General features: G+C 54.5%; 41 protein-coding genes (1 of these 41 only partly in view). 23 read left to right on the forward strand and 18 right to left on the reverse strand.

Annotated features, from left to right (window positions below; all coding sequences use genetic code 11):
• The coding region (locus SACSAC_RS12710; RefSeq protein ID WP_037286913.1) for an S-layer homology domain-containing protein at positions 1–2420 on the forward strand (2420 nt) is incomplete at its 5' end.
• Positions 2421–2523: 103 nt separating this feature from the next.
• Here SACSAC_RS12710 and SACSAC_RS12715 read toward each other — a convergent pair.
• Both SACSAC_RS12715 and SACSAC_RS12720 read right to left on the reverse strand, forming a co-directional pair.
• Positions 2524–3207, reverse strand: a complete 684-nt coding sequence (locus SACSAC_RS12715; RefSeq protein WP_037286916.1) for a CidB/LrgB family autolysis modulator — start codon at positions 3205–3207, stop codon at positions 2524–2526.
• Positions 3204–3575: a CidA/LrgA family protein gene (locus SACSAC_RS12720; protein ID WP_037286918.1), complete on the reverse strand. Its 372-nt coding sequence runs from the start codon at positions 3573–3575 to the stop codon at positions 3204–3206. The genes SACSAC_RS12715 and SACSAC_RS12720 overlap by 4 nt, the downstream gene beginning before the upstream one ends.
• A gap of 167 nt (positions 3576–3742) precedes the next feature.
• Here SACSAC_RS12720 and cidR point away from each other — a divergent pair, with 167 nt between their 5' ends.
• Positions 3743–4636, forward strand: a complete 894-nt coding sequence (gene cidR / locus SACSAC_RS12725) for a cidABC operon transcriptional activator CidR (RefSeq protein ID WP_037286921.1) — start codon at positions 3743–3745, stop codon at positions 4634–4636.
• 70 nt (positions 4637–4706) lie between these two features.
• Here the strand turns inward: cidR and SACSAC_RS12730 are convergent, their stop codons facing one another.
• Together SACSAC_RS12730 and SACSAC_RS28240 are read right to left on the reverse strand one after the other, a co-directional pair.
• Positions 4707–6587, reverse strand: coding sequence for an LTA synthase family protein (locus SACSAC_RS12730; RefSeq protein ID WP_037286924.1), 1881 nt, complete (start codon positions 6585–6587; stop codon positions 4707–4709).
• A complete protein-coding gene (locus SACSAC_RS28240; protein ID WP_169833772.1) occupies positions 6514–6861 on the reverse strand; it encodes a hypothetical protein in 348 nt (115 codons plus the stop codon). The genes SACSAC_RS12730 and SACSAC_RS28240 overlap by 74 nt, the downstream gene beginning before the upstream one ends.
• 92 nt (positions 6862–6953) lie before the next feature.
• On the opposite strand from SACSAC_RS28240, the gene SACSAC_RS27095 reads away from it, so the two are divergent.
• The 11 genes from SACSAC_RS27095 to SACSAC_RS12785 all read left to right on the forward strand — a co-directional run bounded on the left by SACSAC_RS27095 (position 6954) and on the right by SACSAC_RS12785 (position 25217).
• A complete protein-coding gene (locus tag SACSAC_RS27095) occupies positions 6954–8087 on the forward strand; it encodes a C40 family peptidase (protein WP_051507083.1) in 1134 nt (377 codons plus the stop codon).
• Positions 8088–8332: 245 nt separating this feature from the next.
• Entirely contained in the window at positions 8333–10624 is a 2292-nt protein-coding gene (locus tag SACSAC_RS12740; protein WP_037286927.1) for a helicase C-terminal domain-containing protein, read from the forward strand.
• 659 nt (positions 10625–11283) lie between these two features.
• Entirely contained in the window at positions 11284–11820 is a 537-nt protein-coding gene (locus tag SACSAC_RS12745) for a MarR family winged helix-turn-helix transcriptional regulator (protein WP_084778041.1), read from the forward strand.
• The gene (locus SACSAC_RS12750; protein WP_037286930.1) at positions 11817–13568 is read left to right on the forward strand and encodes an ABC transporter ATP-binding protein; all 1752 of its coding nucleotides are present in this window, start codon (positions 11817–11819) and stop codon (positions 13566–13568) included. The genes SACSAC_RS12745 and SACSAC_RS12750 overlap by 4 nt, the downstream gene beginning before the upstream one ends.
• A complete protein-coding gene (locus SACSAC_RS12755; protein WP_037286933.1) occupies positions 13561–15432 on the forward strand; it encodes an ABC transporter ATP-binding protein in 1872 nt (623 codons plus the stop codon). Before SACSAC_RS12750 ends, SACSAC_RS12755 begins: the two co-directional genes overlap by 8 nt.
• Before the next feature lie 545 nt (positions 15433–15977).
• Positions 15978–17981 (forward strand): putative bifunctional diguanylate cyclase/phosphodiesterase, encoded by a 2004-nt coding sequence (locus SACSAC_RS12760; RefSeq protein ID WP_037286936.1) that lies wholly within the window; start codon positions 15978–15980, stop codon positions 17979–17981.
• 155 nt (positions 17982–18136) lie between these two features.
• Positions 18137–19087, forward strand: a complete 951-nt coding sequence (locus SACSAC_RS12765; protein ID WP_051507085.1) for a diacylglycerol/lipid kinase family protein — start codon at positions 18137–18139, stop codon at positions 19085–19087.
• Between the two features lie 217 nt (positions 19088–19304).
• A complete protein-coding gene (locus SACSAC_RS12770) occupies positions 19305–21554 on the forward strand; it encodes an MMPL family transporter (protein ID WP_051507086.1) in 2250 nt (749 codons plus the stop codon).
• A 234-nt stretch (positions 21555–21788) separates the two neighbouring features.
• Complete coding sequence (locus tag SACSAC_RS12775; protein WP_037286939.1) at positions 21789–22739, forward strand: nucleoside hydrolase; 951 nt, start codon at positions 21789–21791, stop codon at positions 22737–22739.
• 618 nt (positions 22740–23357) lie between these two features.
• On the forward strand, positions 23358–23831 hold the full coding sequence (locus SACSAC_RS12780; protein ID WP_051507087.1) for a Dps family protein: 474 nt from the start codon (positions 23358–23360) through the stop codon (positions 23829–23831).
• A 186-nt stretch (positions 23832–24017) separates the two neighbouring features.
• Positions 24018–25217 (forward strand): nitric oxide synthase oxygenase, encoded by a 1200-nt coding sequence (locus SACSAC_RS12785; protein ID WP_084778043.1) that lies wholly within the window; start codon positions 24018–24020, stop codon positions 25215–25217.
• Between the two features lie 110 nt (positions 25218–25327).
• On the opposite strand, the gene SACSAC_RS12790 is transcribed toward SACSAC_RS12785, so the two are convergent.
• The 4 genes from SACSAC_RS12790 to SACSAC_RS12800 form a co-directional block, all read right to left on the reverse strand.
• The gene (locus SACSAC_RS12790) at positions 25328–27034 is read right to left on the reverse strand and encodes a methyl-accepting chemotaxis protein (RefSeq protein ID WP_037286941.1); all 1707 of its coding nucleotides are present in this window, start codon (positions 27032–27034) and stop codon (positions 25328–25330) included.
• Entirely contained in the window at positions 27031–27408 is a 378-nt protein-coding gene (locus tag SACSAC_RS27100) for a type 2 periplasmic-binding domain-containing protein (RefSeq protein ID WP_051507088.1), read from the reverse strand. The genes SACSAC_RS12790 and SACSAC_RS27100 overlap by 4 nt, the downstream gene beginning before the upstream one ends.
• Before the next feature lie 66 nt (positions 27409–27474).
• Complete coding sequence (locus SACSAC_RS27105; protein WP_084778044.1) at positions 27475–28341, reverse strand: ABC transporter substrate-binding protein; 867 nt, start codon at positions 28339–28341, stop codon at positions 27475–27477.
• Between the two features lie 169 nt (positions 28342–28510).
• Positions 28511–29233, reverse strand: a complete 723-nt coding sequence (locus SACSAC_RS12800) for a 3-ketoacyl-ACP reductase (protein ID WP_037286943.1) — start codon at positions 29231–29233, stop codon at positions 28511–28513.
• Positions 29234–29507: 274 nt separating this feature from the next.
• Between SACSAC_RS12800 and SACSAC_RS12805 the strand changes: the two genes are divergently transcribed.
• Positions 29508–29978 carry a hypothetical protein gene (locus SACSAC_RS12805; protein ID WP_037286944.1) on the forward strand — a complete coding sequence of 157 codons (471 nt, stop codon included), beginning with the start codon at positions 29508–29510 and terminating at the stop codon, positions 29976–29978.
• A gap of 89 nt (positions 29979–30067) precedes the next feature.
• Here SACSAC_RS12805 and SACSAC_RS12810 read toward each other — a convergent pair whose 3' ends face one another.
• From SACSAC_RS12810 to uxuA, 5 genes are all read right to left on the reverse strand, one after another.
• On the reverse strand, positions 30068–33652 hold the full coding sequence (locus SACSAC_RS12810) for a glycoside hydrolase family 2 TIM barrel-domain containing protein (RefSeq protein ID WP_037286946.1): 3585 nt from the start codon (positions 33650–33652) through the stop codon (positions 30068–30070).
• A gap of 68 nt (positions 33653–33720) precedes the next feature.
• Positions 33721–34527, reverse strand: coding sequence for a Nif3-like dinuclear metal center hexameric protein (locus SACSAC_RS12815; protein ID WP_037286948.1), 807 nt, complete (start codon positions 34525–34527; stop codon positions 33721–33723).
• A gap of 156 nt (positions 34528–34683) precedes the next feature.
• Positions 34684–36771, reverse strand: coding sequence for an alpha-glucuronidase family glycosyl hydrolase (locus SACSAC_RS12820; RefSeq protein WP_037286950.1), 2088 nt, complete (start codon positions 36769–36771; stop codon positions 34684–34686).
• Complete coding sequence (locus tag SACSAC_RS12825) at positions 36768–38618, reverse strand: mannitol dehydrogenase family protein (RefSeq protein ID WP_245608634.1); 1851 nt, start codon at positions 38616–38618, stop codon at positions 36768–36770. The genes SACSAC_RS12820 and SACSAC_RS12825 overlap by 4 nt, the downstream gene beginning before the upstream one ends.
• Entirely contained in the window at positions 38602–39717 is a 1116-nt protein-coding gene (gene uxuA / locus SACSAC_RS12830; protein WP_051507090.1) for a mannonate dehydratase, read from the reverse strand. The genes SACSAC_RS12825 and uxuA overlap by 17 nt, the downstream gene beginning before the upstream one ends.
• Positions 39718–39908: 191 nt before the next feature.
• Between uxuA and SACSAC_RS12835 the strand changes: the two genes are divergently transcribed.
• Positions 39909–40607 (forward strand): GntR family transcriptional regulator, encoded by a 699-nt coding sequence (locus tag SACSAC_RS12835; protein ID WP_051507091.1) that lies wholly within the window; start codon positions 39909–39911, stop codon positions 40605–40607.
• Positions 40608–40699: 92 nt separating this feature from the next.
• On the opposite strand, the gene SACSAC_RS12840 is transcribed toward SACSAC_RS12835, so the two are convergent.
• Together SACSAC_RS12840 and SACSAC_RS12845 are read right to left on the reverse strand one after the other, a co-directional pair.
• The gene (locus SACSAC_RS12840) at positions 40700–43003 is read right to left on the reverse strand and encodes a hypothetical protein (protein WP_037286952.1); all 2304 of its coding nucleotides are present in this window, start codon (positions 43001–43003) and stop codon (positions 40700–40702) included.
• A gap of 137 nt (positions 43004–43140) precedes the next feature.
• Entirely contained in the window at positions 43141–44679 is a 1539-nt protein-coding gene (locus SACSAC_RS12845) for an FAD-dependent oxidoreductase (RefSeq protein WP_037286954.1), read from the reverse strand.
• Between the two features lie 303 nt (positions 44680–44982).
• Here SACSAC_RS12845 and SACSAC_RS12850 point away from each other — a divergent pair, with 303 nt between their 5' ends.
• From SACSAC_RS12850 to SACSAC_RS12885, 8 genes are all read left to right on the forward strand, one after another.
• Positions 44983–45234, forward strand: a complete 252-nt coding sequence (locus SACSAC_RS12850; RefSeq protein ID WP_037286957.1) for a hypothetical protein — start codon at positions 44983–44985, stop codon at positions 45232–45234.
• Between the two features lie 223 nt (positions 45235–45457).
• The gene (gene abc-f, locus SACSAC_RS12855; protein ID WP_245608635.1) at positions 45458–47389 is read left to right on the forward strand and encodes a ribosomal protection-like ABC-F family protein; all 1932 of its coding nucleotides are present in this window, start codon (positions 45458–45460) and stop codon (positions 47387–47389) included.
• Positions 47383–47577, forward strand: a complete 195-nt coding sequence (locus tag SACSAC_RS12860; RefSeq protein ID WP_245608636.1) for a Txe/YoeB family addiction module toxin — start codon at positions 47383–47385, stop codon at positions 47575–47577. Before abc-f ends, SACSAC_RS12860 begins: the two co-directional genes overlap by 7 nt.
• Before the next feature lie 121 nt (positions 47578–47698).
• Positions 47699–48730, forward strand: coding sequence for a phosphotransferase family protein (locus SACSAC_RS12865; RefSeq protein ID WP_037286959.1), 1032 nt, complete (start codon positions 47699–47701; stop codon positions 48728–48730).
• 78 nt (positions 48731–48808) lie between these two features.
• The gene (locus tag SACSAC_RS12870; protein WP_037286961.1) at positions 48809–49747 is read left to right on the forward strand and encodes an aldo/keto reductase family protein; all 939 of its coding nucleotides are present in this window, start codon (positions 48809–48811) and stop codon (positions 49745–49747) included.
• 268 nt (positions 49748–50015) lie between these two features.
• A complete protein-coding gene (locus tag SACSAC_RS12875) occupies positions 50016–50648 on the forward strand; it encodes a hypothetical protein (protein ID WP_037286963.1) in 633 nt (210 codons plus the stop codon).
• Between the two features lie 311 nt (positions 50649–50959).
• Positions 50960–52354: an MBOAT family O-acyltransferase gene (locus SACSAC_RS12880; protein ID WP_037286966.1), complete on the forward strand. Its 1395-nt coding sequence runs from the start codon at positions 50960–50962 to the stop codon at positions 52352–52354.
• Positions 52355–52386: 32 nt separating this feature from the next.
• The gene (locus tag SACSAC_RS12885) at positions 52387–53838 is read left to right on the forward strand and encodes a stalk domain-containing protein (protein WP_037286969.1); all 1452 of its coding nucleotides are present in this window, start codon (positions 52387–52389) and stop codon (positions 53836–53838) included.
• Between the two features lie 160 nt (positions 53839–53998).
• Here the strand turns inward: SACSAC_RS12885 and SACSAC_RS12895 are convergent, their stop codons facing one another.
• From SACSAC_RS12895 to SACSAC_RS12905, 3 genes are all read right to left on the reverse strand, one after another.
• Positions 53999–55360, reverse strand: a complete 1362-nt coding sequence (locus SACSAC_RS12895) for a helix-turn-helix domain-containing protein (protein ID WP_051507092.1) — start codon at positions 55358–55360, stop codon at positions 53999–54001.
• A gap of 10 nt (positions 55361–55370) precedes the next feature.
• Positions 55371–56558, reverse strand: a complete 1188-nt coding sequence (locus SACSAC_RS12900) for a hypothetical protein (protein WP_156950997.1) — start codon at positions 56556–56558, stop codon at positions 55371–55373.
• A gap of 551 nt (positions 56559–57109) precedes the next feature.
• A protein-coding gene (locus tag SACSAC_RS12905; protein WP_037286978.1) for a helix-turn-helix domain-containing protein crosses the window boundary here: on the reverse strand, positions 57110–57671 show its end. 767 nt of this gene lie beyond the right edge of the window; only the last 562 of its 1329 coding nucleotides appear in the window; its start codon lies off the right edge, out of view; the stop codon is at positions 57110–57112.

The following is a 57671-nucleotide window of genomic DNA, read 5'->3' on the forward strand; positions in this document are numbered from 1 at the left end:
CGGCACCGCCGGCTCCGGCCGCCGGGCAGATTGAAGTAACAAATACGGACACGACGAAAACGGTCACCGTATCCGGTCTGCAAGCTGGAGACGTGGTCAACGTGTACGAAGCCGGCAATCTGACGACGTCGATCGGCACGGGCACCGTAGCTACCGACGGCACGAGTGTCGTGGTGCAGACCGATCTGGATGCCGCAGGCGGAGAAATCGTGGTCATTGTAACGCGAGACGGACAAGCTAGTCTGCCGTCGGAAGCTGTGTCGTACGACGAAGAAGAAACAACGACGGCACCGCCGGCTCCGACGGCCGGGCAAATTGAAGTAACAAATACGGACGCGACGAAAACTGTTACGGTATCCGGTCTGCAAGCTGGAGACGTAGTCAACGTGTACGAAGCCGGCGATTTGACGACGTCGATCGGCACGGGCACGGTGGCTGCTGACGGTACAAGTGTCGTGGTGCAGACCGATCTGGATGTCGCAGGCGGAGAAATCGTGGTCATTGTGACGCGAGACGGGCAAGCTAGTCTGCCGTCGGAAGCTGTGTCGTACGATGAGGAAGAAACGACGACCGTTGCGCCTCCGGCTCCTGAAGATATCATTGTGGAAAACAATGAAGGCACCGATGCGGATACAGTAGTCGTCAATAATGTTCAAGCAGGTGATATCGTTCGTGTTTATGCAGCGGACGGTACAACATTGCTCGCCCAACAGACGGCAACCGGAACAAGCGTCACGATTCCGGTATCCCTGACTCCGGAAACGGGTGGAATTAACGTTACGATCACGCGCGGAGGAGTAGAAAGCGCTCAACAACCGAGTGCTTATGATCCAGAAACGATTACTGCTCCGACTGCGGGAACTCCGACAGTTACTGCGACGGGCGAAGGAGTTGTCGTGGTCAACGGTGTTCGTGCTGGCGATCGGGTCATTTTGAGGAATGGTCAAAATATCGTCGGCGAAGCTGTAGCATCCGCAGACGGAAGTGTCACAATCTTTATCGCAAGCGGAGGACTGGATCCGCAAGGCGGAACGTTGGAAATGGTGCTGCAGCGCGGAACCCTCACGAGCGATCCGATTATTATTGATTATGATGCTGCTCCTGCCGATCCCGTACAACCGCCTACTCAAATCGTGATCAATCGAACAGGGGATACCGGCGGTACTGTAGTCGTCGGAGGACTTCAAGACGGAGATACGATTACGGTGACCGATGCATCCGGTACAACAGTAACTTCGCAACCGGCTGTAAACGGCAGCGCCAGCGTTGACATTTCTGTGGCTCCTGCGGGAGGATCTATACAGGTTGTGGTGAATCGAGACGGCCAAACAAGCAGCGTGCCTACAACCGTCAGTTACGATCCTGCGCCGCCAACCGTACCATCAACAGGAACGGTAAGCATCGTCAATAACGGAGCGACAGGCAGCAGCGTAACGGTAAGCGGATTGCAAGGGGGAGACGTAGTAACCCTTTATGGTCCAAACGGTTCATCCATCATCGGGCGCGCTGTAGTTCCTCAAGGAGCAGACAGCGTTACGATTACTCTTGCTCTCAACGCGGCAGGAGGCAGTATTCAAGTAGGCGTAAATCGCGGAGGAATAGAATCGGCAATCGTACCGATCAGTTATCCGGTCAGCGACGAGGGAACGGGAACGCCGCCGACGCAGCCCGAAACTCCGACAACTCCAGCGGAACCTGGCGTTGTACCTGCCGATCCTGCACCGGGAACTCCAACTCCGGCTCCGAACCCCGTCACCCCGGAAACAAACCCGGTTACGCCGGAAACCGAGGGTGAAGGCGAAGAACTTGACGTACCGGGCCGGATCGTAACCTTGACGATGCGCGAACCGCGCACGTTCAACGATATCTCCGGATACTGGGCGCAAAGCGCGATCGAACGATTGGCCGCGCTCGGCGTTATCGACGGCCTGCCGGACGGCAGCTTCGCACCGCGCGAAACGCTGTCTCGGGCACAGTTTACGAAGATGGTCGCTACCCTGCTGGGCATCAATTCGCAGAATTCGCCGATCTTCTCGGATACGCCGGCCGGCCGTTGGTATACCGCTTCGATCCAAGGGGCTTACGAACAAGGGATCGTGAACGGCTATACCGGAGGCAACTTCGATCCGGACGAACCGGTTACGCGCGAAGAAATGGCGAAAATTTTGACCAATGCCATGCTTTGGCTGAATCCGGACGTATTCCCGAACAGCCCGGATTACGCGGCGGCAGAAGCTTTCCGTGATTACGGCCGCGTCGGCAATTGGGCACAGGAGCCGATCAGCCGGATGCTTGAAGAAGGCATTTTGATCGGCAAAACGAACGGCGTGCTTGATCCGAAGGGCAATGCGACGCGCGCCGAAGCGGCAACCGTCCTGGTTCGACTGATCGAGCGCATGAGCGACAACTTCACGTCGTAAGCGCAATAATCAAAGTAAACGAAATAGTTAAAGACCCCCGTTCTCCTACAAATGTAGGCGGGGGTCTTTTTTTGCATAAATAAAGAGAAAGTTCAAAATAGGTTCAACCCAGCAGCCCGAGCATCACAGGCGCTGCCAACAGCGTGAACAGAGCCGCAAGAATCATCGAAATGCTCGAAATCGTCCCGGTCAGCGGATTCAACTCGAAGGCTTTCGAAGTCCCCGTGCCGTGCGCGCTCGTCCCAAACAGCACGCCGCGAGCAATATCGCCTTCGATGCGCAGCAGCTTAACGACGGAAGGACCCATCATCGCGCCGAGCAAACCGGTCATAATGACGAATACGGCCGTGATGGTGGGAACGCCGCCGATCATTTGCGACACGTTCATCGCAATCGGCGTAGTGACCGAGCGCGGGACAAGGCTGCTGGCGAGTTCGCCGTTAAGGTGCATCATTCGAGCCAGCAGAGCTGAAGACAGCATAGCCATCAGAGAACCGAACAACACGCTTGCGACAATCTCGCCCGCATGTTTTTTAAGCGTCTGGAGATTTTTATACAGCGGCACGGCAAAGGCGACCGTAGCCGGCTGAAGCAGTTTGGAGAGCCAAGCCCCGCCTGCGTTGTAGCTATCGTAGGACGAATGCGTGGCAAGGAGCAGCGCAACCAGAATAATCGGCGTGACAAGCAGGGGCGATAGATAAACGCGCGGATATTTGCGATATACCCACTTGGCGGCATAGTAGATAACGAGCGTGGCGGTCAGGTACGTGACGACTTCGTTAATCATGAGGTTCGACTCTCCTTTCTTTTGGATAAGGCGCCTGCCAGCAAGCCTGAACTGACCATGACGATCAGGGTGCTCAGAATGACGACGGCCAGAATGCGGATTCCGTCTTGTTCAAGCAAGGGAATATAATTCATGACGCCGACGGCGGCGGGGATGAAAAACAAAAGAAGCTCGGCCAGCAACCAGTTAGCTCCTAATTCAATCCATTCCAGCTTCACGAGCCGGAACTGGAGGAGCATGAATAAGACGAATATCCCCAAGATACTGCCGGGAATCGGAATGTGCATCCAGACCGCCAAGCGATTCATGAGCAGGGAGAAACCCATCAGGCCCGCAACCTGAATCACGGCCAGCAGTGTTTTTTTCATACCATGGATGCTCCTTTCCGAGCGATGTGTGAAAAATGGGGTAGAAACGTTCTGCAACTGAATCTCTATATTGAAAATTTTACATCTATTTCTTTCATGAGTAAAATGAATATAAAGAATGAAGATCATTCCTTACAGTTATGTATTTTTGATTATGGAGGCGGTTTATGGATATTCGGCATTTGGCTTATTTTTTGGAAACGGCACGTCTAAAAAGCTTCACTCGCGCGGCGGAATCCCTCTACCTCAGTCAGCCCGCAATCAGCAAAGCGATCCGCCAATTGGAGGAAGAGTTAGGCGCGACGTTATTTGACCGAATCGGCAAACGGATCGAGCTGACGGATGCGGGCCGGGTAGTGATGGAGCAAGCGCAGTCGATCACCCAATCGTTCTCCAGCCTGTCGGCAAAGCTCGGGGATCTGGCAGAGTTGAAAAGCGGACATATTCGTATCGGCCTGCCTCCTATGGTGGGGTCGAGCTTTTTCCCGAAAGTCATCGGAGCGTTCCACAATCGTTACCCCGACGTGACGCTTCAGGTATTCGAGGACGGAGCGAAAAAAATAGAATCTGACGTGGCCGACGGCGAGCTTGATATCGGAGTTGTAGTGCTGCCGTTATCGTTCGACGTCTTCGACTCGTTCCAGTTTGCGGAAGAGCGTCTGAATCTAATCGTCCCGCAATCGCACAGACTGGCGGGCGCAACGAACGCAAGGCTGGAAGAACTGGCGCAGGAGAACTTCGTCTTTTTCCGGGAAGACTTCACGCTGCATGACCGCATTATCAATGAATGCCTGCAAGCCGGCTTCCAGCCGCGAATCGTGTACGAAAGCTCGCAGTGGGATTTGATCAGCGAAATGGTAGCGGCGGGCCTTGGCGTGGCGCTCTTGCCGGAGACGATCTGCCGCCAGGCGTCGGGTAAGGCCGTAAGTATCGTTCCGCTGGAGGAGCCTGCGATCTGGTGGCGGCTCGGCGTCATCTGGCGGAAAGACCGATACCAGTCGTATGCGGCGCGCGAATGGATTTCGTTTACGCGGGAGTGGCTGGGCGGTACGCCGGTTTGAAGTTCTTTTTTTCATGGCAAAAACCGCCGACGGTTCAATCCGTCGGCGGTTTTTTTATGACATGAACTTCTTATTCTTGTTCTTCCTCTTCAATAGGACGATCCGGCATCTGGCGTACATAGCTGCTGGATAGCTCGAACAGGTCAAGCATTCGGTTATACTGCTCTTCGGTTACGCCCGAAGAAGCCGTGCCGCCTTTTTTCAGCGGGTAATACGTGCCGTCCTCGTAGCCTGTGCCGGGGATGAACAGGGTATCGCCTGTAATAAGCGAACCCGATGGCCAGTAATAGCGTTCCGGGATCATATTCTCGCTCTGATTGAGCAGATCTTGACCGAAGTGGATATGATCCTTCAAGGCAACTCCAAGCAGGTTCGCGGCAGTCGGCAAAATATCGACCTGCGTGCCGAGCTGCGTCTGAACGTTCTCTGCATGCACGCCCGATCCGAGAATCATGAACGGGATGTTCGGCATGTCGCTATACGTATAGTCGTGACCGAAGATTTCTTTTGCCAATTCGAGGTCTTGTTCATTCATCGAATGAACAGGCAGACCCAAGTGGTCGCCGTAAAGCATCAGCAGACTGTCTTCCCACAATCCCTTTTCCTTCAATTCGTCAATAAGCAGACCCAGACAGTAATCCGCATAGTTTTGAGCGCGAATGTAATCGCCGACAAGCGTGTCCTCATAACGTTCCGGCAATTTCATCTTGTACTTCTCTTCCGGAATGGTGAACGGATGGTGCGCGCTCATCGAGATGATCTGGGCATAAAAAGGCTGATCCGACTCGTCCATTTTTTGCAGTTCGTCGGTCGTCTTGTCATACAGAATTTCATCGGAAGCGCCGAAAAATAAGGTGTCGTCCGTACCGAAGAACTCTTTATCGTAATACTTGTCAAAGCCAAGCGCCGGATAGAGCTGATTTCGATTCCAGAAGTTGACGTCGTTCGTATGGAAGGTAGCGGTCTGATAGCCTTGTTCCTTCAACAGCTTCGGCAGGCTCGGCAGTTCCTTTTCCCCGTAAGCGATCACGGCAGCCTTGCGCGGCGGGATGTAGAAAGAAGTGTTCACCGTGAACTCGGCGTCCGAAGTGTTTCCTTGTCCCGCGCTCTGGTAGAAGTTCGGGAAATATAGACCTTCTTCGGATAGCTTATTCAAATTCGGCGTGATTTCCTGACCGTCGATCTTGAGACCGACCATAAAATTCTGAAGCGACTCCATTTGCAGGATGATCAGGTTTTTGCCTTGGGCAGCACCATAGTAAGCGGCCTTCTCGCGATGCTGCACGCCTTTGAGAGTATCGATTCGTTCCTGGGAAATCTCGTCGAGCGGAATCGGTTCTTCCTCGCGGTCCGTCAGCAGCGTGTAGGCTTCATAGTTCAAGATGCCCATCTTCTCTGCCTTGACGACCTCGTTCATGCTGGCGCGGTTCGGCCACACGTTCATGGTGCACAGGACTAGCGACACAATCAGCACGCTGCCCAGCGCACGTCGGCTCATCCGATGGTGAACGATGTTTTGTCTCCAGCTGCGCGCTTTTTTGCTCATGAAGAACCAGACGCTGAGCACAATGATGTCGGTGAAGATCAGCAGGTACTGCGGCGACATTAGGGAGAAGACGCTGTCGCTGACTTCGACGGCCTGACGGCCCTGGTCGAGTGCATGGTAGGTCACAAGGTTGCCGTAATATTTGAAATAAATGATGGCAGTAAAAAAGAGTGCGGTAACCAGCAGGTTGGTGACCATATACCATAGCAGTTTACGTTTGGTCGCCAGCCATTCCAGCAGGCAGAAAATGATCCACAGAAACGGAATCTCGGTCAGAAGAGGGCCCCAGAGCGGGGTGTCTTCGAAGATCGGTCCCCAAGCGATATAGCCTTTAACCAGCAGGATCAAGGTGAATAAAACGAAGGGTCGGGTCAATAAAGACCACCAGTTTTTGATCGGCTCCACGTTGCAAAGCTCCTTTTCTATATACTTTCGTTAAGTAAAAAATAAAGGATGCGGCAGGAAAACCCTCGCCAGCAAACCTGTTATATAGGGATAAACCGTTTCGCGTGATTTGTCCCATTTTCTGGCTGATGCGCGATAAATCCTTAGATATTATGCTCCCGGCAACAAAAGATGTCAAAAACGTTTCCGATTCCTTCCGAATTTGCTCAAAAAGCTGGCGATTCCGGCCGATAGAAGTTAAAATATCGTTATAATAGTCATCCGTCTTCGTCAAGCGCTTCCGATCGCACTCATGCGTCGCTTCGTGCCGTTTCGTTTATGAAGATAAGGAATCGGTGCACGGCGCCGTACTTCAAGGAGGGAATCATGAAAAGAACGTTCTTCAGCCTGCTCGCAGCATCGACTTTAGTAATGACCCTGCCCGCCATTGCAGATGCCGCTCCCGGCAAAGTCGACCGCCCCGTCAATCTCAGATCGGCCCCGTCGGCATCCGAGGGCAGCGTGTACCGTACCTTGCAGCCCGGTACCAAGCTCGAAGTATTGGACGGGTCCAATACGTATTGGCTTAAAGTTCAGGTGGCAGGCAAAACCGGCTACGTGTCTTCTTCTTATGTAACGTATACCCAACCATCGGCTGCTGCGCCGAAAGCTGCTGCTTCCGCGACAACGCAATCGGCTTCTTCGAATCAAAAGTCATCTTCCTCCGTGAAGCAGGCATCCGCTCCGGCTGCTCCTTCGAATGTGAAGCCGGCTGTGGAAAAGCCGGTTTCTAGCCCGGCGGTTACGGCAGGCAGCGGCGTAGTCACGAAGAACGTCAATTTCCGCTCCGAACCTGTATCGGGCAGCGACGTGTATCGCGTGTTGTCCGCAGGAGAGAACTTTACGGCAGTCGAACTGACGAACTCGGCTTGGCTCAAAATCACGGACAACAGCGGCGTGACGGGTTACGTCTCGACGGGTTATGTCACGTACACGCTTTCAGGAGTGACGTCGTTCGCGCCGCCTGCGGCAGAGGTGCCCGTCACGACGCCAGCACCTCCCGTCAGCGTTCCTTCGGTGCAGCCGGAGATTTCAACGCCTGCGCCTTCGGATATCCCGACCGGCAACGCGATTACGCCGGATACCGCGGATCGCGTCATCGAGAATGCGCTTGCTCTGCAAGGCATCACGCGCTACGGATTCGGGAAAAGCGAAGCTCCGATTCTGTTCGACTGCTCCTCGTTCACCCGTTATGTATTCGGTCTTGAAGGCGTGAGCTTGCCGTTCGGAACCGCTTATCAGAAAGACATCGGCATCGCGGTCGAAAAGGATCAATGGCAAAAAGGAGACTTGTTGTTCTTCTGGAGCAGCGTGCCGGGACTGATCGGACACGTCGGCATTTATGACGGCAACGGCAATCTGGTACATAACAGTGCCAGCAAGGACGGCGTGGCAATTTCGCCGCTTGACCTCAAATACTGGCAGGATCATTACGTATCGGCAAGACGCGTACTTCAATAATTGCAAATTGTAGTCGACCCAATCAAGTTTGCGCGCTATCACTCTGACGAGATATGGGGTCGCTTCAGGCGGCTTTCGCTTTTGCAGCGAAGGCCGCTTTTTTGCGTGGCCGGATTTCGGAACGTCAGGTATCGTCTATAATAAGATAGACGTGCCAAAATGCTTTTTCGTCTGCACGAAAATAAAAAAAGCGATAAATGTTCAAAAAGAATCAACGATCATCTTCCCGGAAAGGGGGAGTTTGTATGACTTATGCCGTGAAAACCTCCGTTCGTCCGTTGGTGGAATACGTGTTCCGCAGCGGGAGTCTGGAATCGGGGATGCGCTTCGGCAACGCGTTGCAGGAAGGGACGCGCATCCATCGCGAAGTCCAGGAGAAGTATGGAGAAAACGACCGTAAGGAAGTCTTTTTAAAAACGGAATTATCCTGCGCCGCAGGCGAGCTGCTGATTCAGGTGGAAGGGCGTTCCGACGGCGTGCTGCTGGGCGAAGACGGCGGCTATACGATTGACGAGATCAAGTCGACGTCGGAGACTCCCGAGCAGATCGAAGGCGGGCATGACGTGCACTGGGCGCAGGCCAAGTTTTACGCGTATATGCTGGCTTTGGAAACTGGACTTCAAAAAGTCGGCGTGCGGCTGACTTACGTGCACAAGCCCGGCGGCGAACGAAGCGTGCGCGAGACGTCGCAAACGCTGGACGAACTGACCGCCTTCGTACAGGATGTGGCCGAGCGGTACGCGCCGTTCGCGCTGCTGCTCAAAAAGCGCGAGGAGAAACGCAATGCCGCAGCGTCGGCGCTCGGTTTTCCGTTCGGCCATTACCGGGAAGGGCAGCGATTGTTCGCGGGAGCCGTGTTCAAAACGGTCCGCGAAGAAAAAAACTTGCTGGCGCGCGCTCCTACCGGAACGGGCAAAACGATCTCCACCCTTTTCCCGGCCGTTAAAGCGATCGGGGAAGGGTTGATCGGACGGATCTACTACCTGACAGCCAAGACGACCACTCGCGCGGGTGCCGAAGAAGCGCTGAACCTGCTGGAGAAAAACGGCGCTTATTTAAGCTCGGTGACGATCACGGCGAAAGACAAAGTTTGTTTTAAAGAAGAAGAGGATTGCGCGGGCGGGCAGTGCCGCTTCGCGGTCGGCTACTATGACCGGATCAACGACGCGCTGCAAGATTTGTTCGAGCACGAGACCCGCGTCACGCGGGAGGTGCTGGAACACTATGCGCGCAAGCATACCGTCTGCCCGTTCGAATTTTCGCTGGATGCCGCGTATGCGGCGGATGTGGTCGTTTGCGACTACAACTACGTATTCGATCCGCGCATCTCGTTCAAACGCTTGTCGGACGAGCAACGCGGCAAGTCGGCGCTGTTGATCGACGAAGCGCATAACCTGGTCGAGCGCGGACGCGAGATGTTTTCGGCCGAGCTGCTGAAGTCTGCCTTTTTGGAGATCAAGCGCGGGTATAAAGGGATACATGAAGGCGTGCGCGGCGCGGCCGAGCGGGTCAACGCCTATCTGATTCTGCTGCGCAAGCAGGCGGGGGAAGAAGGGCGCTTCGTCGGAAACGAGCCGCCGGAAGTGATGTTCAAGCTGTTGGAGCCGTTCGTGGATCAGGCGGAGCATGCGCTCGTGACGGTGCACGGCAGCGAGTCGGAAGAAGAACTGTTGGAGGCGTATTTCGCTGCGCAGACCTTTCTGCGGATCGGGCGGTTGTACGGGGATCAATACGTGACGTACGTAGAAACGGACGGCAGCGAGGTGAAGATGAAAATGTTCTGCCTCGACCCGTCGGAACTGCTGCTTCAGGCGTCGAAAAACTACCGTTCCGCCGTCTACTTTTCCGCTACGCTGGCTCCGCTCGGTTTTTACCGGGAAATGTTGGGCGCGTCCGAGGAGGATTACACGCTGTCGATCCCGTCGCCGTTCAGCCCGGAGCAGCTCGAGGTGACGGTACTGCCGTATTCGACGCGGTTCCGCGATCGGGAGCGAACAAAGGACTCGCTGGCGGCGGCTTTGGCGGAAACGGTGAACAAGCGCCCGGGCAATTATTTGTTCTTTTTCCCGTCCTATGCGTATTTGCAGGAAATTCGGCAGGCGTTCGAGGCACGGATTGATCGGGAGCAAGTCGAGATCATCGGGCAAGATTCGGGCATGTCGGAAGGGGATCGGACTGGATTTCTGGACGCGTTCTCGGCAGGCCGGGAAAAGACGTTGGTCGGCTTTGCCGTCATGGGAGGCGTATTTTCGGAAGGCATTGATCTGGCGGGCGACCGATTGACGGGAGTGGCGGTTATCGGGGTCGGCCTGCCGCAGATCGGTCTGGAGCGGGACATCATTCGGGATTATTACAATGAACGCGGTCGGAGCGGGTTCAACTATGCCTACGTCTATCCGGGGATGAACAAAGTTCAACAAGCCGGAGGACGGTTGATTCGCACCGAGGAAGACCGCGGCGTGCTGATTCTGGCCGACGACCGCTTCCTCCAAGAACCGTACCGCTCCCTCCTCCCGGACGAATGGGGGACGCGATGACCGTTTTTCTTAGTTAAAAAAGGTCCTATTCGGTGGGGAAGCTGGGGCGCTGCGGGAGAAATTCGTTCAAGATGCTGTCTCGAGCAGAAAGCTTCCAGCTTTCCGCGCTCAAAGGCATCTTTCACTGAATTTCTCCCTCCGCTAGTGCTTCCGGACAGAATGAGACCTTTTTAAAGGCGAAACCCTTCATCGAAAATGATGAAGGGTTTTTCTTGCCTTCTCCCCCAAATTCTAACTTTGACATGTGTGGGAGAAAGAAAACGTAGCTGGAAGCGAGAAGACGGAGAGAGAAATTCAGTGAAATACAGGATTTCGAAGAAAACCTGCGGTAACACCCATCAAGTGTTGGCCTTTGAACTTGGAAAACTTCAACTCAAACTTTCAATCGACTTTTCCAAGTGAGACAGCGTCCTGTGAAGCATTTCGAAGAAATGCACTTCGGAAGCGTATACTGGCAATTTCTCTCGCAGTCTTCTCGCTTCCCCCGCCGAAGAAACTTTTTCCCACACTCCACATGTCAAAGTTGACATTCATCATTCACCGGAATACAATTAGGTAGCTAATAGATTGCATGCCTAATTATTAGTCAACCTAAATATTTACTTTTTCCTTAAAATGGAATATGAAACGTCCGATAACGGAAGAGGGAAGGGAGAAGCATGATGGAATCGCGCTTAAGCCCGTTAGCCCGGGAATTGATGATTACGATCCGCAGATTTCAGCATCGAGGCAAGAAGAAGCACGGCGGACCGATGGCGGGGCGCAAGCAGAGCGAAGGCATGCTGCTGATGGTGCTTCGAGGCCGCGTCGATCACGGAGAGCCGGGGATTATGGTGTCGGAGATCAGCCGGATTCTGGACGTGACGTCGCCGACCGTAACGCAGCTGATCAAGGGGCTGGAGACGGATGGACTCGTTACTCGCGGATCGGACCCGTCGGATCGACGGGCGGTTCGGATTTCGCTGACGGACGAAGGGGTGCGCGTCACGGATTCGTTTATTCAGGAGATGGAGTCGATGGTAGGCGGGTTGACCGATTATTTGGGAGAGGAAGATACCCGGATGTTGGTGAAGTTGCTCGACCGCACTCATGACTACTTTGCCCGCCGCGAAGAACAGGAACAAGCCAAGGAGAACGCAGAACCTGGCCAAGAAAGGGACGCAGAGGCGTCCGATAAAGGAGAGAGCCCGTTATGATGAAACTGTTTCGCATGCTTAAGCCCTACCGGGTAGGCGTCGTGTTCGTCCTGCTGGCCGTATTCGTTCAAGCTTTGACCGAACTATTCCTGCCGACGCTTATGGCGGATATCGTCGATGACGGGATTGCCAAAGGCGACATCCCGTACATTTGGGAAATCGGCGGTTTGATGCTCGGCGTGGCGTTGGTCGGCATGGCGTGTTCGATCGTCGCGAGTTATTTGTCCGCCAAAGTCTCGATGGGCTTCGGTCGTGATTTGCGCAGTCGGGTATTCTCGCACGCGCAGCGTTTTACGTTGAAAGAGTTCGACAAATTCGGTACGGCATCGCTGATCACGCGGACGACCAACGATATCACGCAGGTTCAGCAGGTACTCATTATGCTGCTCCGCATGATGGCGATGGCTCCGATGATGATGATCGGCGGTATCATCATGGCGGTATCCAAGGATGCGAAGCTGTCGTTGGTGCTGGTGGTCGTCATTCCGGTACTGGCTTTGCTAATTCTGGTGCTTGGACGAAGCGCGCTGCCTCTGTTCAAGGCCATGCAGAAAAAGATCGACAAGCTCAACCTCGTTCTTCGCGAAAATCTCACAGGCATCCGGGTTATTCGGGCTTTCGGCCGCGAAGACAGCGAGCGCAAACGCTTTGACGCATCAAGCGCCGACTTGATGGATACCGCGATCAAGGTCAACAAACTGATGGCGGCGATGATGCCGGCCATGATGTTGATTTTGAACTTCTCGACGATCGCGATCGTTTGGTACGGCAGTCATCGGATTGACGCCGGGCATATGGAACTGGGTAACCTGATGGCCTTTATCCAATACGCGATGCAAATCCTGTTCTCGCTGATCATGGTATCGATTATCTTCGTCATGGTGCCGCGCGCGTCGGTATCGGCAGGACGGATCAACGAGGTGCTGGACGCCGTTCCCGATATCGAAGACTCCCGTTCGCCTAAGTCCGTCTCGGAACGCGGACATCTGGAGTTCCGCGATGTGTCGTTCAGCTACGAAGGCGCGGAAGCCCCGGCGATTGAGCATATTTCGTTCGAGGCAAGACCGGGCGAAGTGACGGCGCTGATCGGCGGGACCGGTTCAGGGAAGTCCACGTTGGTGAACCTGATTCCTCGTTTCTATGATGTTTCTTCAGGAAGCATTCTTGTAGACGGAGCCGACATTCGGGAACTTCCGCAGGAAGCGTTGAGGCACAAAGTCGGTTATGTGCCGCAAAAAGCGCTGTTGTTCACGGGCAGCGTAGAAGAGAATATCCGTTACGGCAAAGAGGACGCAACCGATGAAGAAGTTCGGGAAGCCGCTCGAATCGCTCAAGCCGCGGAATTCATCGACGGCCTGGAAGAAGGTTATGGCGCTCCGGTATCGCAAGGCGGTTCTAACCTGTCCGGCGGTCAAAAGCAGCGGTTGTCGATTGCGCGCGCATTGGTGCGTCGTCCGGAAATTTATATTTTCGATGACAGCTTCTCCGCGCTCGACTTCAAGACCGATGCCAAATTGCGCGCCGCGCTGAAGACGGAAATCAATGACGCGACCGTTCTGATGGTTGCGCAGCGGGTCAGCACCGTCATGGATGCGGACCGGATCATCGTGCTTGACCAGGGACGCATCGCGGGTATGGGCACCCATAATGAGCTGATGCGTACCAGCGAAGTCTACCGCGAAATCGTGTCGTCGCAGCTGTCCGAAGAAGAGCTGGGCGCACAGGTAGGAGGAAACGTAAATGAGTGAACAAAATCGTAACGCAGCGCCTCGCAAAGGGCCGGGCATGGGCCCTGGACCGGGCGGTCCCGGCGGAATGGGCATGCCGGTCGTCAAAGCGAAAAACTTCAAAGCCACGTTCAAGCGTCTTGCGGGCTATCTGGCTCCTTATAAATATCATTTGCTCGTTGTTCTGATTACGGCAATTTTGAGCACCGTCTTCAATATTTTGGGTCCGAAAGTCATGGCGAAGGCCGTCACTCGACTAAGTGAAGGCGTCATTGCGAAAATGCAGGACATTCCGGGAGCAGCCGTCGATTTCGAGTATATCTGGCAGATCGTCATGATCCTGGCCGGGTTGTATGTCGCCAGCGCATTGTTCGGCTATATTCAACAGTTTGTTATGGCCGGCGTCGCGCAGCGGACTTCGTACGGTCTGCGCAAAGAGGTCAAGGAAAAACTCGACCGTCTGCCGCTGAAGTATTACGATAATCACCCGTACGGCGACGTGCTGAGCCGCGTCACCAACGATATGGATAACATCAGCAACACGCTGCAACAAAGCTTGACCCAGATCATCACCTCGCTCGTGACCATTATCGGGGTTATCGTGATGATGCTGACGATCAGCCCGGTCATGACCTTGATTACGGTGCTGACGATTCCGCTTAGCTTGATCGTCGTCATCATGGTCGCGAAGCGTTCGCAGAAGCATTTCGCGGGTCAGCAGCGTTCCCTCGGCGACCTGAACGGACACGTCGAAGAAATGTACAACGGCCACCGCGTGATCAAAGCTTACGGACGCGAGGACGATTCGCAAAATAAATTCGAGAAACACAATAAAGAGCTGTACGAATCGGGTTGGAAAGCCCAATATATCTCGGGCCTGATCATGCCGCTCATGTCGTTTATCGGCAACATCGGTTATGTCCTGATCTGCGTGGTCGGCGGTATCTTCGCGACCAACGGCCGGATCAGCATCGGCGATATCCTGGCCTTTATCCAATACGCTCGCCAATTCTCCCAACCGATCACGCAGACTGCGAATATCGCAAACGTTATTCAGTCGGCGATCGCTTCGGCGGAACGGGTCTTCGAAATTCTGGACGAAGAAGAACAATCGCCGGACCGCAAACTGGAACGTCATTTGTCCGGTAACGGCGCCGTAGCGTTCGAACATGTCCGCTTCGGGTATTCGGAAGAAAAACCGCTGATCAAAGACATGAGCATCGACGTGGCTCCGGGTCAGACCGTCGCGATCGTAGGTCCGACCGGAGCGGGCAAAACGACGCTGATCAACTTGTTGATGCGCTTCTACGAAATCAACGACGGTACGATCCGAATCGACGGCGTAGACACGCGCGAAATCGACCGCAACCGCCTGCGCGGCCTGTTCGGCATGGTTCTGCAAGACACCTGGTTGTTCGGCGGAACGATTCGCGAGAACATCGCCTACGGACGCGAAGGCGCGACCGAAGAAGAGATTGTGCGCGCAGCCGAGGCTGCCCGCGCCGACCACTTTATCCGCACGCTGCCCGAAGGCTACGACACCGTGCTGAACGAAGACGCGTCCAACATCTCGCAAGGTCAAAAGCAGCTTCTGACCATCGCCCGCGCCGTCTTGGCCGATCCGCGCATCCTGATCCTTGACGAAGCGACAAGCAGCGTCGATACGCGGACCGAAATCTTTATCCAACAAGCCATGGGCGAACTGATGCAGGACCGCACAAGCTTCGTCATCGCCCACCGCCTGTCCACGATCAAAGGCGCCGACCTGATCCTCGTCATGAACCACGGCGAAGTCATCGAACAAGGCACCCACGACGAATTGCTCGAAGCCGGCGGCTTCTACGCCGACCTCTACAACAGCCAATTCTCCGAAGAAGCCGTTTGAGGTTTGAGGGTTTGTGATTGAGTGAATTTCTGACAAGTAGAGCTTTAAGCTTTTATCTCTTGAACTTAGTCAGTTCAAACCGGAGGTTGAGCCGAGCGCGCATGCAACAAGCGCTCGACTCCTAACCTCTCCCCGAAAAGAACCGGCATACTCTGCCGGTTCTTTTTCATGCCCGAAAGCCCTGCCCGTAATCGAAGCGAAGACGGCGGAGGGGGAAATTCAGTGAAAGACGCCTTTGAACCCGGAAAGCGACTTCTTGAGTTCTTATGCAGCTTTCCGGGCGAGACAGCGGCTTGAACGAATTTCCCCCGCAGCCCCCCAGCTTCCTTTACGAATAGGACTTTCCGCGCATAAAAATGCCCCGGCTACCCCGTGCCGGATTTTTTTCGCTCGCCTAATGGATTTCGCATATTTATTCGATATAATTAAGAAAAGGTTTTACTTGCCTCAAGCAAGAGCATTTAAACAAAAATATCATAACGCAAAGTGGGTACCGATTTATGATCTCTGTCCTCGTCACAGGTTTAACGGAGAATTGGAACGGCATGCTTGCCGTTCTGTCGCTGTCGGTCGCCCTGCTCTCCGCCTATTTAGGCATCGGTTTGGCTACGGCAAAAAGCCGATCGGGCAAGGGGGCGAAGCGGCTATATCCGGCCGTCGCAGCTTTGGTTCTCGGAACAGGAACCTGGTTGGTCCATGTTATGAGTCTGCTTTCGTATCATCATCGCATTTCGCTCGACTATACGCCGTCCGTTGTTATTGCGGCGATTGGGATAGTGAGTTTATCCGCATACATAATGTTTTCGTTATTCGCCAGACAGAAGCCGCTAACAAGCCGGATTGCAGGGGCAGTCTTCGGCGTGGGCGTTACGTTGATGTCCGCGCTTGGTTTATTTGCCCTCCGGCCCGGGTTGATTGTGGGCATCGACGCGGTTGTCGGCATTTTCTCGGTGGCAATCTTATTCATTGCTTGTTATTTTGCTCTATACGTGTTGGGGAATTTTCAACGTGCAACCGGATTCAGCCTGTCCAAGCCGGTGGCTTCATTGATTCTGGGGGCGGGAATTTTCGCGATGCAGTATACCATGCTGGGTTCGTTGCGTATTGATGGCTTGCGTTCGGCGACTGCTATCCTGGGCTATACCGGCTTGCCGTCGTCCTATTTTATCGCCGGAGTTTCTGCGCTGATTTCCGTCATTTTGGCAATTACCTGGATCTTCATGGTGTTTGAACGCCGCACGCTTAAGCAGATTGCTTTTCTGGACCCGCTGACGGGCCTGCGCAATCGCTATGCCCTTGCCGAAGAATCGAATCGCAGATTGGCCGAGGAACGGTTGGGTTCGATGGTGCTTATTAATCTGGATCGTTTCAAGGTCATTAATGATACGCTGGGCCGCGATCTGGGCGATCTGCTTTTGGCGCATGCGGCGCAGCGCATCCGTACGCGCATCCACGAGCGAGAAGCGCTGTTCCGCATGGACGGCGATGAATTCTTGCTGGTCGGCGCGGAAAAAGATCCTCATCTGCTGCTGGAGAGGGTCACCCGCATGTTGGAGGAGATCAGCCGCCCGTATATGATTGAAGGCAATGAGTTATACGTCACGGCGAGCGCGGGCATCAGCTTGTTCCCGATTCACGGCCGGGATCGTGCGACGCTGTTGAAAGCGGCAGACGCGGCTTTGTATCAGGCCAAGGCATCGGGCAAAGACAAAACGGTATTTTTCAATGCCGGAATCGGCGGGCAGCTCAGTCGCAAGATGGAGCTTGAAAAAGACCTTCGACTCGCGCTTGAACACGGACAGTTTTTTATCGTGTATCAACCGAAATGGGATGCGCGCCGCGGAAAAGAAGCCGGATTCGAGGCGCTTCTGCGCTGGCGTCACCCGGAAAAAGGCGTCGTCTCGCCGGGCGAGTTTATTCCGATCGCGGAAGAAACCGGTTTGATCGTACCGATGACCCGCTGGATGCTGGGCGAAGTATGCCGTTTGAACAAGCGTTGGCATGACGCAGGAAAGTTCCAAGTCTGTATCTCGGTGAATATGTCGTACCGAGTCTTCGAGAGTATGACGATCTTCGATATGGTCGACGAAGCGCTGCGTTCCAGCGGACTCCCCGGGCCGATGCTCGAACTGGAGATTACCGAGTCGATCGCGATGAAAAACATGGCAATCACGCTCTCCCAGCTTCAACGCGTGCGCGATCTCGGCGTTCAGGTGTCGATGGATGATTTCGGAACCGGACATTCGTCGCTGGGACGACTGGACGAGATACCGGTCGATACGCTCAAGATTGATCAATCCTTCGTCAAAAGCAGCGATCTGGCTTCCAAGCAAGCCTTGATTGTCGGCATTATCGGCATTGCAAGGCTGCTTGACCTGGAGGTGGTAGCCGAAGGCGTCGAGACCGCCGAACAGGCAGAGTTCTTGCTTTCGCGCGGATGTATTTTAATGCAGGGTTATTATTACGGACGTCCTATGCTGCCCGAGGAAGTAGAAGCCGGAGCATGGCGAATCAACTCGGCTCCAAACGGTGCGGCTCGAGCGGATTAGCGATATCGCGCAGCAATATCCTGTAACGGTTATACATAGAAGCAGACACTGAATTTACTTTTGAGGTTGCTGCCGTCGTCTCTTCTTCTCGTGGGTAATAATGAGAACGGGAACCGGCTAACCGGTTCGCAACGAAGCGAACGGGAGATGAGCGTATGCGTTGGGGAAAAGCAATGTTGGTTTATAACCGCAAAGCGGGTAAGGAAAAGGCCGATCAGCTTGGTGAAGTCGTTGCGGCATTGGCCGGCGAAGTGGGTGAGCTGACGCTTGTGCAGACGGCGGAACCCGGCGACGGCGAGAAAATATGCCGCGATCGCGGCAGCGATCAAGACCTGCTGCTTGTGCTCGGCGGAGACGGAACCGTGCACGAGTGCATAAACGGCGCCGCCGAAGCTGCCGAGCCGCCCGAAATCGCCATTTTGCCGGGCGGTACCTGCAATGATTTTGCGCGGACGCTGGGATTGCCGATGCAGGTGGGGCGTGCTGCGGAGGAAATATTGGCCGGGCGCGTGCGCGATACGGATGTCGGGAAGGTGAACGGTCGGATTTTTACCAATTTCGTGGGCATCGGGCTGATTACGGATACGTCGGAAAATATCGATTCGGACCAAAAAGAACGAATGGGCAAGCTGAGCTACTTTCTGAGTACGCTTCGAACGCTGCGTCAGGCTGAACCTTTCCGCTTCCGGCTTACTCATGAAGAAGGCGTTGTCGACAGCGAGGCCGTGATGATTCTTGTCGCCAACGGCCGCTCGTTGGGTACGGCCAAGCTGCCTTTCGCCGGAGAAGGGGTTCAGGACGGAATGCTGGATGTTCTGATCGTGCGCGAAGCCGGTTTATCGCTGGCCTGGCAGGTCATCAACGGCGGCGACCTGACCGATTATCGGGAGAGCGGCGGCATCATCGAATACATTCGGACGCCTTCGCTTCGGATCGATACGGACGAACCCAAAGGCATCGACAGCGACGGCGAAATCTATCTCCAAACGCCCGCGGAAATTTCCGTAGTGCCTTCGAAGCTCCGTTTTTTCTATGGACCGAATGCAGACGCGAACAGGATCGAAGACGGCGACGCCGGGATGGATGCCACGCCTTCCGGAGGTTGAGTTTTCTCGAATACGTTGGATTTACCAGCCGGCAAGCGAAGTTATTCGTGCGTCGGCTGTTTGGTATTTTGCTGTTTTTAAAATAAGGGATTGACCAAAAATGACCCATGAGTCATAATGTTGTTCAATGACCCGTGAGTCACAGGGAGCGGCGCAAAATTTCGGGGGAACTTTTCGCAGCGGGGAAATTTGATCACAGAGAGAAGGAAGACCTAGGATGTCGAACCAAGAGAGAACTGGCAGAGAAAAAAAAGGAGCCTCCGGCGCCTTGTCCGGACCGATCGGACGTTGGGTGGTAGTGGGGATTTGGATTGCGGCAGCCATTCTGCTAAATGTAATGTGGCCCGGGATTAACGAACGCGAGGATAACGCTGCTGCCGACTTGAGCGATGCGTATCCATCCGTTCAAGCGGCGCAGGTCGCGGAGCGCGAATTCCCGGGAGACGGCGGACAACCCGCGCTGTTGGTGTGGAACCGCAGCGGCGGCTTAAGCGACGAAGACTTGAATCAGTTGGCTGCTTTGACGGAGTCGTTGGAAGCGGAGCCGTTAGCGAGTCAGGAAGGGGTACTGCCGCTGCATCAGCTTCCTGCTCCTGCGCGCCAGTCCCTGTTATCGGAAGACGGAAGCACGATCGTCCTGCCGATTACGCTGGACGAAGCCGCGGATACGGACGGGCTCAAAGAAAGCGTCGAGCAGTTGAAGGAGAGGGCCGTCTCGATTACGGGCGGCGATCCGTTCGAGACGGCAACCGGCACAAGCGAGCTGTCCGCCCGCGTAACCGGACCGGTCGGCATCGCGATCGACGGCGGCGCGTTATTCCAAAATGCCGACGTATCGCTGCTGATCGCGACCGTCGTGTTGGTGCTGGTCATTCTGCTGTTGATCTACCGTTCGCCGATTCTGGCTTTTATCCCGATCGTGGCCGTAGGCTTCGCGTATCTGGTGATCAGCCCGATTCTCGGCACGATGGCCGATCGGGGCTGGATCACGGCGGATGCGCAAGGCATCTCGATCATGACCGTCTTGCTGTTCGGTGCGGGTACGGACTATTGTTTGTTCCTGATTACCCGATTCCGGCAGTGCCTGACGGAGACCACCAGCAAACGCGAAGCGTTGAAAGACGCGATCTCCGGTTCGTCCGGCGCGATCGCCATGAGCGGACTTACGGTCGTTTTGTCGCTGTTCACTTTGCTGCTGGCGCAATACGGCGCGTATCACCGTTTTGCCGTGCCGTTCGGCGTGGCGATTCTGATCATGGGCATCGCCAGCCTGACGCTTGTCCCGGCTATGCTCGCGATTATCGGCCGGGCTTCGTTCTTCCCGTTCGTGCCGCGCACGCCGGAGATGGAAGAAGAGCGTGCCAAGCGCCGGAACAAACCCGTCACTCATCGAAAAAGAAAAAAAGACAGCCGCATCGGCCGTGTCGTCACGGAGCGTCCATGGACGGTCGTTATCGCTTCGCTGATCATATTGGGCGGCCTGGCGGCGGCTTCGTCACAAATTCGCTTTACTTATGATTTGTTATCTTCGTTCCCGTCGGACATGCCGTCGGTCGAAGGCTTCGATACGATCGCGGAAGGCTTCTCGCCGGGCGAATTGGCTCCCGTTCAAGTGATCGTCGACAGTGAAGGAAAAGAAAGCGATCTGGCGGCGCGTCTGACCGACCTGCCTTTCGTTGACGCGGTCGCCGAGCCGGAGACGGGGGCCGAAAACGCGAACATGCTGCTCTACAGCGTGAAGCTGAACGTCAATCCTTACTCGAACGAAGCAATGGACGACGTAGCGGAGCTGCGTTCGACCGCCGAGACTGCGCTGAGCGGTGCAGGAATCGCCGCTCCGGATCAAAAAGTCTGGATCGGCGGCCAAACGGCCACGCAGACCGATACCCGAGCCGCGACCGAACGCGATACCGATCTGATCATCCCCGTCGTCATCGGTTTGATCTCGCTGCTTCTGCTCGCCTACCTGCGCTCCGTAGTCGCGACCGTCTATCTGATCGCCACCGTCGTTCTGTCCTATTTTTCCGCGCTGGGTCTGGGTTGGCTCATTCTGCATTACGGGCTGGGACAAGAAGCGATTCAGGGAGCGATTCCGCTGTACGCCTTCGTATTCCTGGTGGCATTGGGCGAGGACTATAACATTTTCATGGTCTCGAGTATTTGGAAAAAGAGCCGATCCCTCCCGCTGAAGCGCGCGATTCGCGAAGGCGTAGGCGAGACGGGAACCGTGATCACCTCGGCAGGCGTGATTCTGGCAGGCACCTTCGCAGTACTTGCGACGCTGCCGATTCAAGTGCTGGTTCAGTTCGGCGTCGTCGCGGCATTGGGCGTTCTGCTGGATACCTTCATCGTGCGTCCGTTCCTGGTTCCCGCGATTACGCGTCTGCTCGGCCGCGCCGCGTTTTGGCCGGGGCGCGCGCCGCAGCAGCTGGAAGAGGACGGCAACACGAACGAAATTCGCGCTTGATGCGCGGTTGCGGCCCGACCCTTCGCGCCGTGATCGTTCGTAAGCCGAAGCGCCGATTACTCCCGTCCGACCTTCGCGTCCGAATGGAAAAATATACGGGGAAAACGATCTTTTTAATTTGCCGGATTGCCTTTACTCCCTTCCTTGCAAGCTTCATAATAAATAGTGTTGTGACGGGTAGGTAACAATAGAGGAAATTCTACGGGTATCATTAAGCTTTAAGGAGTGGAACGTTTGAAAACACCAGTATATTTCAATCATGACGGCGGAGTAGACGATCTGGTCTCGCTGTTTCTGTTGCTGCAAATGGAAGATGTGGAAGTCACGGGCGTATCGGTGATTCCGGCAGACGGATATTTGGAGCCGGCGACCGATGCCAGCCGTAAGATTATCGATCGTTTCGGAAAAGGCAAAAGCGTCGAAGTGGCCAAGTCCAATTCGCGCGGCAAAAATCCGTTCCCGGCCGAGTGGCGCATGCACTCGTTCCTGGTCGATGCTCTTCCGCTGCTTAACGAGTCGGGCAAAATGGAAGCTCCGTTGTCGGACCTTCCTGCGCATCTCCATCTGATCGAGACGGTAAAGCGTACGGAAGGACAGACGACGCTGCTATTCACCGGCCCGCTGACCGACCTTGCTCGCGCATTGGACGAAGCGCCGGAGATCGAAGAGAAAATTTCGCGCCTGTTCTGGATGGGCGGCACGTTCGAGACGGGCAACGTTCAAGAACCTGAACATGACGGTACGGCGGAGTGGAACGTGTTCTGGGACCCGGAATCCGCGGATCGCGTGTTCCGCACGGGCATCGAGATCGACCTGGTCGCGCTGGAGAGCACGAACAAGGTTCCTCTGACGCTGGCCGTGCGCAACCGCTGGGCATCCGAGCGTCGTTACGAAGGCGTCGACTTCCTGGGCCAATGCTATGCATTCTGCCCGCCGCTGGTCTACATGGAAACCAACTCGACCTACTATCTGTGGGACGTGCTGACTACCGCTTCGCTGGGCAAACCGGAACTGGTTGAACGCCGCACCGTCAACGCGATCGTCATCCCGGACGGCCCGAGCCAAGGCCGCACGGTCGAGACCGCCGACGGACGTCCCGTGCAGCTGGTATACGACGTGAACGCGGAAGGCTTCTTCGACTACATCACGGAGTTGGCTAAAGAATCGGCACCGAAACGCTACTAACCTGCGTTTCGGTTGCGCGTCTTACCGCGTAAGCCGATCCCGAAACGCTATTAGACTTACGTTTCGGTTACGCGTCTTACTGCGTAAGCCGATCCCGAAACGTTACTAGACCTGCGTTTCGGTTTTCTCTACGCCAAATTGGAAAGCTCGTCTTCTGCGATCGCAGAAGGCGGGCTTTTTTTGCGGTCGACACTTGTTTTTCTATATACCTAATTTTCAAGAGTTTGAAATGTTGACGTTTTGCACGTATTTTCTCCCGAAACTACACGTTGTGACGCCAATGCTTACGTATGGTCAACATTTTTTGCGTAAAACAAGGATTTGATCGAAAAAAGATAAAAATGTTGACCTAACGTCAGCATATGCTTCTCAAAGTCGCTTTAATGCAAGGAAATGTTGATCTCATGCACACATTTTCAAACCGGATTGGCTTACGTGTTTGATTAAGCTGTATGCAGAAAGAACCAAGTCGAATGCCTGCTGTCCGCGGCCTTTTGTTAACGGGTTTTCAATACCAAAAAACTTTCCTAAACCCCTCGCTTTTTAACCGGAACGATGCTATAATTTAAACAGGAATTAGAATAAGTCTAAATTTAAAATAAAGGGAGCGAATATAAAATGGAAACTGTAAAAACGAACGTGAACGTGGATACGACGGCTGAGCTGCACCGCGCATTGAACAAACAAGTGGCTGACTGGTCGGTGCTGTACGCCAAGCTGCATAACTTCCATTGGTACGTGAAAGGCTCGAACTTCTTCACGCTGCATGCCAAATTCGAAGAGTTCTACAACGCGGCCGCAGCACGCATGGACGAAGTGGCTGAACGCCTGCTGACGATCGGCGGATCGCCGGCCGCTACGCTTCGCGAGCACCTCGCGCTGACAAGCATCACGGAAGCAACAGGCAGAGAAACGGCCGACGAGATGGTTGAAGCGCTGATTCGCGACTTCCGTACGGAAGCATCCGAACTGCAAGAAGCGATCGAAATCGCCGGTTCGTTGGACGACAAAGCGACGGAAGACATGCTGATCGGCCTGAAAGCCGAAGTTGAAAAAGACGCTTGGATGCTGGAAGCATACCTGGGTCGTTAATCCGCATAGATTAGGAACGGAGCCGGAGTGGGTCTGCCTGCGATAAGCAGGAGCGCCTACTCCGGCTTTTTGGCGTATCGAATTTTCGACACCAAATCTCCCCGAACAGGCCGCTTATTTTCTAACGTACTGCTTTATGATACAAAGAGATGTGATTGAGATCATTTACAAGACGAGGTGTCGAGGATGAATGAACGTTCTACTCTTTTCGCGGAAGCGGAATTTTTTATAAAGCAATGCTACGCCGAGCTGAACCTGACGGAAGAAGCGGCTGAGCTTCGATTGAAGGAGATTGCAGACGAGATTGAACAGAGCGGAACCTACAGTCATACTTACGAAGAGCTGCGGCATGGTGCGCGGATGGCGTGGCGCAATAGCAACCGCTGCATCGGACGTCTGCCGTGGGATAGTTTGCATGTCGTAGATAAGCGGAATGCGTCTTCCGAGGAAGAGATCGCGGCGGCGCTGTTGGAGCATCTGGACTATGCCGCGAATCGGGGGCGCATCCGTCCGACGATCACGATTCTGCGACCGGAACAAGGAGAGCTGCCGGGAGCGCGCGTATGGAATGAGCAGCTGATCCGTTATGCGGGATATGCGCGGAAGGATGGAAGCCGAATCGGCGATCCGGCTTCGCTGGAGTTCACTGTAATCTGCGAACAGCTGGGCTGGCAAGGGGACGGGACGGATTTCGACGTGCTGCCGCTGGTCATTCAACTGGACGGAAGGGCGCCAAAATGGTTTGAGGTGCCGCGTGAACATGTGCTGGAGGTCGACATTCGTCATTCGGAGCTTGCGGGCTTCAACGAGTTGGGGCTGAAATGGTACGCCGTTCCGGCCGTATCCAACATGCGGCTGGAGATCGGCGGTATTCGGTATAGCGGTGCTCCTTTTAACGGCTGGTACATGGGAACGGAGATTGGAGCGCGGAATCTGGCGGATGAAGGACGTTACAATCTGCTGCCGGTCGTCGCGGACCTGATGGGGATCGACCGCAGCCGGCGCAGCACCTTGTGGCAGGATCGGGCTTTGGTCGAGCTCAACGTGGCGGTGCTGGAATCGTATCGGGCGGCAGGGGTTAGCATGGTCGATCATCATACGGCAGCCGCGCAATTCGAAAGTTTTGAAAAACGCGAGCGGGAAGCGGGCCGAGAGGTGACGGGCAACTGGGCTTGGCTCATTCCGCCGATGGCGCCCGCAACGACGCATGTTTTTCATAAGCGCTACGATAACACCATCGTGAAGCCGAACTTCTTTTACGGGAAAAAGCCTTATGCGAGCAAGGAGACGGCGGATTCAAAGGATGCTGCGCAAAATGCCCCTGCTTGTCCAATGCATGCAGCATCCAAGCCGATGGTTTGCCCGGTGACGGGAGCCGGCTTGTAGCATGTAAAGTCCGAAGGGGCTTGCTTGAAAACACGGAAATCAAAAAGGCTCGGGATTCGTTTCCCGAGCCTTTTTGGCATATGACGAATGTTTCGAATCGAATAAACGAATTATACGATGAACTTTTCTACGCTGTGTCGGAGATCATGAGACAGATTCGCCAGTTCTTTGGAAGCGGCGGTGATCTCTTGCACGCTGGCCAGTTGTTCTTCCGTGGATGCGGATACGCTCTGAGAACCTTCGGCCATTCGAACGGAGATTTGATTGATTTCTTCGAATGCGTTCACGACATCGGAAGTTTCGCCCGACATTTGGGTTGCGGCTTCCGCGACGTCCTGAATCTGTCCGGTAAATTCGGTAACGGCTTGTTCGATCAGCGCGAAAGAGCGACCTGCCGTCCCTACTGCTTCGATGCCGGATCGAACTTCTTGAGAGCCTTGGGCAACCATATCGATAATGAATTGCATATCGTTTTGGAGCGTACCGATCACATCGGATACCTGCTGCCCGGATAAAGCCGTTTGTTCCGCGAGTTTGCGGACTTCGCCGGCAACGACGGCAAATCCGCGACCTTGCTCGCCGGCGCGGGCAGCTTCGATCGAAGCGTTCAAAGAGAGCAGATTCGTTTGCTGCGCAATGCTTGTAATGATCGCTATGATATCACCGATTTCTTTGGAGCGTTCGCCCATTTGACCGACGCGTCCCGCTAATCCGGTCACATTGCGTTCGACCGCGGACATTTGCCGCACGGCGACGCGTACCGCTTCGCTTCCTTCGGAAGCTACGCCCGAAGCATGGGTTGCCGAATGGACCACAATGGAAGAATTTTGCGAGATTCGTTGTGCTTCATTGTCGATATGACGGACCAGCGCGACGCCGGAAGAAACTTGCCGCGCTTGTACTTCGCTGCCCGAAGCCAATTCTTCCGTGATTCCTGCTACATGTTCGGTGGCTTGTCCGGTCTGGTCCGCGCTGGTCGACAGTTGGTCCGAAGAGAGAGCAACCTGTTTGGAATGGGAGCCGACTTCATGAATCAGGCTGCGCAAATTTTCGCCCATATAATTAAACGAAGCTGCCAGCTCCCCGATCTCATCCCGATTTTTGACGTTTACATGCGTATCCCGCAGATCGCCTTTCGCGATCTTGATCGCTGCCGTTTGCAGGTTGAGCAGCGGCGAGGAGATGATTCGGCTGATATAGAGCGAGATGAATATGCCGATCGCTACGGTAATAAGGCTAATGATCATCACGGTATTTTTGGCATGGCTCGCAGTCTCGAACGTATTTTGCGCTTCCGTAACGAGAAAGTCTTGTTTGGTCTGAGCAAATTCGAGGGCAATACTGCTAAATTTATTCAACACGACGGCTTGGTTGTCCAAGGTTTGCAGATACGCTTCGGTATCGCCTTGTTTTTTGAACTCGATCATTTGCGTGGCGGCGCTTCGGAAATAGCTTTGTAACAAATCCAGGCCCGCGACGATTTGTTGTTCGTCCCGATCAGGGATCAACGGTTCCAATTCTTGCAAAGTTTGTCGGAAGTCGGCTCTGGCCGTCTCATAAGCGTTCAGGCTTTCCTCATTCCCGGTCAACAGGTATTCCGACAATTGGCTATGCTGGCGCTCCACGGACAACGCCAGATTTTTGATGGATTGAACGGAAGCCGAATCTTCGTTGATCAACTGGGTGTAGGAAGTGCTTGAGGATACCATATACCAATAACTCAAGCCGGCGATGGCTACCATCAATGCAAGTACCAGGCCGAACCCGGTATAGAGCTTCATTTTGATAGAGAATCGAAAGTCTTTTTTCTTTTTCATCCTTTTGATCCTCCTGCGGTGTTCGTCATGACCTCTTCGGCGCGTTCGCGGTAACCGGCAGCGCCTTGCTCAGGCGTAAGCGTTCCCGATAATACCTGTTCGAGCATAAGCTGATAAAGTCCGCTTACGACAACATGGGTGCTCGGGTTCGGAGGGTCGAGCGGCTCGGCGGTTTGCTTAATATTCTCCATAAACTGTACTTGCTCATTAACTAAAGAATCGTTGGAAGCCAAGCGATCCGCAACCATGGAAGACACCGGAACGCCGCGCTCGGCATTCAAAATGTCATTGGCCTCTTCGTCGTTAATAAAGAAATCAAGAAATTCGGCCGCAGCCTGCTTGTGTTCGGAATAAGAAGATATAGCCAAAAACATGGAAGGTTTCACCCAATGTCCGTCTTTATCGCCTACGGTAGGATAACGAATGAGGCTAACCGGGAACTAGGCAAGTTTGCTGATCCCGACGATATTATTGCTGGAAAAAGAAATGAATGCGGATTTTCGAGCTACGATCGGATGATTTTCATCGATACGCGTACTGGTTTTGGGAAGAACCAATCCTTCGTCCAGCCACTTTTTGTTCAGCGCAAAATAGTCTGCCAAAATCCGGTCGTCCGTGTAACCGAGCGTGCTGCCGTCGTCGCTGTACATCTGTGCGCCTTGCGAACGCAGATAATAGTTCACGTCAATCATGTTGGCGAGCGGAGCAAAATCCGGCTCGGGGTGTTGGGCTTTGACTGCTCGCAAGATTTCTTCAAATTGCTCTAGGGTGTAGTTGGAAGTGGGGGGTTGAATATTTGCGGCTTCTAGCATTTGAGGATTGTACAAAAGAGCTTGGTTGTTTTGGGAAATAGGGAAAGCGTAGAGGTTTTCGCTTTTGGTTCCGGGAGTCAGCGCAGAGGGGGCGATAGCGGAAACGTCGATGATTTTTTGATCGATAAAAGAGTTGAGCGGTTCAACCAAGTTGCGATCCGAGAAGTTGAAAATAAAAGCGTAATCGGCTTGAATAATGTCTGCTGCTTGCTGCTCTGCATTTTCGATGGCCCATTGCGTTTCGACTGCCGAAGTATCGGCTACGGGAATGGCTTCGATCTGCACGTCGGGATGTTTGGCTTCGTATAAGTCGATCACTTTCTGCGTACTTTCTTTGCGTTGATCGGAACCCCACCACATAAATCGCAGCGTAACCGTGCCTGAGCTCTCTATGCCTTCTTGGGATGGAGTGGAGGAGACCGTACTGCAACCCAATAAACCCAAGGTTAGTACAAGCGTGGATAGGTATAGCGTCCACCTGGATTTTCTTATCATGGTACAATCAACCTTCTTTCTTCGTCGCTCTCAAGACATGATCATCTAAAAGCTATATAGAAAGTATATCGGTAGCAAGTAAGCAAAAAATAATATTTCAACCCGGACGACAGATGAAAAAAGCCCGTCTTCGCCTATATTCAGGCTGAAGCGGGCTTTTCGTTAAGACTTACTGCGGATTCGTCGTCCAAATGCCAGCCGATTTTACGAAGACGCGCGCAGGCAACTTCAGGGTAGCCAGCGCGAGGTCGGCTACGTCTTCCGGCTGCATCATGCGGTCTTCGTCGCCGATCGGCAGATTGTTGTTCGTGGCAAGTTCCGTGTTCACCGTGCTCGGATTCAGCGTGACGACGCGGATGTTCGACTTGCGAACCTCCTGCATCAATGCTTCGCTCATGCTGATCAGCGCTGCTTTCGATGCGCAATAAGCAGAACCGGTGGCAAAGCCGCGTTCGCCTGCCGTCGAAGCGACGTTCAGGATGTTGCCGCTGTTTTGCTCGATCATGAACGGCAGTGCGGCGCGAGTCGTATAGTAAGCGCCCATCAGGTTGACGCGGATGATGCGTTCCCACTCCTCGGGGTCCATGTCGACCAATTTGCCGAACGAAGCGATGCCCGCGTTGTTGATCAGAATGTCGATCGCGCCAAGCTGTTCGTGCAAGGCTTGGACGGCCGCTTCGATCTCCGTGCGAACGGACACGTCGGCAACTTGTACGAAGACGTTTACGCCGTATTTTTCCTTAAGCTCACTGCTTAGCGATTCCAGATCGGAAGCGGTACGCGCGATCAGGCCCAAATGCACGCCTTCGGCTGCCAGTGCTTCCGCAACGGCGCGCCCGATTCCTTTACCTGCTCCCGTAATGACGGCCGTCTGGTTTTTCAATTCAAGCATAGTCACTATTCATATCCTCCTTGAAGTAAAAAAATCCCTCCCTGAAAGTGTAACGGACACGCCCGGATTTTCCAAGCGAACATCGCACAGGGAGAGGAATAAAAGCTTTTTTTGCTTCCGCACTTGGTAAGTTGTTTCAAAAAGTCAGTAAGCGGGTAAAATAATATTTTGTTTCCATTTCGTTTGCAATAGCGTTATACTATTCTCCGGCTTCCCTTTAAAAAGAGCGGCGATCTGCCGATATTTATTGTAAAAAAGGAACGGGAGAAATGGCATGAACAGAATTCTTATCGAAGATACCGTAACCGACGTCCTGACCCGTTCGAATAGCGAGATCGAAGTGGTACTGGAAAATCTGTTTCCCGGAAAACGATTGATCGGAGGCAAGTATAATCTCGACGATCATCGCATCACCCTTTACCTCGACGCGCTTGAAGAGCAATGCCTGATCCTGTTCGGTTCGCTCGAGCCGTTCGAGGAATACGTACGTGTCGTATTAGCTCATGAACTCGGTCACGCCAATGATCCGGAACTGGAATACTTGTCGGACCGTCTCGTCAACATCCGGGGCAGCTTGCCTCGCACGCGGATCACGCTCCGTCTGGAAGAGAATGCCTGGAGGTACGCGAACAGGTTGCTTCGCATGGAGAATCCTGCCGTCTTCGATACGATCATGGGACAATCGTTGAGCAGTTATTACGAACTGCTGCCCGAGTACGCCGAGTCTGCGGCTACGACGGCGTAGCGGCTATCCCAGGCTTTATAGTCGTGCTCCCCGTAAAGATTGTCCATCATTCGGATATCTTTACGGGGAGCTTTTTTGTGTCTGATTCGTTATTCGATTTCGGCTTCTCCGGCTTTTCCGAATCGGAAAGCTTCGAAGTGGAAGCGAGAACCCGGCAGGAAAATGAACGTGACGCGGTAATGGCCGGATATCGTCTCCAGCGGCAACGTGCGTTCTTCATACCCGTTTGATTCGGGGAATTCAACAAGGCGTCGGAATTCTCCTTCTTCATCTTCAAAGCGGATTTGAATGGTGTTGAGCTTGATCGGCGAAGCGCCTCGAATCGTCAAGCCGTTCGTGCCGTCCTGACCGAAATCCATATCGCCGAACTCCAGCGATACGTTATTGCCGATCTCTTCGATCGCTCGATCCGTCCGGTTGAAAGCATCGCCATAGATGCGGTCGCAATCCAGAGCGCGATTCCATTCGAAAGCCCGGCTCTGCGGAGCGAAGGAGAAGCCTTTGATGTGCACCTTCTGGCGCAGCACGAAGCAGAGCGTCTCGATACGGCGTAGTTTACGGGAAAGCGTATAGGTCTCGGCTTGATACGTATTCCAGATCGACGGCTTTTGGTAAATGACGTCCGCAAGCAGTTCCGATCCGGCTTCATTCGGAACACCTGCCCAAATCTCGATCGGATAGGCTTCGTCGGACAGGGCGAAGATCGGAACCGTAATCGTATCCGCGCCGTAAGGTCCGAAGTCGAGCCGGGTGAATCCCACATGCGTCTCGCCGTCACGCGATGTCGCGATGCCCCGTTCGTTCCCCGTACCGACTTCGCCCAGCGCATAATCGTATACGCCCGCAGACACGAATCCGTACGGATCATGATAGGCCGTGCCGAGTCCCTCAGCTTCGAACTCCAGCTGCGAGATCAAACGTACGTCTGCCGTTCCGCTGCGACTTGCGCAGCGTAATCGGAAGGCACCGTCGCCCAGCGCCGTGACGGTAGCTTCAAGGCCATCCGCTTCGACGACAGCCAAGTGGGAGAGGATGCCCGAATCGTCGGTAACCGCCCATTCCACGTCCTGGTGTGCGGTGCCTGGCGGATACAACTCGGCTCTTACGCGAACAGAGGGCTGCTCGGCATTCAACGTGCGCCCCGATTCGCTCACAATGCTGATCTTGCGTACAGGCAGTCCTTGCTCCTCGGTATGTTCAGACAAGCCCGTTCCGCAATCCAACACAACGGACAAGCCATGCGTAGCCTCCGCATCCACGGCTTCCGTAGGCAGTTCGAAGCTTGCATCCGCAAGTCCGGGGGACGATACCCGAATCGTGATCGTACCTGCTTCGAGCGTAGACCCGATGATCGCAAGCGCTTTGCCGGAAAAGAGTTGGCGGGAACTCCCTTGATACGCGTCGTAATCGGTACTGTCGCCGTTATCCATCCCGAGCAGGCGTCCCGCGCCGCTCACTTCGATCTTTACTCGATTGGTTGCATTTTCAACCGGGCGCCCTTCGGCATCCTCCGTTCCGATCTCCAGAAACACGACATCTCGTCCGTCTGCGCGCAGACTCTGCCGATCGGCATGTAAAAGGATCTTATGCGCATCGCCGAAAGGTTCACGGACATCTTCCGCAATGACCTCGCCGTCTTCATCGTAAGCCAGCGCCGTCAACCGTCCGGCTTTGAAAGGAATTTTCCAATGGGCGACAGGCTGCGTGCCGGATGCCCAATTCGTTTCATGGAAGCCGATCGTCTCATCGTCCAATCGCAGCTCGATCCGCGGGGCATTGGAGCACGCCCGGACGTCTATCATCTGCCCCTCGTTAAAGTCCCAATAAGGGAAGATATGCACCATCGGCGCTTTCCGGTAATCCGTCCAAGCGGCTTGATAGATGTAGTAGGAGTCTTTCGGAAAACCTGCCGTATCGATCTGTCCGAAGTATGAATTTTTGGTATGATACGGCGTCGGTTCGCCAATGTAGTCGAAGCCCGTCCAAATAAATTGTCCCAGGGAATACGGCGCGTCGCGTTCGGCCAGAATGCAGGCTTCCGCCGATTTGGCTCCCCAACTGGTCGGGCTGTTGCCGAGGGCGGAGCACTGCCGATCGTCATCGGTCAGAATGGGCCGTTCGAACGGGAAATGATAAATGCCCCGACTTTGCACGACCGAAGCCGTCTCGCTGCCGTAGATGATCCAATCGGGATGCGCGGCATGGTGATCTTCGTAGTATTTGTCCGCATAGTTATAACCCGCGATCTTGACGATGTCGGCGCACTTCTGCGCGTTCTCCCAGGGCATATAATTCGATCCGATCGTTACGGGAGCGTTGCCGCGCGGATCGAATTCCCGAACCAGCTCCCGCAGCATGCGCGTGACTTCCTGACCCCGGTCATCCGCGTGCGTATCGTAAATTTCGTTGCCGATACTCCAGAGGATCAGACTCGGATGGTTGCGGTCCCGGCGAACCCAACTGCGAACATCGCGGCTCGACCATTCCCGGAAAAAGCGCGCGTAGTCGTAGGTCGTTTTGGGCCGCTCCCACATGTCGAACGATTCCGAGACGACAAGAAAGCCCATCTCGTCGGCCAGATCCATCACGCCCGGCGCAGGCATATTGTGCGCCGTGCGAATCGCATTGACTCCCATCTCCTTCAGCTGCACAAAACGCCGACGCTGCGCCGCGATATTGAACGCCGCGCCCAGCGCGCCCAAGTCATGGTGTTCGCAAACCCCGTTCAGCTTCATCCGTTGTCCGTTCAAACTAAAGCCGTTCTGCGCGTCCAGCGCGATTTCCCGGAACCCGATGTTTTGCACGACGCGTTCAAGAATCTGTCCGGTTTCCGGGGAGCGAATGCTGGTTTCCAGTCGGTAAAGGTTTGGCTCATCGGGACTCCACGGCTGTGGCGAAGGCACGTCGAGCAAGGCTTCGTTGCAGGTCCGCCGAGGAGTCAGATTAACGCTTTCCAACGCTTGGCGCTTGTAATTGTTATTTTGCTCCACCTTGCCGAATCCTTGCTTCGCTTGAGCCGCATTGTCCGGGACAGGAGTATCTTCATGCGCCGCCGGCGTGAGTTCCGCAGAGGGAGCCACATGAATGGAACGTTCCGCGACAAGCGACTCTCCTTCATAGAGCGCATGGGAGAGTTCAAGCGCTTCGACCGTTTCTACTTCCGTCTCGATCGCGATGCGCCAGCTATCCCCGTGACGGCTGGTCGAGACATAGACGCCGTCGGTATCGATATAGGAATCGCCGCGCGTTTTGAGCCGGACGTTCCGATAAATGCCCGCGCCCGAGTACCAGCGACTGTTGGGGCCCTGATGAACCACTTTGACCACGATCTCGTTATCGCCTTCTTTTAGCGCGGGAAAAATATCGAATTCGAACGTAGAGTACCCGTATTTCCATTCGCCGATCTGTTGTTCGTTGACGTAGAGGGTCGAATCCATATAGACGCCTTCGAATTGCAGCATAAGCTTGCGCACGCCTTCGGCTTCCCAATTCGCATCTGCCGTTAATATGCGTTTATACCAGCCGATCCCGTCCTCATACAGGTTTTTCGTGTCGGCGATCAGCCAATCATGCGGAATCTCTACCGGGGCAAAAGTAAGCGTCTGCCAGTGCTGCGTGTCCAGCGTGCTTTTTGCGAAAGTCCAACCGTCGTTGAACAGGAGCGTTCGGTTCATGATTCGTTTCCTCCTTGTCTATGTCTGCGCACAGTAGGGTTTGTATCTCTTCACAAAATGGCGTTAAGCTACAAAACTCGGAGTAAGGGTTCTTCCCGCAAATGGCGAACCGGAATATGGGGGAAAAGGGTAGACAACGATTCGGCGAGAAACTCCATCCCGGGATCTTCGCTTTCCGCATGGCCGAGCACGATCAGTCCGTACGGTCGTCCGATCCGGGTTGCTTCGCGTACATACTCGGGCGTTTCCCATTCGGGTCCTTCTCCATAAATGATAAGATCCGCGTCTCCCGACTCCAGAAGCGGAATCGTCAGTCGTCCACCGCCCCGATAGCCAGCCAAGAGTCCCACGCGCGAAAAGACCGCTTCTGGGTTGCCTGAGATTCTTATGTATGCGAGTCCGAGTCGCGCTTTGAGTTCCCTAGCGATTTCACGCAATGGGGCGGAAGGAATGTCGAGTAAACAGGCTTCTTGCCGATGCTCGCGAACATGGGCGGACCAGCCCGACTTGGCGACCAGTCCTTCGGTGATCCCGTCCGGGGAATAGCGATGAATACCGTCGTGCAAGCGGAAGATCGCGATGTCCAAGTCTTCAAGCTGCTGCCGCTTCATTCGTTCAATCTCGCCTTCCGGCGATCCGTCAGAACGCCCGTGATGGGAGAAAAAAAGTCCTTCATGCCCGATCATCAGATTGGCTCCGAGCGATTTGGCTTGGCGCGCGATCGATAACGTCGGCATGAATGTCGTTACAATTCCGGTAACGGGCCTGCTCGAATCGCCAATCAGCAGCCGATCTACCGTGGTTTCAGGCAATACGGTGCATATGTTCGCCGTCAGTGCGTCGATGACCGTCTGCACGGTCGTGAGTGGAGTCATGGCGTCGATCCTCCTTAGTCCTTATGTAAACGCGTAGAAACGACGAGACACTTGAAATTTTCCATTCTCTGTTTTTTTTATAAAAAGTTCCCGGGCGCGCTGCGGCGACCGGGCCTGAGTCTGCTTGCTTTTTCATATGTCGGTGTCTATAGCCGATCAAGCGTAAAGGGTTCGCTCGCGTTCATCCGGAATGCCTGATTTGCGGTAAAAGTAGGTGTTTACCGCATCCCGCCACTGTTTCGCATTTTCCGACTGACCTTCCAGACGTCGCAAAATATGCAGGAAGCGTTCCGGGTCGACTTCGTTCTCCAGCTCCCGCCAACGTGCTATCCAGCGCTCCACCTTTTCCGTGCCTTCGAAGCGGCTATCATAGATATGCTGGATCACCGTCTTGCCTGACTTCAGCACATGCGTATAAGGCACATGATGGAAAAAGAGCAGCAGCTCGTCCGGGCATTCGTCCAACGAATCATAGAGATCCCGGTTCTCGTCCGCATATTGTCCGGTATAACCTGTCCCGGTCGCGATCGTCCGGTCAACGCCGATCCCGTCCCGGTCGGCGAAGTGATAGGTGCCCCATTTCGAATACTCGTAGCCGTCCACGTCGACGGCGTAATGGTAATGCGGCTGCACCATCCAGCCGACGCCGAGGGGAGCGGTATAGCTTTCGTATACCGGCCACGATTCCAGCAGCAGCTCTTTGACGAAATTCGCGGCGCTTGTATTCGCGCCGAACGTCAGCGCGCTCCATTCTTCGGCGATCGTCTCCGATTCCAGTTCCGGATTCCAGGCCAGACGACCGAAGCCGAACAAATTGGCCTGCGCCAGATGATGTCCGGTCCAATTGTCGTCGTCGCCGATGTTGGACACCGCCGCAACGCCGCTTCGGGTGAACGGATAGACTTTTCCGGCCGCGATTTTTGCGACCGTGCTGCCTGCTCCGTTCAGCAAGGTATCGAAGTCCAGCGATTTTTTCCACTGCGGAACAAGGAAACATACATCCTTCTGTTGCCCGGTATACTCCTGCGCGATCTGGAACTCCATCATCTGATTCGTCTGCGGCATGGCGCCGAATAACGGCGATACCGGCTCGCGTACCTGGAAGTCCATCGGTCCGTTTTTGATTTGCAAAACGACGTTGTCGCGGAATCGGCCGTCCAACTCCCGGAAATGATCGTAAGCGGCTCTTGCGCGATCCGTGGAGCGATCCCGCCAATCCTGATGACAGTCGTACACGAAGCAGCGCCAGAGTACCGTTCCGCCAAACGGAGCCAAAGCGTCGGCCAGCAGATTGGCGCCGTCGGCGTGATCGCGTCCGTAAGTGAACGGGCCGGGGCGGTTCTCGGAATCGGCTTTGACCACGAAACCGCCGAGTTCCGGCACCGCCGCGTAGATCTCTTCGGCTTTGCGCTGCCACCACCGCTTGACGTCTTCGTTCAGCGGATCGGCCGTATCAAGCTCCCCGAGCTCGATCGGAGCGGCATAGTTGACGCTCAGGAACATTCGGATGCCGTATCGCCCGAATACATCGCTTAAGCGTTTGACGTCGGGCAGCAGGGAAGAGGTAATCAGTTTCGTTTCCTCCCGGTGCACGTTGACGTTATTGACCGAGATCGCGTTGATGCCGACCGAAGCCAACAATCTCGCATAGTCGGCGATTCTTTTCGATTCCGGCAAGATTCGATTTTCCCGGTAAAAGATCGAATTGCCGGAGTAACCGCGCTCTACGCTACCGTCCATATTGTCCCATTGGTCGATCATGCGTAAGGGATTGCCGGGTGTTTCTACAACATCCAACTCGTACGGGCCCTGCGGCTCGGTACCGATCAGGCGGAGCAAAGCGAAGACTCCGTACAGAAGTCCTCGTTCCGAGCCGCCGCGCAAGACGGCATACATGCTGTTTTGCCCCGAAGCTTCTTCGTCCGCCATTTTGATTCGCAGCGCATAGGCTTCTTCCGGCAAAGGGCGCGTGTTCCATTCGTCGAATGACTGTTGGGCCGCTTCGGGCGAACCCAGGATCAGCACGGGCGCACCGGCTTTCAGCGCGAGCGACGGCGACAGTCCGGTCAGCGTCTTGATCCCGCCGACCAGTTCTTGCAAAGCAGAGGCGCCGGGACCTTCGGGACGAAGCTCCATACGGGCGTCGATTCGTTCAAACAGCGGGCGCCAATGTTCGATTCGTTCAGGGTCTTGCCAGCGCTCGGCCGGAAGCCACGCTGCGCGGCCTCTCGATAAGGAAGTCATGGCTGTTTGCTCCTTTCGGCGGGAGGGGCGGCGTCTTGATGCGCTTGAGGATCAGGGCGCTCAAGCCCAAGCTCCCGTTCCAATGTTCGGCGTACGGCTCCGGGTCCGTTCAGCATATCGAAGAACATTTTTTCGATCTTGCCGCCCAGACCCGCCGCGTAAAGATCGACTCCGAATAATTCGGAGTCCGTCAGAACGGCGCGAACGTTCGGTGTTGTACCGAACAATGCGTCGTTCGCTGGAATCTGGCGAACGTTCGGTACTGTACCGAACCATTCGCCGTTCGCTGGAATCTCGCGAACGTTCGGTGTTGTACCGAACAATGCGTCGTTCGCGAAAGTAGCGCGAACGTTCGGTACTTCATCAGCTGTTTCCGCTGCGCTGCCGGCCATGCCGGCTTGATCCGACGGAGAAGCCAACCGCCGTCTCAGCTCCCCCAACATCGGGTCGGGGCTCGGCTCGAACGGACGACCTTCGTCATCGACGCCCAGCAAGTATCGGCACCATGCCGCGATCGCCAACGGGATCGCCACCAGATCGGCGGCTTGCAGATCTTCCCGTTCCGTATAGGCGCGAAGGGTATGTCCGAACCGAATGCCGATTTTTTTCGACGTGTCCGAAGCGATGCGCTGCGGCGTATCCGGGATAAACGGGTTGGGGAATCGCTCGTTTAAGACCTCGTCCAGAAACTTTTCGGGAGACAAAATACCCGGATCGACGACAACGGGCAGACCTTCGTTTCTGCCGATCCGTTCGGCCAAAGCTCGGAGGAGCGGATCGCGCATCTCGTCGGAGATCCGCTGGTAGCCGAGCAGGCATCCGGTTACGGCCAATGCCGTATGCAGCGGATTGAGGCAAGCGGTAACCTTCATCGTATCGGTACGGTTGACCGTGTCCCGGTCGGTCAGCAGGATGCCTGCCGCTTCGAGAGGCGGTCGGCCTGCCGGGAAGTCGTCTTCGATCACCAGGTATTCCGCGTTCTCGGCATTCACGAACGGAGCGGCGTATGTATGGCGGGAGGATGTCGTCTCCTCCATGCCGCCTATGCCGAGCCGCGTCAGCTCTTCCCGGATAAGGGGAGACGGGCGCGGCGTGATTTTGTCGATCATCGTCAGCGGAAAAGAAACCCGGCTTCGATCTTCCAAGTAATGCACGAATTCGTTTTCCGCATGTCCACGGATCGCCCATTCTTTCGCGACCGTGATCAGACTTTTTCGCAGCACGTCGCCGTTATGCGGACAATTGTCCAGACTGACGAAGGCCAGCGGCGAGGCTCCTGCGCGATAGCGGCGAAGGGCCAGGGCAGCGACTACGGCCATCACGTTTTCGCATCTTTCCGGTCCGGCTTCGAAATTCCGCAACGCTTCTTCCGTATACCCGCCGCCAGTCTCGGTCAGCGCGTAACCTTTTTCCGTGACAGTTAAGGAGACCAGCTGGAGGCTTGGGTTTTCAAATGCGCTTACCAAGCGAGCATAGTCGTCCGTGCGCAGCGGATCGGCATAGAGTGCTTCCGCTACGCTGGCGAGAATTTCTTTTCGCAAGTTGCCCCTGGCGTCCATTTCGACCAACAGCGTCAAATTATCATGCGGCTGATACACGCGATCGATCGTTTCCGAACCGGGAGTGCCTGCCGCGATAATGCCGGTATCCGCAAGCGCTTGGTTCAGCAACTTTTGGTGCGCTTTTGCGATTAGACTGCGGAAAATGTTACCTGCTCCGAAGTGAATCCAGCGCGGGCGATCCCGCGTATTCTCCGCAACCTGTCTGCGATCGAACTTGTGAAGTTCGACGCCGGCTGCGGCCCAGGCCTCAACCTGCTCCAGTCCTCGTTCACTCAGCTCCAACACGGATTTCGCCTCCTCTTGTTTGCATGGCTTGCCGCTTGGCATTTTCCAGTCCGTCCCAAACCCCGAGCAGATACATGACCCCGAAAGCCCGATCATACAATCCGTATCCGGGTCGGCAGCGGGCTTCTTCCCCCCAGAGATGGCGCCCGTGATCCGGTCGCGCGTAGCCTTCGTATCCGTTCTCGTGCAGCACGCGAACCAATTCCGGCAGATTTACGTTTCCGTCGCCGAGCTTATGAGATACTTCGACGAAATCGCCGTTGTCGAAAATTTTCACGTTGCGCAGATGCGCGAAGTAGATCCGATCTTTGAACTCGCGGAGAATGGCCGGCAGATCGTTTTGCGGATTCGTTCCCAGCGAACCGGAGCAGAAGGTCAGACCGTTGTGCGGGTTGTCCACGGCGTTCAGCAATCTGCGAATCGTATCCCGGCTGCGCACGATGCGCGGAAGTCCGAAGATCGGCCAAGCCGGATCATCCGGATGGATCGCCATCTTGATTCCGCATTCCTCGCAGATCGGCATCAATTTTTGCAGAAAGTAAACCAGATTATCGAACAGCTTCTCCTCGGTGACATCGGCGTAAGCCGCGAACAACTCGTCCAGTCGCGATAACCGGTCCGGTTCCCACCCCGGTATGGTAAAATCGCCGCCGCCGCGTATGATCATCTCCGCCATCTCATGAGGATCGGCAGCAATGGAAGCCTTTTCATAAAATAAAGCGTTCGAACCGTCCGGCAGCGGATAGTAGAGGTTGGTGCGCGTCCAGTCGAAGATCGGCATAAAGTTATAGCAGACGACTTCAACGCCGACCGCAGCAAGCTTGCGAATCGTATCGGCATAGATCTCAATGTAATGATCGCGCGAAGGCAGTCCGATCTTAATATCGTCATGGACGTTCACGCTCTCCACCACAGCCACGGAGAATCCTTTGGCTTTGATCTGTTCGGTTTCTGCAAGGATCTCGTTTTCTTCCCAAACTTCGCCTGCCGTTTTGTGATGCAGGGACCATACAATTCCGCTTACGCCCGGGATTTGACGAATTTGATCGAGCGTAATATTGTCGTTGCCTTCACCGTACCATCGCCAGGTCATTTTCATGAAATAGCCTCCCAAGTGCTTGGATTTCATTTTCCGACAAGTCTTGTATACAAGAACAGCTATAGCATAGTGCTGTTCCCTCTTTATGTCAATTCTTTTTGAGAGCGCTTATTTTTGTTTGGGAAGAAACATTGTATACTACTTGTGAATAGAGGCGGCAGAGGACGTCATCAAGGAAAGAGGGCGAGGGCATGACCAGCAAGGCGGACATTTTACGTCAATTGAGGAACGAAATTTTAACGCTTGAGCTGAAGCCGGGCAGCATACTCAGCGAGACGGCTTTGTCGGAGCGTTTCGAAATTTCGCGTACGCCGCTGCGGGACGTGCTTAAGCAGCTTGCGCATGAAGGGTATATCGACGTGTATCCGAAGCGGGGAAATCTGGTCTCGTATATCGATCTGGAATCGGTGGAGCAGATTATTTATTTGCGCAGCACTTTGGAAAAAGACATGATCAAAAACCTGGCTTCCCATACGTCTCCGCTGCCGCTTCGAGGAGTGCTGGAGCTGAAAGAGATTTTGGAACGTCAGGAAAAGGCGATTCGGGAGGAACATGCGCACGAAGCTTTTTTGCAACTGGACGACGCGTTCCACAAAGCTTTGTTCGCGTTAGCCGGGCGAGTGTTTTTATGGGATCTGATTCAGCAGTCCAATGCGCACTATGCCCGCTATCGGCGGTTGCATCTGCTGAAAAAGGAAAAGCTGAAAGAGATTCTTGCAGAGCATCGTTCAATTCTCGACAGCGTGATCGGGCGGAATGCGGAGCGGGTCAATGAGATCGTGGAGCATCATTTGCACGAGGATATCAATACGGCTTACTTATTGGAAAACTTTGCGGAGTATCTGAACCTGCCAAGCTTCGATTCGTCGGAGCCGGCGGATCGGACATGAATGAAAACAGGCCTGACCGGAAAAGAATCCGGTCAGGCCTGTTTGTGTCGAAAAGGAAGCCGGTACGCATAAAAGTCGGCTTCCCGGAAGGGCTATTCGCGCGCCGATCCTTTGACCGGTTTGTCGTATTCGGCGAAAGCGTCTTTGAGAATGTCGAAGCTTTTCTTCTGCCGTTCATGGTAAGGCGGCAGATCCCAGGCGTCCCAGGTATAAGATTTGGAAACCGGATTGGCCGGCGCTTTACCGGAGCTTTCGGAACCCGTTTCCGACAGCACCGCGGAGACGGATACGCCGTTCGTGTCGATCGGCGTGACGGCTTCCGTGCCGTACGGGTACTTCCAAACTTGCAGCTTGCTGGGGTCCGTGAAGCCGAGCAGCATCCATGGAATGCGCAGCTCCAAAGTATCGCCTTGCACGTACCAGTCGGACAAATTGTTGAACTTTTCATTTTCGGGATCGTTGGTACCCCAATGCAGCTTGCCGACGTCGTAAGCCTCGAACGGAGCGGTGACTTTGCTTTGCGGCAGGTACAACGCCCGGTTCAGTGCCAGCTTCCAGGGCAGGAAGATTCCGGCTTCTTCATCGGCGTATTCCGCTTTATACGGCACGGATTTTAACTTATAGCCGTACAGCCAACTGAACTGATCATAAGCGCTGTTGACGTACAGGCGTCCGCCTTGGCCGGCTTCGAAGCGGGCCAGGAATTCTTGGCCTCCGTCGAACTCGATGCCCGGCGCGATCTTTGCGGCGGTACTGCCGCCCGGCGTCGTGTCGAATCCGAGCGTCAGCACGTCTTCGTCGAAGTTCCAGTCTCCGCCGTCTTTTTGCAGCAGGACATACAGGTCGGAAGAATCGCTGGTCATCGCCATGCGCAGACCGTTTCCGACGTCTTCCGCTACTAAGCCTCGCTTTTCCCAATCGTCGGTTTTTCCGTCGATGGTCATCAGCTGTTCCGGGCTTTCTTCCGGCTCGATCGCCAGAACGCCGAAATGCTCTTCGTTCGTCAGGCGGTTGCGCCACATGGCCCGCCGATCGCCCGGCACTTCAAGTTCGATGGTGTTCCACGTGAACTTGAACCATTCGTCCTGCCATTCGAACAGCATCGCGCCGTCGTAATCCTCGTTATAGATCTGATGCAGCATGCCCGCGTTCAGCTCGCCCTGCTGCTTCTCGGTATGCATGCCTTGGCTGCGGCCGAGCAGACCGTAGTGGGCAATGCCGCGCGAACTCGGCATGCCGAATTCGGCGATAATGAGCGGAATGCCTTTGTGATGCTCGCGCAGCTCGTGCAGATAACCGGCATACGGATCGTTGACGCCTTCGTCGTTCACGTAATCGAGATATTTCTGATCCCGGCGAAGAGAGTCGGGGTAGTACGGATAGACGTGGTACGAAGCGAAATATCCGGCTGTCCAGGAATCCGTGGGCTCCATGTGCATCGGATCGACCGGGACCAGATCTTCTTGTTCCAGCGGTTCGTTCGGATGGTCGAGCGGATCCGTCGTGACCCAGTTCGTGAACGAAATCGGATGCTGCCAGCCGTATTTCATATCTTCCGTCGCCAGCACGTCGAGCATTTCCGCCAGCCAGCTTTCAAACGGGGAAGCATCGGCTTCGGCGCGGAAGTACTCACCCGCGTAGGGTTGCAGTCCCGCATGAGCTTCATTAGTGGCCTGGACGGTGTACGGATACCATTCCGTGCCCAGCACCCAACCGAGCAGGTAAGGCGATACGTCGGCCGTATACGTGCCTGAAGCATGCCCGGCATTCGCGGGAAGATCGGCTTGGCCGTGAACGACGGCGGCCGCGTCTCGGATTTCTTTTTCGAAGCCGGTCTTGATCGTCTGGGTAAAGGCATCCCTGCCGCCGCCGTCCGCGCCGATCAATTCTTCCTCCGGCGACCAGATTCCCTGCATCAGCATCAAAGGTTCTTCTTGGCCGGCATTGTACTCTGCCAGCGCTTCGTAAAAGTCCGGCGGCAGGATCGTGTAGATCCGCACGGCCTTGATGTTCATATCCTGCATCATCGGGAACCAACGGAGATAGTCTTCTTTGGTCGGGGATACCTGTCCCGGGTAATGTCCCGGCGTCGTGGCGCCGAAGTTGATGCCCGGCCAGAACGACTTTTGCCAGTCGTTGCCGTCGTATACGGCAAGCTGCCCGTCCACGACGGATGCCGTTCGCTTGATGCCGTTTTCTTCGAAAACGGGAACCCGGGCTTCAGGAATGCCGCCGCCGGAGTCGGCGGTCGGATCGGTATTCGCCGGCGAAGCGGTATCGGGACCCGCAAGGCGCCAGACGAGCATGCCGACCAATGCCAAAACGACGATGCCGAGAAAGCTCAGGAACACATAGGGAATTTGCTTCGGTCTGCGGAATTTTTTGCGGGAACTCATGCGCCACCTCGGTTTGCGTAATATCGGAATGATTTACCATTATTCTACATGATGAGGATGGTCAAAAGAACCCCCGTTTCCTCAAGTGGGAAAGCGGGGGTTCGGGTCGACGTTAACAATGGATCAAGTTCAATGGATTATTCTTTGATGCGTTCCAGCGGATCGGTCGCCGGGCCTTCGAGAACTTCGCCCGTGTACGAGAAGCGGGAGCCGTGGCACGGGCAGTCCCATGAACGCTCGGCTTCGTTCCAGGCCGTCTCGCAGCCCATATGGGTGCATGTCGTATCGACGAGGAACAACTCGCCTTTCGGGTCGCGGTAAGCGCCGACTTTTTTGCCGTTATGACGAACCATTCCGCCTTCGTCCGGCTCCAGACTGTCGATTTTCTCGTGCGCGCCGGCAAACTTGCCCGCGATCAGTTCTTTTGCCATTTTCACGCCGGTCGCCAGGTTCTGCGCCAAGCTCTTGTCGTTGAAGCGTCCCGGATTGAACGTTTCCATATGCGGATTCGAGCGGCGAAGGACGTTGTCGCGCAGCAGCAGTCCGGCGAACGTGCCGTTGGTCATGCCCCACTTATTGAATCCGGTCGCGATGAACGCGAACGGGTAGTCCGCCGACAACGGTCCGATATAAGGGATTTTGTCCAATGTAGTAATGTCCTGCGCCGACCAACGGAACGGAATTTCGCGCGAACCGAACGTTTTGCCCGCGAATTTTTCCAACTCCAGGTAGTGGTCGAAGGTATTGTCGCTTTTGCCCGGCACGTGATTTTCGCCGCCGACGATCAGCACTTCTTCGCCTTCGAACGTCGCGGAACGGATCGAGCGCTTTTCGTCGTCGATATTCAGGTACATGCCGCCGTGGAAGGTCGTTTCAGGCTTGACCACCAGAGCGTACGAGCGTTCGACGTTCAGGCGCGAGAAGTAACCGGCCGGCACGTTCCAGAACGGATAATGCGTCGTGACGATCATCTCGTTGCAGTTGATTTGCAGCTCCGCGTCGATCGTGTAGGCTTTGATCGGCTTGCCGTAGACCGCGCCTTCGATCGTCGTGTTTTCGTAGATCAAGCCGCCGTTTTCGATGAATTTCTCCACCAGGAACTTCAGGTATTTGATCGGGTTGAACTGGGCTTGTCCCGGCATGGAGATAGCCCCGATCGCGTCGACCGGAATCGGAAGCGAATCGTGCCATTGCCCCGGAATGCCGAGTTCCTGATAAGCGTCGAACTCTTTGCGCAGATCGTCCAGCTTGTCTTCCTGATTGGTGTACAAATAAGCCGTTTCTTCTTTGAAATCGCAGTCGATGCCGTGCGTCTCCACCATCTCGCGGATAAAGCGCAGTCCTTCCATGTTGGCTTCGTAGTACGATCTCGGGATCTCGGGGCGGAAATTGCTCAGCAATTCGCTGTAAATCAAGCCGTGCTGCGCCGAAATTTTGGCTGTCGTGAAGCCGGTCGTGCCGCTCAGAATCTCGCTGGCATCGACCAGGGCGACTTTATAGCCTTCCAGAGAAAGCAGGTAGGCAGTCGTCACGCCGGCGATGCCCGCACCGATTACGGCTGCGTCTACTTTGATCTCTTCTTTTAGCTCGGGGAAGGTAGGTAGCGTTGTAACGGATCTCCACATGGAACGGGGATACCTCGGAAGTTCGGATGGAACGTTGAATTTTTCGCTCATGACGGTTCGGCCTCCTCAGGTTCGCTTCGTGATAGTTGAACTCTACCTTTCTTATTTACCACTCCGGCGAATTCAGAAACGAAGCAAAGGATCGACTTGAGAGAGGCGGAGGCGTATATCCAGTACCTTATCAACTCTTAATCATAGGATTATGTTCGCCTGAAGCCCACACGCTTTAGGTGGGTTTCAGGCGAACATAACCTTACTTTTAGCGTTGATAAGGTACTAGGAGAAAAAAAGCTTGCCATCCGGCGCAGCACGCAGTTAAGATGAACCCATACGACGACAAGGAGGTGAGATAGGATGCGACAAAAAGAATCGCTTGCAAGTTTATTTGTAGTGCTTAATCAGTTGCCGACGGCACTGAGCGGCATTGTTCATTCCGTGATGCATAACGGGATCAGTCTGTCCAAATTTGAGCTTGCAGCGCTGAAATTTGTGAAGGGCACCCGTCTGTCCACAATTCGGAATGAACAGCGAAATGTCGCTCCTGTCTCGCATCTGCGGATTGGGTCAGCGCTTTTCGCGCGGCCGCTTTGTTTTCCGCAGCCTTGACCTTTTGAGAACCCGACGGGTTCCGTCGTAAAAAGGTCCGGCATGCCGGGCCGCGCGTATGGGTGCAAGATCTAATCTAATCATTCGAGGCCGTAAGGGACATTTCCCTTGCGGTCTTTTTGCGTATTTGTTTTTCCACAGCCTGTTTGGCAGCCGCCGGGAAATGTCCCGAAAACTCGCATCGCGTACCCAATTTCAAAAATAACTCTTAACGAGAGGATGAATGAAGATGTTAATGATCGGCTGTCATCAGGTGAAAAAGTATTACGGGGCACAGGAAGTGCTCAGCGAGGTGTCGTTCGATGTGTATGACGGAGAAAAGGTCGGGCTGCTCGGCGGCAACGGCGCAGGCAAATCAACGTTGTTCCGCCTGTTATCCGGGCTGGAGACGCCGGATGAAGGCACGGTATCGCTGCGCCGCGGCGCGACCGTAGGCGTGTTGGATCAGATCCCGGACTACGGTCAGCGAAGCGTGGGCGATGTGCTGTTGGATGTCTTTGCGCAAGTGCTGGCTCTGCAAGAACGGCAGCGCGAGCTGGAGACGGGGATGGGATCAGCGGAAGGGGCTGCGCTTGACCGACTGCTGCGCGAGTATGGGGAGGCTCAGGAAGCATTCGAGCGTGCCGGAGGTTACGAGATTCCGGCGAAGGTTGATGCGGTCGCATCCGGCCTCGGTATTCCGGCAGAGCAGCGAGCCCGGCCTTTTGCCGAATTATCGGGCGGGGAGAAGACCAAAGTCTCGCTTGCGGCTCTGCTGTTGGGCGAAGCGGATCTGCTGCTGCTCGACGAGCCGACCAACCATTTGGATATGGAAGCGGCAGCGTGGCTGGAGGGATTCATTCGCGAATCGCCCGCGACGATTATCGTGGTCTCGCACGACCGCTATTTCCTCACGCAGACGGTTGGGAAGGTTGTGGAGCTGGAGGATGGAGAAGCAACGGTCTACCCGTTCGGATACACGCAATACCGCGAAGAGAAAGAAGCTCGTTTGCTGCGGCAATTCGAGGAATATAAGGAGCAGCAGAAAGTCATCAAGCAGATGAAAGAGGCGATCAAGCGGTTGATCGAGTGGGGCAAGCAGGGCGACAATCCGAAGTTTTTCCGTAAAGCCGCTTCGCTGCAAAAAGCGTTGGATCGGATGGAAAAGGTCAAGCGTCCCGTGCTGGAGCGAGCTGCGATCGGACTGGCACTGGAGACCGACGGACGAACGGGCGAAGATGTATTGACGCTCGAAGGCGTTCATAAAGCATATGGGTCACGCATACTGCTGCGCGAGGCTCGCGGTCTGCTGCGTTACGGGGAACGCGCCGTCTTGATCGGCGGCAACGGTGCGGGCAAAACAACGTTGATGCGCATGGTATTGGGGCAAGAAAAGCCGGATGACGGCGATCTGCGTCTGGGTTCGCGCGTACGCGTAGGTTATCTGGCTCAGGAGGAAGCGCCGCCGGAAAATCGCACGAGCGTGCTGGATTACTACAAGGAACAGGCCGCGATGGAAGAAGGCGAGTCCCGCAGTCGTCTGGCTCAATTTTTATTTTACGGAAAAGACGTGTTCAAGCCCGTTGCCGGACTGTCCGGCGGGGAATGGAGCCGATTGCGGCTGGCCGTGTTGATGCGCCAGAAGCCCAACCTGCTGCTGCTCGACGAACCGACCAACCATCTCGATATCGCTTCGCGCGAAGCGCTGGAGGAGGCGTTGGAGGAATACGACGGCACCATTCTGGCCGTGTCTCACGACCGCTTCTTTATCAATCGAATCGCGCAGCGGGTTTGGGCGTTGGAGGGCGGAGAGCTTCGCGCCACGCTTGGCGGATATGAGGAGTATCGGGAAGAGCGGAAGAAAGCGGAGAAGCTGGCCGAGGCCAAAAAGGCGAAAGACCCCTTTTCCGGAAAAGAGCAAGCGCCAAAAACAGGCTCCAAGCCGAAAACGCGGTCAGGCGATTCAAAAATGCCCCAAAATCGCGTTATCAGGCGCGATCCCGCGAAGCTGGAACAAGAGATCTCCGAGTTGGAAGCGCGTGCCGCGGAGTTGGGAGAAGCGCTGGCCGATCCGGTTCACGCGCTGGATGCCCGGCAGCTCAGCGAATGGTTGGCGGAAAAAGAAGAGGCGGAAGCGCGCATCGACGTTTTGATGGAGGAGTGGGCAAGGTGTTGAAAAAGATTCATGCGCTTATTCAGGATATTGAGCGGAATGGATATTCGGGGATCGGAAAGCCGGAGCCGCTTCGCCACGAATTATCGGGATTTTGGAGTCGTCGCATCACGGATAAGGACCATCTGATTTATAGGGTCGATGAAGGAAGCATTTATATCATTGGCTGCAAAGAGCATTACGGGGATTAACCTGTACCGACCGAACGATTCGCGTTCGGTCGGTATTTGCTTTTTTGACAAAAGGGACTGCTGCTTCGCTGTCGAAATGGTTTGAAGACAGATAAAGACAAAGCGCGAAGGAGACCTGCATATGGATAGCGTGACCAAGAGAAGAATGAGCGAAGACGAATTGCAGCGAATCGCTCAAGCGAATTTCGGCTGCGGATGCGTGCGTTCGCAAGAGCTGGGAGAGGGATGGGCCAATTCGGCGTATGTGCTCGATCTGGAGGACGGACGTTCGGCGGTGCTCAAAGCAGCAGCCGAGTCGGAGGAAGGGCGAATGCGCTGCGAACGGGGACTCATGCGGACGGAAGTCGAGGTCATGCGCAGAGTGAAGTCGCTCGGAACCGTACCGCTGCCTGACATCCATGCGTATGACGCGTCGAAAACGATCGTGCCGTGCGAATACTTTTTGATGGAAAAACTAAGCGGCGTCTCCTACGATAAGATTCGCGAAGAGATGCCCGAACAGGAAAAAGAGATCATCGACAGGGAGCTCGGCGGTTATTTTCGGCAGATTCATTCGGTTACCGGAACGGAGTTCGGCTATTATTTGCCCAATGCGATCAACTCGCCGGCTTGGGATGAAGCGTTTATCGGTCTGATGCGCGACGTGATGCAGGACGGAAAAGACGCCGGGATCGAACTGCCGATGAGCTACGAGGATCTGGACTCGCAGTTGGAAAAGCATCGGGCAGCGCTGCGCGAAGTGAAGACGCCGCGACTGATCCATTGGGATTCCTGGTCGGGCAACGTGTTCGTCAAAAACGGGCACGTCGAAAGCCTGATCGATTTCGAACGCGCGCTCTGGGCCGATCCGCTGATGGAATACGGCTTCGGAAAATTCGGCTACTCGCCCGTTTTCGAACAAGCCTATGCCGAAGCAGATACGCGGATCGTCGATGCGGCTCAGAAGGCGGACTCGGCTGTAGCCGGGACTTCTTTGCCGGAAGGAAGCGAATCTTCGCAAAAAATTCGCCGGGCGTTGTATCCTCTGTACCTCGATCTGGTCATGCGGGTGGAATGCTATTACCGCGGCTTCGGCGAAGAGCATACGCAGTGGGCGCAAACCAATCTCCAAGACGGCTGGGAACGCTTTTTGCGCGCGACCCAAGTTGGTTGACCGACCGCGTTAAAATAGGCGAAGATGAACAGGAAGGCTTTTTTACCCGAAAACAGACAAACGGAGGCGAATGGACGAATGGAATATCGGAGACTTGGCGGGACAGGGCTTAAAGTGAGCGAAATCAGTTTGGGCAGTTGGCTGACGTACGGCGGATACGTGGAACGCGAAAACGCGGTCAACTCGATCCATGCGGCGTATGACGAAGGGATCAACTTTTTCGATACGGCCAATGTGTACGAGCGCGGCGAAGCGGAGAAAGTCGTGGGCGAAGCGTTGAAGCGTTATCCGCGCGAATCCTACGTGCTGGCGACCAAAGTATTCGGCAAAATGGGCGACGGTCCCAACGATTCCGGCTTGTCGCGCAAACATATCGTGGAGCAGTGCAATGCCAGTTTGTCGCGGCTCGGTCACGATTATATCGATCTCTATTATTGCCATCGCCACCATGCCGAGACTCCGGTCTACGAGACGCTTCGCGCGCTCGACGATCTGGTGCGTCAAGGCAAAGTGCTGTATATCGGCGTGAGCCAATGGACCGCGGCGCAGATCGAAGAAGCGCTCGGCACGGCGGACCGTTATTTGCTGGACCGCATCGTAGTGAACCAGCCTGTCTACAATATGTTCGATCGCTACATCGAGCAGGAGATCATTCCGCTCGGCGAACGCAAAGGCGTCGGTCAGGTCGTGTACTCGCCGCTGGCTCAAGGTCTGTTGACCGGGAAATACAAACCGGGCGCGGCCGCGCCGCAGGACAGCCGCGCGGCCAAGCTGGGCTGGAGCGAAGAGAAGCTCAACCAAGACCGGATCGCCAAAGTAGGCGAGTTGTCGAAGATCGCGGACGAATTGGGCATCAAGGTGAGCCAATTGGCGATTGCCTGGATTCTGCGTCAGCCGAACGTGGCCAGCGCGCTTGTAGGCGCAAGCCGTCCGGAGCAGGTTAAGGAAAATGCTTCGGCTTCGGGGATCAAGCTGGATGCGGGCGTGCTCGAGCGAATCGAGAAAATTCTAATGTAAGAGTGAACCTTGTCCAAAACTCCTAATGTAACTGGAGTCGTCTCGCTTCCCCCGCCGAAGTAACTTTCTTGGCACACTGACTGCTTACAAACTAGCAATCATAGAGGGTATATCAGGCGCCGATCGCGAGTAATGCGATCGGCGCTTTTCGGCGTGAATAAAGTTCGAAAAATTTTGTTGCGAAATGCGGCAAATCGCTATTATTTGTTGGCGCTTATTTCACGATATATTGGATTGTAAGTATTATGATGTATTGGGGATACGACAAATGGCGACCGAGCCGACTCGACAAACTACTTTTCAACCTTCGTCCCTGGCCCGAATGAATTTATGGCACGACACGACCCTAAACGCCGTGTATCTGCTCGGCAGTTTGCTTTTTTTGGCGGGAGAAATGCAAACCGGAAGCATGCTTTTTATCGCCGGGAGCGTAGCCTCCTTACTGCGACTGTCGGCGTTCCGAGTCCGGCATTTTGAACCGGGAATGCTGCATGAAGTTTTGCCGCTGCTGCTTTATTTGGTCGGATCGTGCTTTTACTACGTGCGGGATGTTCCGGCGGGAACTTTTCTTTTCATTGCAGGCAGCGCGTACGTATTGGCGTCTCGGATCGTATCCGTTGTCCGCAAACGCGAGATCGGTCAGCTCACGGCTTTGATTCCGCTTGCTCTGTCCCTGCTCGGCTGCTTCTTTTTCTTGAGCAGCGTGCGAATCTTCGGCACTTTGCTGTTCATCGCCAGTAATGCGATACTGCTGCATCGGTCGCTGCACCTGTTGGAAGAAGCGTACTCGGCGGCATCGCCCGAAGATGAGTTTGCTGAAGAAACAGGTGCCGAATTGCAAGATGCGCCGGATTGGGTAACCCTGCCCGCTATGGAGACGATGGCTCAACTCCATCAATAATAGAAAAATGCGTCAAGCATGCCGAATCGTTTTTCCGGCATGCTTTTTTGATTCCGCATTCGGCCTTGCATATGTCAGCAAAGTCTTAAGAACCTGAAGAATCGTTTAATTTTCCCTCAACTGCGTTGCTTAGACAGGCGCTCAATAGGTATAATGGGCGTTGTGCCGAAAAGGTGGATGGGGACTTGCCACACGCGCCCCGCTTGCGTTTTGGCTTGAAGTTCGTGATTTGTAAAAGGTAAATCTCGCAATCGCAGCTTTTGCGTACCCGCCTCTGGCGGACCTGCGGGACCAAGAGAGGAAGGGAAGACGTGCTTTTCAATTCGTACGAGTTTATTTTCGTGTATCTGCCGGTCGTGTTCATCGGCTACTTTCTGCTGAATCGTTTCAAGTTCTATAACACGGCAAAAATCTGGATGGCGCTGGCCTCGCTGTTTTTCTACGCGTATGAGGACACCCGCTATCTGCCGCTGATTCTCGGTTCGATCGCCTTCAACTATCTGGTCGGACGCGGACTCAGCCATATCAACTCGGACGGCGTGAACCATAAAGGACGCTGGCTGTTGATCCTTGGCGTGGTCGGCGACGTAGGGCTGCTGGCTTACTACAAATACGCCGATTTCTTTATCGAAAACTATAACGGCCTGCTTGGCCAAGACGTATCGTTGTTACATATCGTGCTCCCGCTCGGGATCAGCTTCTTCACGTTCACGCAGCTCGCCTATCTGGTCGACGCGTACCGCGGCAAGGTGAAAGAGTACAATATCGCGAACTATGTGCTGTTCGTGACCTTCTTCCCGCACTTGATCGCCGGACCCATCCTGCATCACAAAGAAATGATGCCGCAGTTCGACGATCCGGACGGCAAGCGCGCGCGCGCGGACAACATCTCGCGCGGTATCTTCATTTTCTGTATCGGCCTGTTCAAAAAAGTCGTGATCGCGGATCTATTGGCTCCAATTGCCACGGCCGGATTCGACAGCGGACAGTCTCTGCATTTCGTGGAAGCCTGGACGACGTCGCTCGCGTATACCGGCCAGCTGTACTTCGACTTCAGCGCCTACTCGGATATGGCGATCGGCCTTGGCCTGATATTCAACATCAAGCTGCCGATCAACTTCAATTCGCCTTACAAAGGCACAAGCATCAAAGATTTCTGGGCCAGATGGCATATGACGCTGAGCCGCTTCCTGAAAGATTACATCTACATTCCGCTGGGCGGCAACCGCAAAGGCACGACCCGGACGTATATCAACCTGTTCCTGACCTTCCTGATCGGCGGATTCTGGCACGGAGCGGGCTGGACGTTCATTATCTGGGGCGCCATGCACGGCGCGGCACAGGTCGTGCAGCGCTTGTGGCAGCTGACGGGCATCAAGATGAACAAGTACGTAGGCTGGTTCATCACGTTCAACTTCGTCAATATCGCCTGGGTATTTTTCCGTGCGGAACATTGGTCGGACGGCGTTCGCATTCTCAAAGGCATGTTCGGCATGAGCGGAGTCATAATCCCGCCGGATCTGTTGACCGCGGGTCTTCCGATCGTGGTCGTCTCGCTGCTGATCGCGTTCTTCGCCCGCAACTCGATCCAAATGACGGAGAACTTCAAGCCGACTCTGGGCCGTGCGGTGTTTGCCGGCGCCATCTTCGTCGTCTCGCTTCTGTATTTCAACCAAATCAGCGAATTCCTCTACTTCAATTTCTGAAATAAGGGTTCGGTTCGTCATGGGGGAAGGTTATGGATAACAAAGGTTATCGCAAGTTTTTGGTCAAATTCACCGCCAGCACGCTTGTATTCGCGCTGCTGGTCGGGTTGTTCATGTATATTGTCGATCCGCTTCAGATGTACCGCAAATCGACGTTCTACGCGCCGCTGTATTCGTCGCAGGAACGGTACCAGAACGCGGGCTTGGCGCACAGTTACGAATACGACACCATCATTCTCGGCAGCTCGATGACGCAGAACTTCGTTCCTTCTTACGTGGAGAGCGTGATGGGCGGCGAGGTCATGAAGCTGTCGATCGAAGGATCCACCGCTATGGAGCAGCATGCCGTCGGCCAGGTCGCGCTGGATACCGGCCAGGTCAAACGCGTCCTGTGGGGCCTCGATTACTTCGCTATGCGTCAAGACGTCGATGCGGAGTCGGAAAATATGCCGATGTACATGTACGATCATAATCCGTTCAACGATTACGAGTACCTGTTCAACATCTCCAACATCAAGCATGCCTGGAACGCGCTGACCACGCCGGAGAGCGAATCCAAAGCGTTCCGGAATCTCGATACGCTGCGCAACTGGGACAAGTCGGCCAAGTACAGCCAAGAGGCCGTGCTGGAGACTTGGGAAAAAGCGCGCACCAAAGAGATCGGCTACGGCAAAAACGAGTTTTCGCTCGACAACGTCAAAGCCGTATTCGACAAGTACGTGCTGAGCCTGGTCAAAGAACATCCGGAAACGGAGTTTACCTTTTACTATCCGCCGTATACGATCCTGCGTCAGCAGGTCTGGGCGGAAACGAATCCGGTACGGGCCGAGAACCAGTACGCAATGAAAAAATATATGTTCGAGCAGTTCAGCCAGTACCCGAACGTCAAGGTTTACGACTTCCAGGAAGACTCGTCGATCACGTACGATCTGGCTCAGTACAAGGATCTGTCCCACCACAGCCAGGCGATCAACGAATTGATTATCCGCGAGATTGCCGAAGACAAAAATCGGGTGACGGCCGAAAACGTGGACGCCTTTAACGAGGAGCTGGAAAGCCAGCTTGCGCACCTGGCGGTCGACATGGACAGCGGAGCATTCAGTTTGTTCGTGTACATCGATGGACAAGAAGCGGAATTCAGCGTGCCCGCGCAGGTTCGCGAAGGCCGGATTCTCGTTCCGATCAAGGAATTGTCCGCCGCTCTCGGCGTGGAATTCGGCTTCGACGGCACAAGCATCGTCAAGCTGCGCAAGGGGGACGTTACGGCAACCTTGACCAAGGGAAGCGCGGAGATGGTCGTGCAGACCGGAGAAGATGCGGCGAATGCCGAAACGATCGATCTCGGCTACGCGATGCAAAATCTCAGCGGCAGCATGATGGTCACGATCGAGCCGATTGCCGACATATTTGCGGAGTCGTTCGAAGTGACCGAACCGCAGCAGTATCTCAAAGAAATTCATATGGAGACTCAAGCGTCGGAATAATGCGAACGAGCCGAATCGGGTTCGGCTTCAAATCGGCGCAGGGTCAACAAAGAGCGGCAAGACGGGATTTGCTCCCGACTTGCCGCTTTTTTTGTATCGGATTCGCGTCTACCTTGACCAAGTCCGAGCCGCTTTGCATCCAAAGGATCGGCGATCGTCCTCAGCGGTTCGGCGGTTCGTCCGCCTGACTTTCGTCGCCCGGATTGAACATCGGCGGTAACGAGAGCAGTGAAGCCAACTGACGGAAATGCTGTTGGTTATTCAGCTCTTGCGACAGCTTCCAGCACTCGCGAACATGGGCAGCGGAGTAATCGCGACGTCCGCGACGGTGGTGGTAGACGGCCAGATGATAGTGCAAGCTCGCAAACGTGCTGCGGACGACGGAAGACGGATAATAGTTGTCCGGTCGCTGCTCCAGATAATGATCAAGCGATCGGTAACGCTCGGACAGCAAATCGTCAACGTCCGCGCCGTGCCGATTCGCCGCGCGCACGAGATTGACCAGACAGAGCAGAGCTTCGTTCGGATACTCGTCCATATAAGCCGCGTATTGAGGCAAGACGGAGAAGTTGCCAAGCATAAGCTCCAAATCCAGAGTATTGCCGAGCGCGAAAATTTTGAAGTTGGCAACCTCTTCGAGTCCTTCGTCGTCCATGATCGCAAAGTCGCTCAAATCTGCGTACTTTGCTCCATAGAGACGGGCTTCTTCATAGCGTTCCTGCTCGATCAACGACAAGTGCTTATGAAGCAGCGCGCTTCCGTAGTAGAACACCAGCGGCTTGAGCGGAATCGGCTTCAGTTCGTTGGCCGACTCTTCGAAATTCGGATCGCGCATCTCGTCGTAACGTTTCGAAGCCGCTTCGAAAAGCTCATCCGCCAGCACCTCCATCTCGGCGTATTTGCCCAGTTCGTAGTAAAGGTTGCCGAGACGAAGCAGCGCGTCGAGTTTCAGCCAGACAGGCAGAGAGCCGCGAAACGGCTCGAACTGCACGGCGGCTTTCAGATTTTCTTCTCCGTCTTCGCTCAATCGGGCGCGGAATAAACGATACTGACTGACGGATAAGCGTACGGAATGCTGATGCTTTTCATGTTCAACCGCAACCTCATAGAACGGAACGGCTTGCGCGAATTTCCCGTCCATGAACAGGGACTCGGCCGTCTCGAACACGAACGGTACATACTTGAGGTCTTCCAGCAGTCTTTCGAGTACATGACGCACCAGATCGGTCCTGCCAAGTTCGGAGCAGGCAAGCAGAAACGGCTCGATGCGTCGTCGGTTAGGCTTGCCGTCATAGAAGCATTCGCCCACATATTCATCGAACAGCCAATCGGGCGGCATGCTTAAAGCTTCCGTAATGGTTGCCAGCTGATGAAACGATACAGGCTTGGGCGGCGTGCTGTTCAAGATTGCGCTGAATACGCCGCGGTTGATCCCGGATTTCTCGCTTAACGTTGAAAAGTTATGTCCTTGCGCCGCCATTTCTTTTTCGATGGCCGAGCGCAGTTTGAATGATTTTTCCATGGTGCACCTCTCAGAGGTCGGGCGGATCGGACTGCTCGCTATACATCAGCGTAAGCGAAGCGAGCAGCCGAAACATCCGGTGATTATTCAATTGATGGGACAGTTCCCAACTTTGAAGCGCCGCTTGAAGCGACTCTTCGATGCGACCGCGGCCAAAATGATAGATCGATAACTGATACAGCAGACGGGCAAAGCGGTTGCGTCCGACTTGCTTGGAATACATGCTGCCTTGCGTCTCCAGCAGGTGTTGCAGATCAATCGGAAAACGCGGCAGATATTCATCTACCGAAATTCGGTAAGCATTCGCTGCCTTAAGCAGGACGATCAACCCCGGTACCCGCTCTTGGGGGTGAACCTCAAGCAGTTCGACATACTCGGGCAAAACGTCCAGCTCGCCGTTCAATAAGCGGCATCCGATCCGGTTCGCGTAGGCGAAAAGCGCCAGGCGGGCAAGAGGCTCCTTATTGGCGGAATCCGTTCCTGCAAGCCAGGATAAATCTTCGTACCGCGCCGAATAAGCTTCGGCTTCCTTGAATTCGCCCTTCTCGCAAAGAGCGATCTGCTTCATCACGTATCCCTGGCTGTAGTAGACCAAGACCGGCCGGGCAAGCTCGCGGTCCGGAGCAAAGGGTTGGGCCGGGGCTTGATCTTTTGACCCGAACAGCCGGAGGCACAGGGAAATCAATTCGTCCGCGACCGTATTCAGTTCCTCCGCATCCATCCGGTTAAAGCAGAGACTGCCCATAACCGTCAAGGCTTCCAGCTTCAGTTCATCCGGCAAGTTATTGCGGTAAGGCGAGAAAGCGTTAAGCACGCGAGAATTGTTTTCTTCGTCTTCATTCAAGCGCAATAAAAAAAGACGATAGCGACAAACGGCATTTTCCACGGAGTGGCGATCGCCGTTATGAATCAGCAGGTATTCATATAAACGTATGGTTAACGGATTGGTTTCTTCTTTATTTTCGCGTTCGGCAATCCGGAAGATCACCGGCAGGTAGCGGGGCTCGCCGTCGAGCCTGCGCAGCACCTCTTCGATGCATGCCGGATGCCCGAGTTCGACGCAGCGTTCCAGGAACGGTTCGATCCGGCTTCGATTCGGTCGCCCGCCAAAAAAACATTCGTCGATATACAAATCAAAAAAGGCGTCTTCCGGCAAAGCGAGCGCCTTCGTAATGTTCGTTAAATGCTGGAATGACATCGGGCTTTGCCTGGAGCTTCCCCCGACGAAGATCAGACTTAGCGATCCTCGGGGAATGCCCGATTTTTCCGATAAAACGGAAAAATTATATCCTCGTTTACGCATATTCTGTTTAATGGCCGAGCGGAGTGGACTGGAGATCTGCATGTAGGGCACCTCGGTCAGAAGGATGAAAAAGCCAACCTCAACGGGCGGCAGGCGGTCAATTAAATTGTGCGCGCAACGAAATATGCAACATAACGCCGCGGCATACGGGCTACCGCAATTGATTCATTATAAGCCCCGATAGCGAAACGTTTGTAACATATCTTTAATATCTATGCGTAAAGTCCCCAAAGTACGATGAATTTGTCGGAATGCGTAATAAAATCCCTATACCTATAAAGCTGGTAAGGGAGTGGTTTTTTTGAGATTAAGTATAGCACTTTTCAGAGAGGGGTGCGGGGGATGGGAAATGGAGGAGGAGAGCGGACTTTAATTAATAGTTTTTAATTAGATATTGGGCATAAAAAAAGGAGCAAAGAGGCTCCGAAATAGAATGAATACCGAGGTTAGATTATAGATTCGTCGTACATGTTATAAAACGCGGTCAATGATGCCAAGAGCCTGAAATGTTGTTGGTTATTGACGGTTTGAGACATGTTCCAGCATTTCATTGCGGCAGTTAATGACTTTTGGATTCGTCCTGCATTGGAGTGGTAGATAGCCAAATGATAGAGCAAATAAGACAGGTTGTTGCGCTTCGCAATTTCTGTATAATAGCCGTCCGGGTTTTCAAGCAACTCCTCTAGCTTATGCTCGAAGCGTTCCACGAAATAATCGATTGGGAAATTGAACGCGTTGGCCGACTCCAGAATAGTAATCAGACCGGGAATAAGTTCTTCGGGATGATCTTCCAGAAAGGCAGTGTAATCAGGGAGTACGTTCATATTCCCTTGCAAAAGTTCAAAGTTCCAAAAATTGGCCTGTGCAAAGATCGCGAATTTTGAAAGTTCCTTGTGCGCCGCTTCGCTCCCGTCGTCAAACCACCGAAGCTCACCGTATTTGTTGCAGTAGGCTTGAGCTTCTCTATATTTTTTAAACCCTTCAAGCGCACATTGTTTAGCTAAATAA

Origin of the sequence: Saccharibacillus sacchari DSM 19268, assembly GCF_000585395.1 — a bacterium.
In the GTDB taxonomy this organism is placed as follows: Bacteria; Bacillota; Bacilli; order Paenibacillales; family Paenibacillaceae; genus Saccharibacillus; species Saccharibacillus sacchari.

Bases quoted from the DNA above. Each gene is read 5' to 3' on its own strand.
- SACSAC_RS12755 (WP_037286933.1), top strand. From the start codon at position 13,561: ATGAGTGAACAAAATCGTAACGCAGCGCCTCGCAAAGGGCCGGGCATG.
- SACSAC_RS12840 (WP_037286952.1), bottom strand. From the start codon at position 43,003: ATGAGTTCCCGCAAAAAATTCCGCAGACCGAAGCAAATTCCCTATGTG.
- SACSAC_RS27105 (WP_084778044.1), bottom strand. From the start codon at position 28,341: ATGATAAGAAAATCCAGGTGGACGCTATACCTATCCACGCTTGTACTA.
- SACSAC_RS12835 (WP_051507091.1), top strand. From the start codon at position 39,909: ATGACCAGCAAGGCGGACATTTTACGTCAATTGAGGAACGAAATTTTA.
- cidR (WP_037286921.1), top strand. From the start codon at position 3,743: ATGGATATTCGGCATTTGGCTTATTTTTTGGAAACGGCACGTCTAAAA.
- SACSAC_RS12815 (WP_037286948.1), bottom strand. From the start codon at position 34,527: ATGACTCCACTCACGACCGTGCAGACGGTCATCGACGCACTGACGGCG.
- SACSAC_RS12770 (WP_051507086.1), top strand. From the start codon at position 19,305: ATGTCGAACCAAGAGAGAACTGGCAGAGAAAAAAAAGGAGCCTCCGGC.
- SACSAC_RS12750 (WP_037286930.1), top strand. From the start codon at position 11,817: ATGATGAAACTGTTTCGCATGCTTAAGCCCTACCGGGTAGGCGTCGTG.
- SACSAC_RS12740 (WP_037286927.1), top strand. From the start codon at position 8,333: ATGACTTATGCCGTGAAAACCTCCGTTCGTCCGTTGGTGGAATACGTG.
- SACSAC_RS12850 (WP_037286957.1), top strand. From the start codon at position 44,983: ATGCGACAAAAAGAATCGCTTGCAAGTTTATTTGTAGTGCTTAATCAG.
- SACSAC_RS12885 (WP_037286969.1), top strand. From the start codon at position 52,387: ATGGATAACAAAGGTTATCGCAAGTTTTTGGTCAAATTCACCGCCAGC.
- SACSAC_RS12800 (WP_037286943.1), bottom strand. From the start codon at position 29,233: ATGCTTGAATTGAAAAACCAGACGGCCGTCATTACGGGAGCAGGTAAA.
- SACSAC_RS27100 (WP_051507088.1), bottom strand. From the start codon at position 27,408: ATGTTTTTGGCTATATCTTCTTATTCCGAACACAAGCAGGCTGCGGCC.
- SACSAC_RS12715 (WP_037286916.1), bottom strand. From the start codon at position 3,207: ATGATTAACGAAGTCGTCACGTACCTGACCGCCACGCTCGTTATCTAC.
- SACSAC_RS12785 (WP_084778043.1), top strand. From the start codon at position 24,018: ATGAATGAACGTTCTACTCTTTTCGCGGAAGCGGAATTTTTTATAAAG.
- SACSAC_RS12875 (WP_037286963.1), top strand. From the start codon at position 50,016: ATGGCGACCGAGCCGACTCGACAAACTACTTTTCAACCTTCGTCCCTG.
- SACSAC_RS12765 (WP_051507085.1), top strand. From the start codon at position 18,137: ATGCGTTGGGGAAAAGCAATGTTGGTTTATAACCGCAAAGCGGGTAAG.
- SACSAC_RS12810 (WP_037286946.1), bottom strand. From the start codon at position 33,652: ATGAACCGAACGCTCCTGTTCAACGACGGTTGGACTTTCGCAAAAAGC.
- SACSAC_RS12760 (WP_037286936.1), top strand. From the start codon at position 15,978: ATGCTTGCCGTTCTGTCGCTGTCGGTCGCCCTGCTCTCCGCCTATTTA.
- SACSAC_RS12865 (WP_037286959.1), top strand. From the start codon at position 47,699: ATGGATAGCGTGACCAAGAGAAGAATGAGCGAAGACGAATTGCAGCGA.
- uxuA (WP_051507090.1), bottom strand. From the start codon at position 39,717: ATGAAAATGACCTGGCGATGGTACGGTGAAGGCAACGACAATATTACG.
- SACSAC_RS12790 (WP_037286941.1), bottom strand. From the start codon at position 27,034: ATGAAAAAGAAAAAAGACTTTCGATTCTCTATCAAAATGAAGCTCTAT.
- SACSAC_RS12720 (WP_037286918.1), bottom strand. From the start codon at position 3,575: ATGAAAAAAACACTGCTGGCCGTGATTCAGGTTGCGGGCCTGATGGGT.
- SACSAC_RS12895 (WP_051507092.1), bottom strand. From the start codon at position 55,360: ATGGAAAAATCATTCAAACTGCGCTCGGCCATCGAAAAAGAAATGGCG.
- SACSAC_RS12780 (WP_051507087.1), top strand. From the start codon at position 23,358: ATGGAAACTGTAAAAACGAACGTGAACGTGGATACGACGGCTGAGCTG.
- SACSAC_RS27095 (WP_051507083.1), top strand. From the start codon at position 6,954: ATGAAAAGAACGTTCTTCAGCCTGCTCGCAGCATCGACTTTAGTAATG.
- SACSAC_RS12845 (WP_037286954.1), bottom strand. From the start codon at position 44,679: ATGAGCGAAAAATTCAACGTTCCATCCGAACTTCCGAGGTATCCCCGT.
- SACSAC_RS12870 (WP_037286961.1), top strand. From the start codon at position 48,809: ATGGAATATCGGAGACTTGGCGGGACAGGGCTTAAAGTGAGCGAAATC.
- SACSAC_RS12745 (WP_084778041.1), top strand. From the start codon at position 11,284: ATGATGGAATCGCGCTTAAGCCCGTTAGCCCGGGAATTGATGATTACG.
- SACSAC_RS12900 (WP_156950997.1), bottom strand. From the start codon at position 56,558: ATGTCATTCCAGCATTTAACGAACATTACGAAGGCGCTCGCTTTGCCG.
- SACSAC_RS12820 (WP_037286950.1), bottom strand. From the start codon at position 36,771: ATGACTTCCTTATCGAGAGGCCGCGCAGCGTGGCTTCCGGCCGAGCGC.
- SACSAC_RS12805 (WP_037286944.1), top strand. From the start codon at position 29,508: ATGAACAGAATTCTTATCGAAGATACCGTAACCGACGTCCTGACCCGT.
- abc-f (WP_245608635.1), top strand. From the start codon at position 45,458: ATGAAGATGTTAATGATCGGCTGTCATCAGGTGAAAAAGTATTACGGG.